The sequence below is a fragment of the Rhizobium sp. CF122 genome, assembly GCF_000282035.1.
GTDB lineage: Bacteria > Pseudomonadota > Alphaproteobacteria > Rhizobiales > Rhizobiaceae > Rhizobium.
The window spans coordinates 1-57,671 of the sequence record NZ_AKKA01000072.1 but is presented as its reverse complement, the minus strand read 5'-3'; the positions used below and the strand labels follow the sequence as shown (position 1 = coordinate 57,671).

Annotated in this window: 49 protein-coding genes and 4 pseudogenes (1 of these 53 running past the window's edge); 12 read left to right on the top strand and 41 right to left on the bottom strand. The window is 59.2% G+C overall.

What is annotated here, in order from left to right; all coding sequences use genetic code 11:
* From iolD to PMI09_RS15325, 10 genes are all read right to left on the bottom strand, one after another.
* Positions 1 to 7, bottom strand: partial view of a 3D-(3,5/4)-trihydroxycyclohexane-1,2-dione acylhydrolase (decyclizing) gene (gene iolD, locus PMI09_RS15370; RefSeq protein WP_007795738.1) — the 5' end (the start) only. It extends 1,832 nt beyond the left edge of the window; the window shows 7 of its 1,839 coding nt (coding positions 1-7); its start codon is at positions 5 to 7; its stop codon lies beyond the left edge, outside the window.
* A complete protein-coding gene (locus PMI09_RS15365; RefSeq protein ID WP_007795735.1) occupies positions 4 to 1,926 on the bottom strand; it encodes a bifunctional 5-dehydro-2-deoxygluconokinase/5-dehydro-2-deoxyphosphogluconate aldolase in 1,923 nt (640 codons plus the stop codon). Before PMI09_RS15365 ends, iolD begins: the two co-directional genes overlap by 4 nt.
* Positions 1,927 to 1,942: 16 nt before the next feature.
* Positions 1,943 to 2,872 carry a TIM barrel protein gene (locus tag PMI09_RS15360; RefSeq protein WP_007795731.1) on the bottom strand — a complete coding sequence of 310 codons (930 nt, stop codon included), beginning with the start codon at positions 2,870 to 2,872 and terminating at the stop codon, positions 1,943 to 1,945.
* Positions 2,872 to 3,165, bottom strand: a complete 294-nt coding sequence (locus tag PMI09_RS15355) for a putative quinol monooxygenase (protein WP_007795728.1) — start codon at positions 3,163 to 3,165, stop codon at positions 2,872 to 2,874. The genes PMI09_RS15360 and PMI09_RS15355 overlap by 1 nt, the downstream gene beginning before the upstream one ends.
* Positions 3,162 to 4,103, bottom strand: a complete 942-nt coding sequence (locus PMI09_RS15350; RefSeq protein WP_007795725.1) for a sugar phosphate isomerase/epimerase family protein — start codon at positions 4,101 to 4,103, stop codon at positions 3,162 to 3,164. Before PMI09_RS15350 ends, PMI09_RS15355 begins: the two co-directional genes overlap by 4 nt.
* 77 nt (positions 4,104 to 4,180) lie before the next feature.
* The gene (locus PMI09_RS15345; protein ID WP_007795722.1) at positions 4,181 to 5,353 is read right to left on the bottom strand and encodes a Gfo/Idh/MocA family protein; all 1,173 of its coding nucleotides are present in this window, start codon (positions 5,351 to 5,353) and stop codon (positions 4,181 to 4,183) included.
* A 173-nt stretch (positions 5,354 to 5,526) separates the two neighbouring features.
* A complete protein-coding gene (locus PMI09_RS15340) occupies positions 5,527 to 6,429 on the bottom strand; it encodes a sugar phosphate isomerase/epimerase family protein (RefSeq protein WP_007795720.1) in 903 nt (300 codons plus the stop codon).
* 20 nt (positions 6,430 to 6,449) lie between these two features.
* A complete protein-coding gene (locus tag PMI09_RS15335; RefSeq protein ID WP_007795717.1) occupies positions 6,450 to 7,271 on the bottom strand; it encodes an ATP-binding cassette domain-containing protein in 822 nt (273 codons plus the stop codon).
* Between the two features lie 8 nt (positions 7,272 to 7,279).
* Positions 7,280 to 8,284 (bottom strand): ABC transporter permease, encoded by a 1,005-nt coding sequence (locus PMI09_RS15330; RefSeq protein WP_007795714.1) that lies wholly within the window; start codon positions 8,282 to 8,284, stop codon positions 7,280 to 7,282.
* A gap of 113 nt (positions 8,285 to 8,397) precedes the next feature.
* Complete coding sequence (locus tag PMI09_RS15325; protein WP_443216185.1) at positions 8,398 to 9,363, bottom strand: substrate-binding domain-containing protein; 966 nt, start codon at positions 9,361 to 9,363, stop codon at positions 8,398 to 8,400.
* Positions 9,364 to 9,520: 157 nt separating this feature from the next.
* Here PMI09_RS15325 and PMI09_RS15320 point away from each other — a divergent pair, with 157 nt between their 5' ends.
* From PMI09_RS15320 to PMI09_RS15300, 6 genes and pseudogenes are all read left to right on the top strand, one after another.
* Positions 9,521 to 10,561, top strand: a complete 1,041-nt coding sequence (locus tag PMI09_RS15320) for a LacI family DNA-binding transcriptional regulator (RefSeq protein WP_007795709.1) — start codon at positions 9,521 to 9,523, stop codon at positions 10,559 to 10,561.
* 589 nt (positions 10,562 to 11,150) lie between these two features.
* Positions 11,151 to 12,617 (top strand): DUF1254 domain-containing protein, encoded by a 1,467-nt coding sequence (locus PMI09_RS15315; protein WP_007795707.1) that lies wholly within the window; start codon positions 11,151 to 11,153, stop codon positions 12,615 to 12,617.
* Between the two features lie 26 nt (positions 12,618 to 12,643).
* Positions 12,644 to 14,196, top strand: a pseudogene (locus PMI09_RS15310) (DUF1254 domain-containing protein).
* A 36-nt stretch (positions 14,197 to 14,232) separates the two neighbouring features.
* Positions 14,233 to 14,478, top strand: coding sequence for a DUF4158 domain-containing protein (locus PMI09_RS32815; protein WP_443216184.1), 246 nt, complete (start codon positions 14,233 to 14,235; stop codon positions 14,476 to 14,478).
* A gap of 259 nt (positions 14,479 to 14,737) precedes the next feature.
* Positions 14,738 to 15,100, top strand: coding sequence for a Tn3 family transposase (locus tag PMI09_RS15305; RefSeq protein WP_037083203.1), 363 nt, complete (start codon positions 14,738 to 14,740; stop codon positions 15,098 to 15,100).
* 215 nt (positions 15,101 to 15,315) lie between these two features.
* Entirely contained in the window at positions 15,316 to 17,451 is a 2,136-nt protein-coding gene (locus PMI09_RS15300) for a TonB-dependent receptor (protein WP_007795699.1), read from the top strand.
* 80 nt (positions 17,452 to 17,531) lie between these two features.
* Here the strand turns inward: PMI09_RS15300 and PMI09_RS31375 are convergent, their stop codons facing one another.
* The 9 genes and pseudogenes from PMI09_RS31375 to PMI09_RS30410 form a co-directional block, all read right to left on the bottom strand.
* Positions 17,532 to 17,678 carry a hypothetical protein gene (locus PMI09_RS31375; protein ID WP_157213378.1) on the bottom strand — a complete coding sequence of 49 codons (147 nt, stop codon included), beginning with the start codon at positions 17,676 to 17,678 and terminating at the stop codon, positions 17,532 to 17,534.
* Between the two features lie 255 nt (positions 17,679 to 17,933).
* Complete coding sequence (locus PMI09_RS15295) at positions 17,934 to 19,067, bottom strand: ABC transporter substrate-binding protein (protein ID WP_037083254.1); 1,134 nt, start codon at positions 19,065 to 19,067, stop codon at positions 17,934 to 17,936.
* A gap of 20 nt (positions 19,068 to 19,087) precedes the next feature.
* Positions 19,088 to 20,314: an MFS transporter gene (locus tag PMI09_RS15290; RefSeq protein WP_007795693.1), complete on the bottom strand. Its 1,227-nt coding sequence runs from the start codon at positions 20,312 to 20,314 to the stop codon at positions 19,088 to 19,090.
* Complete coding sequence (locus PMI09_RS15285) at positions 20,311 to 22,191, bottom strand: IucA/IucC family protein (RefSeq protein ID WP_007795691.1); 1,881 nt, start codon at positions 22,189 to 22,191, stop codon at positions 20,311 to 20,313. The genes PMI09_RS15290 and PMI09_RS15285 overlap by 4 nt, the downstream gene beginning before the upstream one ends.
* Positions 22,188 to 23,330 carry an NAD/NADP octopine/nopaline dehydrogenase family protein gene (locus tag PMI09_RS15280; protein WP_007795688.1) on the bottom strand — a complete coding sequence of 381 codons (1,143 nt, stop codon included), beginning with the start codon at positions 23,328 to 23,330 and terminating at the stop codon, positions 22,188 to 22,190. Before PMI09_RS15280 ends, PMI09_RS15285 begins: the two co-directional genes overlap by 4 nt.
* On the bottom strand, positions 23,327 to 24,337 hold the full coding sequence (locus tag PMI09_RS15275; protein WP_007795684.1) for a cysteine synthase family protein: 1,011 nt from the start codon (positions 24,335 to 24,337) through the stop codon (positions 23,327 to 23,329). Before PMI09_RS15275 ends, PMI09_RS15280 begins: the two co-directional genes overlap by 4 nt.
* 11 nt (positions 24,338 to 24,348) lie before the next feature.
* Positions 24,349 to 25,713 (bottom strand): Y4yA family PLP-dependent enzyme, encoded by a 1,365-nt coding sequence (locus tag PMI09_RS15270; RefSeq protein WP_007795681.1) that lies wholly within the window; start codon positions 25,711 to 25,713, stop codon positions 24,349 to 24,351.
* Positions 25,710 to 26,138 carry a ParB N-terminal domain-containing protein gene (locus PMI09_RS15265; RefSeq protein WP_007795678.1) on the bottom strand — a complete coding sequence of 143 codons (429 nt, stop codon included), beginning with the start codon at positions 26,136 to 26,138 and terminating at the stop codon, positions 25,710 to 25,712. The genes PMI09_RS15270 and PMI09_RS15265 overlap by 4 nt, the downstream gene beginning before the upstream one ends.
* Before the next feature lie 201 nt (positions 26,139 to 26,339).
* Positions 26,340 to 26,555, bottom strand: a pseudogene (locus PMI09_RS30410) (IS5/IS1182 family transposase); the annotation flags it as partial.
* A 2-nt stretch (positions 26,556 to 26,557) separates the two neighbouring features.
* Here PMI09_RS30410 and PMI09_RS30405 point away from each other — a divergent pair.
* Positions 26,558 to 26,740, top strand: a pseudogene (locus PMI09_RS30405) (Tn3 family transposase); the annotation flags it as partial.
* Positions 26,741 to 26,783: 43 nt separating this feature from the next.
* Here the strand turns inward: PMI09_RS30405 and solA are convergent.
* The 6 genes from solA to PMI09_RS15235 all read right to left on the bottom strand — a co-directional run bounded on the left by solA (position 26,784) and on the right by PMI09_RS15235 (position 32,632).
* Positions 26,784 to 27,944 (bottom strand): N-methyl-L-tryptophan oxidase, encoded by a 1,161-nt coding sequence (solA, locus tag PMI09_RS15260; protein ID WP_007795674.1) that lies wholly within the window; start codon positions 27,942 to 27,944, stop codon positions 26,784 to 26,786.
* Between the two features lie 9 nt (positions 27,945 to 27,953).
* Entirely contained in the window at positions 27,954 to 29,447 is a 1,494-nt protein-coding gene (locus tag PMI09_RS15255; RefSeq protein WP_007795670.1) for an HAL/PAL/TAL family ammonia-lyase, read from the bottom strand.
* Positions 29,444 to 30,220: an ABC transporter ATP-binding protein gene (locus tag PMI09_RS15250; RefSeq protein ID WP_007795667.1), complete on the bottom strand. Its 777-nt coding sequence runs from the start codon at positions 30,218 to 30,220 to the stop codon at positions 29,444 to 29,446. The genes PMI09_RS15255 and PMI09_RS15250 overlap by 4 nt, the downstream gene beginning before the upstream one ends.
* A 29-nt stretch (positions 30,221 to 30,249) precedes the next feature.
* A complete protein-coding gene (locus PMI09_RS15245; protein ID WP_007795665.1) occupies positions 30,250 to 30,954 on the bottom strand; it encodes an ABC transporter permease in 705 nt (234 codons plus the stop codon).
* 9 nt (positions 30,955 to 30,963) lie between these two features.
* Positions 30,964 to 31,689, bottom strand: a complete 726-nt coding sequence (locus PMI09_RS15240) for an ABC transporter permease (RefSeq protein WP_007795662.1) — start codon at positions 31,687 to 31,689, stop codon at positions 30,964 to 30,966.
* Positions 31,690 to 31,789: 100 nt separating this feature from the next.
* On the bottom strand, positions 31,790 to 32,632 hold the full coding sequence (locus PMI09_RS15235; RefSeq protein WP_007795659.1) for a transporter substrate-binding domain-containing protein: 843 nt from the start codon (positions 32,630 to 32,632) through the stop codon (positions 31,790 to 31,792).
* Between the two features lie 191 nt (positions 32,633 to 32,823).
* Here PMI09_RS15235 and hutC point away from each other — a divergent pair, with 191 nt between their 5' ends.
* Positions 32,824 to 33,570 carry a histidine utilization repressor gene (gene hutC, locus PMI09_RS15230; protein ID WP_007795655.1) on the top strand — a complete coding sequence of 249 codons (747 nt, stop codon included), beginning with the start codon at positions 32,824 to 32,826 and terminating at the stop codon, positions 33,568 to 33,570.
* 41 nt (positions 33,571 to 33,611) lie between these two features.
* Here the strand turns inward: hutC and PMI09_RS15225 are convergent, their stop codons facing one another.
* The 5 genes from PMI09_RS15225 to PMI09_RS15205 form a co-directional block, all read right to left on the bottom strand.
* Positions 33,612 to 34,424 (bottom strand): phosphate/phosphite/phosphonate ABC transporter substrate-binding protein, encoded by an 813-nt coding sequence (locus PMI09_RS15225; protein ID WP_007795653.1) that lies wholly within the window; start codon positions 34,422 to 34,424, stop codon positions 33,612 to 33,614.
* 67 nt (positions 34,425 to 34,491) lie between these two features.
* Entirely contained in the window at positions 34,492 to 35,343 is an 852-nt protein-coding gene (gene nadC / locus PMI09_RS15220; RefSeq protein WP_007795647.1) for a carboxylating nicotinate-nucleotide diphosphorylase, read from the bottom strand.
* Between the two features lies 1 nt (position 35,344).
* Positions 35,345 to 36,883 carry an L-aspartate oxidase gene (locus tag PMI09_RS15215; protein WP_007795645.1) on the bottom strand — a complete coding sequence of 513 codons (1,539 nt, stop codon included), beginning with the start codon at positions 36,881 to 36,883 and terminating at the stop codon, positions 35,345 to 35,347.
* Entirely contained in the window at positions 36,880 to 37,851 is a 972-nt protein-coding gene (nadA, locus tag PMI09_RS15210; RefSeq protein WP_007795644.1) for a quinolinate synthase NadA, read from the bottom strand. The genes PMI09_RS15215 and nadA overlap by 4 nt, the downstream gene beginning before the upstream one ends.
* Before the next feature lie 607 nt (positions 37,852 to 38,458).
* The gene (locus PMI09_RS15205) at positions 38,459 to 40,138 is read right to left on the bottom strand and encodes a glycoside hydrolase family 3 protein (RefSeq protein ID WP_081499077.1); all 1,680 of its coding nucleotides are present in this window, start codon (positions 40,136 to 40,138) and stop codon (positions 38,459 to 38,461) included.
* Between the two features lie 561 nt (positions 40,139 to 40,699).
* Here PMI09_RS15205 and PMI09_RS15200 point away from each other — a divergent pair.
* The gene (locus PMI09_RS15200; protein ID WP_037083201.1) at positions 40,700 to 41,056 is read left to right on the top strand and encodes a hypothetical protein; all 357 of its coding nucleotides are present in this window, start codon (positions 40,700 to 40,702) and stop codon (positions 41,054 to 41,056) included.
* A gap of 158 nt (positions 41,057 to 41,214) precedes the next feature.
* On the opposite strand, the gene PMI09_RS15195 is transcribed toward PMI09_RS15200, so the two are convergent.
* The 4 genes from PMI09_RS15195 to PMI09_RS15180 form a co-directional block, all read right to left on the bottom strand.
* A complete protein-coding gene (locus tag PMI09_RS15195; RefSeq protein WP_007795635.1) occupies positions 41,215 to 42,090 on the bottom strand; it encodes an NUDIX hydrolase in 876 nt (291 codons plus the stop codon).
* 107 nt (positions 42,091 to 42,197) lie between these two features.
* Positions 42,198 to 43,310: an ABC transporter permease gene (locus PMI09_RS15190; RefSeq protein WP_007795632.1), complete on the bottom strand. Its 1,113-nt coding sequence runs from the start codon at positions 43,308 to 43,310 to the stop codon at positions 42,198 to 42,200.
* 2 nt (positions 43,311 to 43,312) lie between these two features.
* Complete coding sequence (rbbA, locus tag PMI09_RS15185) at positions 43,313 to 46,084, bottom strand: ribosome-associated ATPase/putative transporter RbbA (RefSeq protein ID WP_007795629.1); 2,772 nt, start codon at positions 46,082 to 46,084, stop codon at positions 43,313 to 43,315.
* A complete protein-coding gene (locus tag PMI09_RS15180) occupies positions 46,081 to 47,148 on the bottom strand; it encodes an HlyD family secretion protein (RefSeq protein WP_007795626.1) in 1,068 nt (355 codons plus the stop codon). The genes rbbA and PMI09_RS15180 overlap by 4 nt, the downstream gene beginning before the upstream one ends.
* Before the next feature lie 239 nt (positions 47,149 to 47,387).
* On the opposite strand from PMI09_RS15180, the gene PMI09_RS15175 reads away from it, so the two are divergent.
* Positions 47,388 to 47,780 (top strand): helix-turn-helix domain-containing protein, encoded by a 393-nt coding sequence (locus PMI09_RS15175; RefSeq protein ID WP_007795623.1) that lies wholly within the window; start codon positions 47,388 to 47,390, stop codon positions 47,778 to 47,780.
* Between the two features lie 30 nt (positions 47,781 to 47,810).
* Here the strand turns inward: PMI09_RS15175 and PMI09_RS15170 are convergent, their stop codons facing one another.
* The 6 genes from PMI09_RS15170 to PMI09_RS15150 form a co-directional block, all read right to left on the bottom strand.
* Positions 47,811 to 48,080, bottom strand: a complete 270-nt coding sequence (locus PMI09_RS15170) for a hypothetical protein (protein WP_007795619.1) — start codon at positions 48,078 to 48,080, stop codon at positions 47,811 to 47,813.
* A 71-nt stretch (positions 48,081 to 48,151) separates the two neighbouring features.
* The gene (locus PMI09_RS15165; protein WP_007795616.1) at positions 48,152 to 48,898 is read right to left on the bottom strand and encodes a TfuA-like protein; all 747 of its coding nucleotides are present in this window, start codon (positions 48,896 to 48,898) and stop codon (positions 48,152 to 48,154) included.
* The gene (locus tag PMI09_RS15160) at positions 48,895 to 50,154 is read right to left on the bottom strand and encodes a YcaO-like family protein (RefSeq protein ID WP_007795613.1); all 1,260 of its coding nucleotides are present in this window, start codon (positions 50,152 to 50,154) and stop codon (positions 48,895 to 48,897) included. Before PMI09_RS15160 ends, PMI09_RS15165 begins: the two co-directional genes overlap by 4 nt.
* 11 nt (positions 50,155 to 50,165) lie before the next feature.
* Positions 50,166 to 50,297: a hypothetical protein gene (locus PMI09_RS32540; RefSeq protein WP_007795609.1), complete on the bottom strand. Its 132-nt coding sequence runs from the start codon at positions 50,295 to 50,297 to the stop codon at positions 50,166 to 50,168.
* A gap of 125 nt (positions 50,298 to 50,422) precedes the next feature.
* Positions 50,423 to 52,369: a BTAD domain-containing putative transcriptional regulator gene (locus PMI09_RS15155; protein ID WP_037083244.1), complete on the bottom strand. Its 1,947-nt coding sequence runs from the start codon at positions 52,367 to 52,369 to the stop codon at positions 50,423 to 50,425.
* A gap of 240 nt (positions 52,370 to 52,609) precedes the next feature.
* On the bottom strand, positions 52,610 to 53,650 hold the full coding sequence (locus PMI09_RS15150) for a glutamine synthetase beta-grasp domain-containing protein (protein ID WP_007795602.1): 1,041 nt from the start codon (positions 53,648 to 53,650) through the stop codon (positions 52,610 to 52,612).
* A gap of 486 nt (positions 53,651 to 54,136) precedes the next feature.
* Here PMI09_RS15150 and PMI09_RS15145 point away from each other — a divergent pair, with 486 nt between their 5' ends.
* Positions 54,137 to 54,340: a DUF2735 domain-containing protein gene (locus tag PMI09_RS15145; RefSeq protein ID WP_007795598.1), complete on the top strand. Its 204-nt coding sequence runs from the start codon at positions 54,137 to 54,139 to the stop codon at positions 54,338 to 54,340.
* Between the two features lie 238 nt (positions 54,341 to 54,578).
* Here PMI09_RS15145 and PMI09_RS31750 read toward each other — a convergent pair.
* Positions 54,579 to 54,773: pseudogene (locus tag PMI09_RS31750) on the bottom strand (IS630 family transposase); the annotation flags it as partial.
* Positions 54,774 to 55,090: 317 nt separating this feature from the next.
* Between PMI09_RS31750 and PMI09_RS15140 the strand changes: the two are divergent.
* The coding region (locus PMI09_RS15140) for a peroxidase family protein (RefSeq protein ID WP_007795595.1) at positions 55,091 to 57,671 on the top strand (2,581 nt) is incomplete at its 3' end.

Sequence of the window (57,671 nt, the reverse complement as noted above, 5' to 3'; positions counted from 1 at the left end):
TGGTCATGCTGCTTTCTCCCGCGCGGCTGCCCGCGCCTTGTCCCAGATCGACGCCAGGCGCCCATAGCGCTTCGCCATCTCGTCGATAGCGGCCGCGTCTTCGATTTCGTCTTTCATCCAGGCGCGCGCGACATCGCCGAAGATGGTTCTTCCGACAGCGAACCCGCGGACGAGGTCGAAACTCGCCGCAACATCAAAGCTGGCTGCAAGTTCCGCCTCAGGAGCATCAAGACCAAGCACGACAATTCCGCGGGTGTATCGATCGTTCGTTTCAATGGCGGCTATCGTGTTTGACCATGCCGTGGATGTTGTCATCGGCTCCAGCTTCCACCAGTCGGGGAAGACGCCGATGTCATAGAACTGCTGGATAAGGATGGCGGTAGTCTCTTCGTTAACCGGGCCGACCTTTGACGGAATGATTTCCAGCAGAAACTCCAGATTGTTGCGCCGCGACGCCTCGAACAACCGTTTGACGGTTGCCTCATGCTCGGCGCGCATCTGGGCATCGTCATCTGGGTGGCAGAAGCACAGCACCTTCACGACATTGCCACGTGCCCACTCGCTTAATCCCCCGTAGTCGCTCCCGAGTTCTGGTTCCAAAGTCAGCGGTCGTGACCCTGGCCATTCGCAAGGCCGTCCTATCCAAAGGCCACTTCCCGAGGCCGCGTGCAGGGCCTTCTTGCCGATACGGTTGTCGCAAAGAATGCCATAGCCGGGCCGGCCGGCCTGAACTTGGACTGCCGCCTTAAGGCAGAGTTCTTTAAACGCCCCGCCTCTTTCCAATGTATAGCCTGGCATCTGCTCGAGTTGGATCCGATGGTCGAAGGCGAAGATCCGATAGTCCTGCCAGTCTTCGCCGTGATTGCGATGACGGTTGGTCGCCCAATGGATTTGCTCGACGGCTGTATCATTGCGGAGGTCCGGCCGTTTGACGCCTCGTTCCAGGAAAAATTCCAGCTCCGCCAATGACGGATAAGCCGGCGTGCAGCCGTGGCGGGAGACAGCAAAGGCGCCGCAAGCATTGGCGTATTTGAGAGAGGTCGACCAGTTCTCGCCATCAAGCCATCCCTTCAGCAGACCGGAGAAAAACCCATCGCCCGCGCCGAGCACATTGAAAACGTCGATCGGGAAACCTTCACCCGAGATGCCATCGTCAAGATTGTCCGGGATGTCGCCCTCAAACGCGACTGCCCCCTTGGCGCCGCGCTTCAAGACGAGGGTGGCAGACGACACGGCCCGGACCGCTCTCAAGGCCGCGACAGTGTCGGTCGTCCCGCCGGCGATATGGAATTCATCCTCGGTACCGACGATCAGATCGAAGTAATGCAACGTCGAACGTAGTTTCTCGGTAACCTCCCGGCTGGCGACAAAACGGCTTTCACCGTCACCATGACCGGCGACGCCCCAGAGATTCGGCCGGTAGTCGATATCGAGCGCGGTCTTGGCACCGCTATCCCGCGCAAAACTGAGGGCCTTCAGGACAGCAGCCTCGGTGCGAGGATTCGACAGATGCGTGCCTGTTACGACGACGGCGCGGGCCGAGGCGATGTAATCCGGCTGGATGTCGGCCTCGCAAAGCGCCATGTCGGCGCAGTTTTCGCGGTAGAAGATCAGAGGGAATGTATCCTCGTCGCGAATGCCGAGCAAAACGAGAGCGGTCAGACGCTCCGGATCGGTGACCACGCCACCAACGTCCACCCCTTCGCGCAGCAATTGTTCCCGGATGAAGCGGCCCATATGCTCGTCGCCGACACGCGTGATCAATCCGGATTTCAGTCCAAGCCTCGCTGCCCCGCAGGCGATGTTCGTGGGCGAACCGCCGATGTACTTGTTAAACGAGCCCATATCTTCCAGTCGGCCACCCACCTGTAGACCGTAGAGATCGACTGATGATCGGCCGATGGTGATGACGTCGAGTGGTTTCATTTCTGATCTCCCCTCCTCAGAATCCGGCGCGCGCCAGGAAGGCCCGGCTGGCTGCCAGATCATCGAGAATGCTGCCTGTGTTGCGCGGATCCCGCTCTTGTTCGATGGTGATGTAGCCGCCGTAGCCGAGTTCGCTCAGAAGCGAGCGGACGGACTGATAGTCGATCGACCCGCGACCGATCGGGCACATGACGCCCTTGGCGCAGGCATCGAAAAAGCGGATGCGCTCTTCCATGACCTCAGCATAGACCGTGGCGTCGATATCTTTGAAATGGATATAGTCGACGCGGTCCCAGTATTGCCGAAGCGTGGCAACAGGATCCATGCCGGAATAGGCCATGTGGCCCGTATCTAGGCACAGCCCTGCGAGATCGCCCGGGATGTCGTCGACGACACGCTTTAGCTCGTCGGCAAACTCGATATATCCGCCCGCATGAGGATGGATGGTTGCGCGCACGCCATATTTGTCGCGCGCGAGCGCCGCGATGGCGCGGATATTGTCGATCATGCCTTGCCACGCGCCTTCATCGAGACGGGGTGCACGATCAGAATGGCCGGCTGCATAGTCGCGCTCGTCGTGGCCCCAATCCATCACCGTAAGGTAAGGCGCGGTATAGCGCTGGCCGAGATGCGTTTCAGGCTGAGGCAACTGGGTGATCAGCGCGCAGATTTCGTCGGTCTGACGCAGAAGATTGTCGCGGTTCGATGGGGAAACGAGGTTGTCGAAGATCGTACCGGCGACGATCTTAAGACCGCGTTGGTCGAGCGCTTTGGAAACCTGCCCGAGATCCAGCGGCAGATAACCAAAGGGTCCGAGTTCCAATCCGCCGAAACCCGCCGCCTGCGCCTCGTCGAGCACCCTTTCCCACCCAGGGAGATGCGGATTGTTTATGTCGTCGACACCCCAGCAGCAGGGCGCAGTTGTTATGGTGATAGGATTGCGCATCAGGTGTTTGCCGTGATTGTCTCGAAGCTAAAGGACCGGTGGAGCGGTTCGTAAAACTCGAGAAAGCGTTGCGTGTGGTCTCGTAGAAGATGTGCCGCATAGGCCTGCTCATCTGTCCACGACTCGATAAAGACCAGCCGGTTCGGATCGTCGGTGCAGATAAAGCAGTCAAACGAAAGACAGCCGTTGTCGGCCCTCGCCGCTAACTGCACCTCCGGGGTGCGGGCGAGGATTTCGTCCCGCGTCCCCGCAACAAGCTCAATCGTAACGATGAACTTGTACGGCTTAGTCATCGGCTGATCGTCGCCTGCAGGGCGTCGATAGACGACTGGATGCCGGCGTCCGTCGACATGGTGAAGTCTTCCATTTCGAGGCTGACCCATCCGTTGTAACCAACCATGCGGACGACGGAGAAGAACTCCTTCCACCATTGCAGATCATGTCCGGCGCCAACGGCGACATAGTTCCAGGTGCGGTTGGCGACATCGGTCACGTCCTTGAGTTCGAGGAGGCCGTTGACGTCTGCAAGCCCGCGCTCGATGCGCGTGTCCTTGCCGTGGCAATGGTGGATCGCGCTTCCCAGCGCGCGTGCGGATGCGATCGGATCGGCACCCTTCCAGAAGAGATGGCTGGGGTCGAGGTTCATGCCAACGGTCGGGCCGACCTCGTTGCGCAGACGGAACAGCGTTTCGGGGTTCCAGACGAGCATTGCCGAGAAGTTTTCCAGCGCATATTTCTCGACGCCCACTTCCTTGGCGAGCTTGACCAGATCGTGCCACAGCGGAAAGGCACGGTCTTCCCACTGGTAGCGGTCGCGTTCCGGCATTTCGTCGGGCCAACTCTTGGTATAGACGAGCCAATTGGGAACACTGTCACCTGGAGCAGCTTCCGGAAGGCCGGACATGGTGACGATGGTCTTCACGCCGATTTCACCGGCGAGCCGGATCGTCTGTTCCATCTCCTTGCGATGACGCTTGCCCATTGCGCCCGGATCGAGTGGGTTTGCGGAGCAGTTTAGCGCGGCGATCTCCAGTCCGCGCGCCTCGATCTCCTTGAGCTTCGTCCTCAGAAGACCCTTGTCTTCAAGCAGCTCGTCGGCGCGAAAGTGCGGAGCGCTGGACCAGCCGCCGCCAGTCATCTCGATACCTTCAACGCCGAGCTTCACGCACTTGTCGAGCATCTCCGTGAAGGAGAGATTTCCCATTACGTCGGTGCAAATGGAGAGTTTCATCAGATTGTCTTTCCAGTGTTGGAGAAAAATGGGGCGCGCGCTTGGGAGGTGTGGAGGAACGCGCCCCGAAGGCGGGCCTACTTGAAGTCGATCCAGGCAGCGCCCGCATCGGCGGATCGGACGCAGTTCTCCAGCCAACGCACGCCTTCGGTGCCGGCCTTGATACCCGGATAGTGATGGGTCTTCAGGAAAGCGTCATCGCTTCGGCTCTTGGCGTCGATGGCCTGAGCGATCCAGAGATAGATGTTCGACCAGCTGTCGCCGAGGCCCTCAGTGTGCAGGGCGCCCATCCGGTCGACGGCAAGGCTTTCTTCCTCCAGATACGGCATACCGTGGTGCAGGATGCGGTTCGGCTCCCCTTGAACGTCGAAGAACAACTGATCCGGATGACTGTCCGACCATTCGACAGATGCCTTGGAACCAACGAACCGGTAGCGTTGCGAGCCCATGTTGCCGGCATTGACGGAGGACACCCAGAGACGGCCGCGGGCGCCGTTGTCGTAATGCATCAGCACAGTCGCATGATCTTCCAGCGGTGCGCGGCTTGGAATGAAGGCCTTGCGGTCGCAAAGAAGCTTTTCGATCTTGAGATGCGGCAGCACGATTTCCGAGAGATAGTAGAGATGCGTTCCGATGTCGCCGAGAACGAAGGTCGGACCGGCCGTCTTGGGATTGGTGCGCCACTTCACGGCTTCCGGTGCACCGACGTCGTCACCGGCGTTGAAGCCGTGGGTATATTGAAGGTCAACGATGCGGATGTCGCCGAGCATGCCCTTGGCAACCATTGCCGCCATCTGATGCACGAGCGGATGGCCAGTGAAACCGTAGGTGACGCCGACGATGAGACCTTTCTCGTCTGCCAGCTTCTCGATTTCCTCGCATTCGGCGACTGTGAAGAACAGCGGCTTTTCGCAAATGACGTGGATGCCAGCTTCGAGGCACGCCTTGGTGATTTCGTAGTGGGTGAAGTTTGGCGTCGCGATCGAGACGACCTCGACGCCATCTTCGCGCGCCGTCTCTTTGGCGATCAGTTCATTGTAGTCAGCGTAGCAGCGCTCCGCGTCGACGCCGAGGTTGACGCCAAAATCCCGGCCCCGAGCAGCATCAAGGTCAAATGCGCCGGCCACCAGTCGATAGGTGCCGTCACGCAATGCACCGGTGCGGTGTTTGTAACCCACCTGCCCGGTGCGGCCGCCGCCGACCATACCCCAACGCAACGGCCGTTCTGTTTTCTGTTCACCATTGATCATTTCATATCTCCTCCGGCCCTGTGCCGGTTTCCGTAGACACAGCTTCGCTCGTCCGGCGGTTGGGATCGGGCGCCGCTGCAAGATTCTCGTCAGATTGTCCACGCTTTCACGCGTTGCTGCTTGGCTGGGGCCCCGCTATCGAAGGAACGAGGGGGCTGACTTTTTAGCTCGGGCTACGCCTTCTGATATTTCTCAACGTAGCTCTGCATCTCTTTGCACATGAAGCGTCCGGACTGATCCGCCTTGTCTTCCCAGGCAAACACACAGGAGGTCATGATACCGTCGAAGCCGATCTCGGCGAGCGTACCGAAGAAGTCGTCCCACGGCACCTCGCCCTGGCCGATGTTCAGGTGCTGGTGGACGCGTGCCTGGGTGCCGGGTGGATTGAGGATGTAGCGAAGACCTGAGCTTGCCTTGTGATTGAAGGTGTCGCCCACATGAACATGGGCGAGCACATCCTTCGCCTCGCGCAACATCGCCTTGGTATCGTCGCCGAAGTAGAAGGTGTGCGGCGCGCAATAGAGGAACTTGACGTTCTTCGAATTGACCGTTCGGATGATGTCGAGGGCCGGCTGCAAGGTTTCGCACCAGTCTTCCGGATGCGGCTCGACGTGCAAGTTGATGTTCTCGCGTTCAAAGATCGGCACCAGCTCTTCCATGGAGCGCCACCAGGCGTCTTCGCAGGCTTCGATCATCGAACCGGTATGGCAGCAGTAGCAGGACCCCTTGTCGGGATGCGGGCCGCGGCCGAATTCGGAATTCATGGTATCGACTTCCATTTCGACCGCGATCTCGATGGCGCGCTTCCAGTGTTTGACGGCGGCCTGCCGTTCACTCTCATCGTTGGAAGCCCAGCGATACATCGGCAGCAACGAGGCAATCTTCACGTTCTCAGCGGCGAGCGCCTTTTTGAAGGACTTGATCCGCTCTGGAAACACGCGAGGTGCCTTGAACCACTCGAGGAAATCAGTGCGTGGCGATAGCTCAATCCACTCGTAACCAAGCTCGCGAACTTTCGCCGGCAAGGCCTCCAGCGACAGATGTCGATGCATGAAAGGGTCAAGTGCAATTTTCATGGGTCTTTCTCCCTATTCGTTCAGTTGGCCGTCACCGGTGGGGGATGACCCTCATGTGCGGCCATGTAGCTTTCGACTTCAGCGCCCAGGTTCGCGAGCGCCTCGCCGCCTGCCATGAGGTCGGTGATTTCCTCGCGGGTCTTTTCTCCCTTTCGGAAGTTGGCCGCGACCGCTCCACGGATGAGCACAGCAAAGTGGTCACCGACGGCCATCGCGTGTGTCACCTGGTGCGTGATGAAGACGACCGCGATGCCACGCTTTTTTGCTTCAAGGACGATGCGCAGGACGTGGGACGCCTGCTTGACGCCGAGCGCCGCAGTCGGTTCATCCAGGATCAACACCCGCGCGCCGAAGTGGACAGCGCGGGCAATTGCCAGAGACTGCCGTTCGCCACCGGACAACCCGCCAATAAGCCGGTCTCCGTCATCGATGCGAGTAATTCCGAATTGCTGGATGGCCTTAACGGCGATCTCGTTGGCCCGCTTGCGGTCATAGATCTTGAAAGGCCAAAATCCCTTTGTCGGTTCCGCGCCGACGAAGAAGGAACGACCGATGCTCATCAGAGGAAACGTCCCTCCGAATTGATGAACGGTGGAAATTCCAGCCTTTTGCGCCTCTCGTGGTCCCGGGAAGCTCACCGGCTGGCCATCCATCAATAGCTCGCCGCTGCTCGGTTGATAGACGCCGGCAAGTGTCTTGATCAGGGTCGATTTACCGGCGCCGTTGTCACCCAGCAGGCACAGTACTTCGCCTGCGTGAACCTTCAGGGAGATGTCATGGAGAACGTCAATCGGCCCAAAAGACTTGTTGACGTTCCGGAGTTCAAGAATTGGAGTGTTCATGACCTGCCTCATTTCTTCTTCGGCGAATAGGTAAGTGCCATGATGCGGAAGGTGTTGTTCATCAACACGGCCAGGAGCAGCATGACGCCGATGATCAGGCTCGACCAATTCCGGTCGAAAGTCGTGAAGTAGATGCCCTGGTTGACGATCGCGAAGGTCACCGTGCCGAGGAAAATCCCGACGATCGAACCGAAGCCGCCGGTCAGCAAAACCCCGCCGACCACCACCGCAATGATCGAGTTGAAGATAAAGGTCATGCCTGCAGAAACCTGCGCAACATTGAACAAAATGGCCTGGCACATGCCGACAAACGCTGCGCTCACCGAAGAAAGCACGAAAAGCATGACAGTGAGTTTGTCTGTCGGAATACCCGCATTCCGTGCGCTGGCACCGTCGCCCCCTAGGGCAAAGATCCAGTTTCCGAAAGGCGAGAAGTGAACGTAGAAAATGTAAGCTGCCGTCAGCGCCAACCACCAGAAAATCGTCACTTGAAAGCTGCCGCCTACGAAAGATCCGAAGAGAGACTTGGCTATCACGCCGGAAGCAGCCGGGCTGAGCGCGACGCTGGTCGTTCCCGTCAGCAACACCGAGCATCCGAGGATAAGACCCTGCACGGCAAACAGAGTGCCAAGGGTTACGATGAGCGATGGTACAGCAGTGCGGATGACGAGAAAGCCGTTGATCAGCCCGATCACCAAACCGAGACCCAATGCGCCCAAAATGCCCAACCAGATCGGCATGCCGTAGTGACCGGAGATGATCGCCACCGTTAAAGCGCCCGCAGGGATCATGGCTCCGATGGAGATGTCGAGCTCACCAGAAATCATGAGCAACCCGACAGGGATCGCGACGATCCCCAGGTTGGCGGCGACGTTCAGCCAGCTTGCCGCGCCGGCTGGCTTCAAGAATTCGACACTTCCGAACACGACGAAGAAGACAAGCACGAAGGCGAGGCCGAGAAAGGCGCCGGATTCGGGGCGTCGAATAAGATCACCCAAGGACAGGTTTTTCACGTAATTCACTCCCAGTATTGGCCGCATTCTGAAACAGCTGACAGAGATCAGCGAATGCACCCGCCGATCCGCCGAGCATATGTCGGGGATCGACGTGAGACATTGCTTTGCGGTCAGCGTGCGCCCTTCGAGACGCCCGCCAGGGTTGCGTCGATATTGGACTTATCAACGATGCTCGGACCGGTCAGCAGCGGTGACGTCGGAAGATTCGTTCCGAAATCAATTGCCGAAGCCAAGAGAGTTACAGCCAGCAGCGACTGCAGATAGGGCTGCTGGTCGATCGCGAAACCTTGCGTTCCGCCCTTGATGCGATCAAGGCCTGACTGGTTGAGGTCAAATGTTCCAAGAAGAGCGGCTTCGGTCTTACCAGCTTGCTGAATACCGATGGCAGCCGAGTCCGCGTCACCAGCCGAGATCGTAATGACGCCATCGATCTTGGCGTCTTGAAGCAGCGTCGCCTTGATCGCTTCAGCGACGGCGGTTGCGTCACCGAAACTGGTTGCGGGCAGTGGAAGCTGCTTCCCGGCACCTCCGCTCTTGGCGATGCCCTCGATGACACCCTTGCAGCGCGCCTCCAGATTGGCAGCTCCCGGTACCGTGTTCACACAGATGACATTCTTCTTGCCATTCTTGAAGAAATATTCGCCACCTGCGACGCCTGCGAGATATTCATCCGATCCGACATAGTTGATGGCGCCGAGTTCCTTGGCTTTGTCAATCCCACCCGCGTTCATCAGGATGACTTTGATACCGGCCGCGACCGCTTCCTTGATCGCAGGGTCTTCGCCTTCAGGAACCCAGTTCGGGATGACCAGGCCATCGACCTTTTGGCTCATTGCCGTCTGAATGAGCTGGACGACGTCCGGAGCGAAGTTGTCATAGGTCTGAAGGCGCAGGTAGTTGACCTTGCCTCCGTTTGCCTCGACGACTGGCCGGGCATCATCAATCCCCTTCTTAATCAGATTCCAGAACGCATCATCGTTCTTGCCGCCAACGACGGCAATATTGGCGGCCATCGCCGAAGACACAGTGAACGCAACGACAGTGGTCGCAAGCATCGCTGCGCAGAGACGCTTCATTCCCTTCATAACTTCTCCTCCCGTTTCCATCGTCCCCAAGGACTGGATGCGTGTTGATATGTAGCGCGCGAAATGCCAGAATGAAATTGGTTTGGCGTGCGGGAGCATATTATGTGCCAAAACATTTCATTCATGGATGGCACATCGGAGGACGTTGATGAATAGACCCACCATATCCGACCTGGCGAACACCGCCGGGGTCAGCCTGTCCACGGTCAACAGGCTTCTGCACGGAACTGGGACTGTGCGGGCTGATACGGTCGACCGGATCCTTCGGGCCGCAGACAAGATTGGATTTTATGGCTTAGGCGCATTGCGCCAGCGCAAACACGACAATCTGCCTCACCGCCGTTTCAGTTTTCTTATGCAGCAATCGCATAGGCCGCTTTACCAGTTGTGGGCAGAGGGGCTGAGGGCGGCAGCCCATAGGAGGACTGACGCCGCCATCGAACCAGAGGTCGTATTTGAAGACGATTTATCTCCTGAAGCGGTCTCTGCAAACCTGCTGCAGATCGGTCAGACTGCAGATGCCGTGGCAGTGATCACAGCAGATCACCCCCTCGTAAGCCAGGCAATTGACGAGTTACGTGGCAAGGGTGTTCCCGTGGTTGCCTATGTTACCGATTTGTCGGCCGCGAGCCGTGCCGGCTTTGTCGGTACCGACAATTGGAAAAGAGGAAGAACAGCTGCCTGGTTTATCAGCCAGACGGCTAATGAACCTGGAAAGGTATTCCCTCTGGTCGGTAGCAACCGCTATCAGTGCCAGGACATCGCTGATGCCAGTTTTCGGTCCTACATGCGAGAGAACGCGCCAGCCTTTCAGATTAGCGACACGCTTCTTACACACGAAGTCCCTGAAAACGCGTATGAGATCGTACGGAGTTTGATTGCGCAGGAACCTGAGACCAAGGGCATTTTCGTCAATGGCGGCGGCATATCAGGCGTGCTGCGAGCCATGCGTGAGCTCCCGCCAGAACGGCAAGGCAAGATTCGAATTGTCTGCAGCGACGTCGGACCTGAAACCCGCAAAGGGCTAAGCGAAGGCCTGATCACAGCGTCGTTGTGCCATCCTCTCGACAAAATGCCGGGGGAGCTTATCGACGTCATGCTCAGACTGATCGAGCGCCGGGATACGTCCTCCATCGAACAGCGCATCGTGCCGTTCGATATTCTTACGCCGGAGAGCATATGGACGTAGTCAACGAATGCCGTTCTCAAGCGCGAACAGCTCGTACCGGCACGACGTTAAACTCAAATCTTGCTAGTGATCGGCAGTCGCGCCCTGTTATGAACGGCCTCATACAGGGGTCGTGTGCGGAAGGAGGCGAAATACTACCTTAAGCGATCGGGCGGTTTACCCTAGCGACCTGACAACTTTCACACGATAGGGATTTCTGGCGGGTTTCGCCACACAACAGCCATCGGACAGTCTCCCTGTAGACGGCAAAGTGCAACCCTTCTCGCCCCTTCGTTTGGGCAACTTCTACGGCAAGCCTTGACCCAACTGAGATGTTGCCGGCATCGCACGTCGACGTCCTAAGATGACGCGCAAAACGGTCATCGGCGTCGGTCAGATTTTCTGCCGCCCACCCGGCCGGGCTCAACCCTTCCTCGCAACGACATTTACTGCGCTGGAACTGGCTAACGCTAACGTCCAGGCGTGGCTGGCGTCTGGGTCAATTCCTCGATTCGCTTGACATCCCCAAAGGGCAATATCGCCAGGGGTCAGTTGGGACTACCATCACGGGCTAGGAGAGACCATCACGAGCCCGCCGGGAGAGACCATCATGAGCCGCATGAAATCATCCGTCGTTGCTACCGCGCTCGCATTGAGCTTTGCGATGGCGCCAAACTTGGCCCACGCGCAGCAGGTCCAGATCCCCACAACCGCCGCTCAAGTTCCCGGCCCGCCCAGCGGCACGGCCATGACAACGGCCTACGTGCAATCGGTCGGGCGCATGGCCTACTTGTGGGGCTGGCCACTGGTCAATTCGGTCAACCGCTCCATCGCCTTTTCCAAGGCTCCCCAACCAGGCTTGATCGGCGGAGTGGTTCCAATCGCATTCAACGGGAACGCAATGCTGACCGGGTATATCAGCCCGGACCAGACGATCATCGCCTGCCCGAACCAGGATGTCGCGTATGGTGCCGGCTGGATGACACTGGACAAAGAGCCCATCGTCTTCCAGGTCCCGGATTTTGGCGATCGTTTCTGGGTCTATGCGCACTATGACGCGCGCACCGACGAGTTTTCCGAGATCGGCAGGCAATACGGCACCAAGCCCGGCTTCTACCTGATGGTCGGCCCAGACTGGAAGGGCGAAACGCCAGCCGGCATCACGGCGGTGGTGCGCTCCTCCACGTCGCTTGCCTTTGTCATTCCGCGCATCTTCATCGATGACAGCGCCGAGGATCAAAAAGCCGTCCAGCCGTTGCTCAGCCAGGTCGTCTACTACCCGTTGTCGGAGTTCGACGGGAAGATGAAGATCAGGGACTGGAGCAAGCTTCCGCATTTCCCGGCACCGAAATCCACCGGCAAGGGTGAGACCAAGTGGGTAAACCCGGAAACCTTCTTCGACGAGTTGCCTGAGGTGATGAAACAAGTGCCGCCGATGCCGGGCGAGGAAGCCCTCTACAATTGGATCGGTAGCGTGCTGGAGGCGGCCGCCAAGGACCCGCAAATCAAGCAGACGCTCAAAGACACCGCCGTTGCGGCTGCAAGCGAGATGATCGACCCATTCCTTCTGTGGCGCAACAACGGCCGTCCCGCTGGCAATGGCTGGAATTCGCCGGTGAACGGTGCTGAGTGGGGGACCGACTACGTCAATCGCACGGGCACCTCCAAGTCGAACATGTACGACAACCGGCCTGAGGAAACCAAGTACATCTACACGGACAACGACAACCAGGGTGCACAACTCAACGGACAGAACAATTACACGATCACATTTGCCAAGGGTCAGACGCCACCGGTCAAGGGGTTCTGGTCGTTGACCTTGTATAACGATGTCCACTTCTTCAACCCAAATCCACTGAGGCGCTATTCGCTGGGCACGAAGAACAAGACCATCAAATACAACGCGGACGGCTCGCTGACGCTTTACGCCAGCGCCAAGTCGCCGGGCGCGGACAAGGAAAGCAACTGGCTGCCCGCGCCCGAAGGTACGTTCTCGCTCTACATCCGCGCCTATTGGCCCGACAAGCCTATCCTCGACGGCACTTGGACGCCGCCGACCATCGCGATGGTGCAGTGAATAAGCCGATCAAGCGCAGAAGGAACATGAACATGACAACCACTCGCACCCTCAGCCTTATCGCCGCCGCGCTGGTTGGCGGTTTGGCAACGAACGGCCTTGCACCGCAGGCTTTCGCTCAGGAGACCTCCTTCGATAAGTTGGCCAACCTCCCGTTCGCGGAAGGCCGGCCTACAAAAGAGACAGCGCAGACCTTGCGCGACGAACTGCTCTTCCAACGGGCGACGCAGACCTATCTCTGGGCGCTGCCGTTGATCAACACCCTCGGGATGCAGGTCGGGTCGGAAAAGCACTTCGGCGCCGGCTACAACGTCCTGCCGATCTGGAAGAAGAGACTCGACGCCAAGACGCTGGTGACGACTCCCAACTCCGACCTCCTCTACGCGATGAGCTACGTTGACTTGGGCAAAGATGGGCCGGTGGTGATGGATGCCCCACCCATGCTGCAAGGCATCCTGTTAGATTATTGGCAGCGCCCCATCCCGGTCGATGGTGGCAAGTTCTTTGGTGACGTCGGGCTGTTCGGGCCGGATGCCGGTAAGGGCGGCAAGTTCTTGATCCTCCCACCCGGTTACAAAGGCGAGGTGCCGCAAGGCTACTTCGTTTACCGTTCCGGGACCAACAACGTCTTCATCTTCCTGCGCGGGTTCTACGAAGACCCGAAGAATCTGACGCCGGCCGCCGGGCACCTTGAAAAGACGAGAATCTATCCACTGAACGGCGAAAGCGGCGCCAAGGCGATGAAGTTCCCCGACGCCTCTGACATCCCGGCCAACATGCTGCCGATGAGCGATGGCAGCGTCTTTGAGCAACTCAAGCGGCTCGTGGACACGGAGGGCGACAATCTCGCCGGTCCGGATTGGCTCGGCATGCTGGCGGCGATCGGCATCGTCAAGGGTCAGCCGTTCACACCGGATGCGCACATCCGCGAGATCCTCGATCGGGCCGCAAAGACCGGTTACAAGATGAGTCGCGTCATCGGCTTCGACGAAAAGGTCAGTGGCAACTCCTATCTCATGTATTCGGACCGCCGCTGGGTAAATCCATTCCCAGACGGGACGCCCGCCAATCCAACAGGAACTTTGAACCTGGCCTGGGAAAATGTCGCTGGAACATATCCATATCTGGACCTCGATGCCCGGATCTGGATGTTCACCAACTATTACTCGATCAGCCCCGGGATGGTGTCCAAAAGTCCGGGCGCAGCCGCCATGTATGTGATCGCTTTCACCGACAGCGAGGGCACGCCCCTGGTGGGCGGCAGCAGCTATCGCCTGAATCTGCCGGCCAACATCCCGGCCCGCCTGTTCTGGTCGGTGACGCTCTATGAGGCGGAGAACGCTTCCGGTCTCGCCAATGGCCAGCCGTTCCCTTCGCTTGGTTCAAAGGACAAGCCGGCGCAGAACGCCGACGGCAGCACGGATATCTTCCTCGGACCCAGGCACCCGAAGGCAAACAAGGCAACTGGCGCGCCACCGTGCCGGGCAGAGGATACTTCGCCATCCTCCGGCTCTACGGCCCGACCGAACCCGCCCTCGACAAGAGCTGGGTCCCAGGTGACATCGAGAAGGTGGAGTGACCCGGCTGCGCTCAGCGGCTTAAGGCCCGGAAAGGGATCCGAGATGCGACCTTCGCCGCATCGTCGGCAAGGCCCGGATATGGCGCTGCCTGCTCGTTCCGATCGGCGAGACGGAGGGCAAAAACCACCCGCTGCAGCCCTTGGAAACCGACCGCCGGCGCCGATGATCTCGTTGACTATGCCTCCCGTGAAGAGACGCGGCACGAGCATCTTGCCTGGTTGCGGGCACTCCATGGGTTCCGCACCTTCTCCAGACGCGGAGTACGCGAACTGAGGGGTTAGCTGTTCCGGGAAGCCGAACTGGCGGTGTCGAACGAGGATGTCGCCCGTCGCTTCGTGACCGAGTGCCGACGCACCCGCACCGTTCTTCCCGCGACATCCACGATCGAGCGGCTTTGCGCCACGGCTCTGGTCGATGCCGAGCGGCAAATCGAGACGCGGATTGCCGGTCGGTTGTCTATGCCGATCCGGGAACAGTTACTGGCATTGCTCGAGGAGACGGCTGACAATCGGGTGACCCGCTTCGTCTCGCTGCGTCAGTTTGAGCCTGGCTCGAACTCTTCGTCCGCATCATGCGCTGAAGCGAGCCATCAGCTTCCATCGCCGGGGCGAAACCCGCGACCATTCCGCCGAAGGGCAGCACTATCGGATCGCCGGCATGAACCTGCTCGCCGCGATCATCATCTTCTGGAACACCATGAAGCTTGGCGAAGTCGTCGCGAACCAGGAACGCGAGGGAAGGCTGCTGTCGCCCGATCTGCTGACCCATGGGCCTGTATGGGGTCGTTTGCGGGAGGGGCGGAATCCTACGCTAAGGCTTTGGCCAACGATGACCCTGCCATCTTGCCCGCTATTCGATCACCACCGTGGCACGGAGTTCACTGACTGGCAGGGTGCGTTCTAAAGAACTCTTCCAGCAACTTGAGCGTTTTGCCAGATCTCCCTTCCCTGGCTTTTTTCCTGTGGCGTGCCATCCCAAAGCGGACTTAGCCACGGCGCGCGATTTAGCTGCGCATATTCTTGACTATAATCATCAAGTTAATTAGGTGCTTTCGGGACGGCCGGCGCGGGTTGCAAAAACCCGCGGTGCGCGCAAGCGATCAATAGGGGTTATTTATAATGAAATTTCGATTGGGCGTGGCAGCCGCTCTGGCTCTTGCTGGGAACGGGACCGTACGCGCGCAAAGCGTTACTGAACTAAAACCGATCACTATCAAGGGGGACGCGACCTCGACGATTGGAGCGCTTCCGGAAGAGTATCCCGGCGGGCAGGTTGCGAAAGGTGCCCGTATCGGCGCATTGGGCGATCGAGACTTCATGGATATTCCTTTCAGCGTAACAGCATTTACGTCGCAGAAAATAGAGGATCAGGGAGCACAAACCGTAGGCGAGGTCGTTGAGAGCGATCCCTCAGTCCGGAATACGCACTCGTCCGGTGGGATCTTGGATTCCTTCTACATCAGGGGATTCCCGATCGCCGAAGGCAATTTCGGTGAAATCGCCTTTGACGGAATGTACGGGATCGCGCCGACATATCGCGTCTTCACCGAATATGCTGAACGGATCGAAGTGCTCAAGGGGCCGACGGCTTTCCTCTATGGTATCTCTCCCAACAGTGGAGTTGGCGGCACCATCAATATCGTTCCCAAACGCGCTCTAGACACTGATCTGACCCGGCTGACGACGTTCTACGCTTCCGACATGCAGGGAGGTGCGCACCTCGACGTGTCTCGCCGATTCGGCGACGAGCGACAATTCGGCATCCGGTTCAACGGCAGCCTTCACGGTGGCGACACACCGATCGACGACCAGACGCGCGATTTCTTTGTCGGCTCGCTGGCACTTGATTATCAGGGCGAGAATCTCCGAGCGACACTGGACGTCTTGGGGCAACGTGAGACCTTTGACGCGCCGCAGCGCCCCTTCCTTCAGACGACTGGTCTCGTCGTACCGGATGCGCCGGACGGGTCCCTGAACGTGCAAGAGCCATGGGAATGGTCGAAAGTTACGGATCGTTCGGTCCTGGGCCGTGTCGAATACGATCTCACAGACGATGTGACCTGGTTTGGTGCCCTGGGCGGCGGCAACTCGCATGTTCATCGCCTGTTCGGCCTCCCGACGATCCTCAACTCCGCCGGCGACGTCAGCATTACGCCGCAGAACGCGATTTTCGACGTCGACAGGCTCACAGCGGAGACAGGCGTCAGAGCCAAGTTCGACACTGATCCTATCTCTCATACAGTGACCTTGCAGGCGAGCTACCTGAAGCAAGACCTTGACCGAGCGATCATCTCCGGACGGGCGCAGCTCAGCAACATCTATGACCCTGTTTCTCGTCCCCGGCAGTTCGTTGCCGATCCCAGATCAATACCGAAGGTTTCAGAGAGCATTCTGTCAGGTGTGGCTCTGTCCGATACATTGTCCATGCTGGATGATCGCCTGCAGTTCACAGTTGGAGGGCGTTTCCAGCAGATCGACTCGAAGAACTTCAACGCCACCGGAATGGTTACGACCTCATCCGACGAGAACGCTGTTACGCCTCTGGTGGGAGTCGTCGTCCGGCCGTGGGATGCGGTTTCCTTCTACGCGAACTATGCCGAGGGTCTCAGCATCGGGGAGTCGGCCCCCACAACTGCGATCAATGCTGGAGAAACGCTGGCGCCCTACAAGGCCACCCAATATGAAATCGGAACGAAGATTGATCTGGGACAGATCGCGATGACAGTCAGCGCCTTCCAGATCGAGAAGCCATTCGGGCAGCTGGAATCGACCGGTGGCGGCTTGCTGTTTACAGCCGGCGGCGAGCAGCGCAATCGCGGCCTCGAGTTCAACGTCTTTGGCGAAGTGACCGACGATGTGAGGCTGCTTGGCGGACTGACGCTTATCGACGGCGAGCTCACGAAGACCTCATCTGCGGCAACCCGCGGAAACAGGCCGGTCGGCGTTCCGACGGTCCAGGCCAATATTGGTGCGGAATGGGACACCCCGTTCCTGGAGGGCCTGACCCTGACCGGCAACGTGATCCATACAAGCGAGCAGTATATCAACACGACTAACTCGCTGAAAATCCCGTCGTGGACCCGCGTAGATCTCGGTGCTCGCTACAAGACGGAAATTGAGAACAGGCCAGTCACGTTGCGGGCGTCGGTCGAGAATGTCTTCAACAAGAATTATTGGTCCGGCGTCGCCAGCTTCAGCACGATCGCCCAAGGCGCCCCGCTGACGGTCAAACTCTCCATGGCCACCGACTTCTAACCAGAGAGCCTTTACGAAACCCAAGGCCGGATTCAATCGCATCGTCGACGATCAAACGAAGCCGGCCTTGGGAGCACGTTTCAGACGACTTTACACCGGAATGCCACGCCGAGTTTATCCGGGGTGAGCACATCGCCGACCCGGCCCGAATGCACGAAGGGTGCCGTCAGCGAGGTGGCGATCTTGTCGGCGAATTTCAGCGCCAGATTGAGGTCGTGCATGTCCAACGACCATCGCCGTCAGGATAGACGGATCCGAATGGACCAGACGATGATACGCATCTGCGCTTGCCCATCCCAGGCGCAAGCGCAGTGGGCAAGACATCATCCATCCGGCCCGTAGCAGGTGGAACCGGTTGCCACGTCCAGCAGGCAAGCGAGAATAAGCGAAACGAGCAGAACGCCCAAGACCAGATAGTTCCTGAAACTCACCGCCTGATCGCAACCGACCGAATCTCCCCATCCATTTTGTCCGTGTCTGCGTTATCGGAGTGCAGGGTCGAGACTAACGGCGTAACCCGGCTTGTAACCGATCGGCAGAAAGCGCCGATGATATTCGGCGAATGTCTGATCGGGATCGAGATCCGCAAAGATGTCCGGGTGGAGCCATTTCGCAATCCATTGAACCGCAATGAACTCATATGGGCTATTGTAGAACTGGTGCCATATGCCGTGGAAATTGCGCTTCTCCTGCGCAGTCGTTCCGATATAGGCATCGCGTGTGGTGTACCATTCCAGCTTCTTGCGGGCAGCGTTCAGGTCGGCGCCCGGGCCGACGGGAATCCATCGTCCGCCGGGCACGTAAGCCTGCCAATCGGCGCTCGTGACGATGACATGGTCCGGATTGGAAACAACCACCTGTTCCGGATTGAGCTGGCCGAAGGTCGATGGAAGGATGCCACTGCCGATATTGTATCCGCCCGCCAACTCCACATACTTTCCGAAATTCTCGGCGCCAAACGTGAGGCAGCAATCCTCCGAATATCCGCCAATGCGTTCGATGAATACGCTGGGCCGCGTCGGCTTGGCTTTGGCGAGAACATTTTCCACGCGATCCATCGCTTCCTTGCGGAATGAGATGACCTCTTCCGCCCGCTCGTGCCGTCCCATGATCTTGCCGAGCAGTCTGATCGTCGGGTCGGTGTTCTTCAGCGGATAATGCCGAAAGTCGATATAGAGCACCGGAATATCGAGCATCGCGAGCTTCTCGATGTACTGAGCATCCTCAGTGGCCTGCTTGGCTTCGAGGTTGAGGAGAACGACATCGGGCTTTTTAACAATGGCGGATTCGATGTCGATCAGGCTGCCTTCATGTCCCTTAAAGGTCGGTAGTTTGGCGAGCTCGGGAAACTTCTCGAGATATTGCTTATAAGTTGCGGGGTCGGCCTCGATCAGGTCGTTGCGCCAGGCGACGATACGCTCCAGCGGATTTTCTCGGTCCAGTGAGGCGACCAGATAGAGCTGGCGGCCCTCTCCCAGAAGCATACTGCGGACAGGCACATTCACCTTCACCTCTCGTCCGGCAATGTCCGTAACCGTGATCGATGTTTGCTGAACAGGTTTATCTCCGGCGCGGGTTGCCACCGGAATGTACAAAGCCAGAAGTAGCAGGGACATGAAACCAAAGCGTCGTCGATTCACAATGCGTCTCCAATCGGTATATGCGACCGCACGGACAACCACAGCCCGAGCGCAGCGACAAGGGACGCTGCATAAAGCAGCGAGACAAGGGGATAAATGGTCTGGAGGCCGAACAGTTGGGTCATGCCGGCACCGATGGAGATGCCCACGATGGACGCGATCTGCTGACATGACTGTGAGAGCCCCAGCACTGAGCCTTGGCGATTGCTCACGGTTGCGGAAGACACGAGTGACACGAGGATCGGTGTCGTTCCCCCCAACAATCCGCCCCAGAGGAAATAGAGAGCGGCAAAAAACGTGAGGGATCGCGTCATCCCTGCGACGAGGGCGAGAACGGCGCCGCCTCCGGCAATGATGATGATCCAGCCCAGAATGAACGTGGCAGAACGGTCATTGAAAAAGCGAGCCCAGGCAGGTGCCGCTACGATGAAGCCAAACGCTAACAGGCCATAGCTGAAGCCCGTCATCCAATGTGGCGCGTGAAAAACGTCCTGCATATAAAGCGCGAACGGCACTTGCAAAACCATTCGGCTGGCGAGCATCATTCCCATCAAGATCAGGAGACCCCAAACCGGCGCCTCTTGCGGGGTGGAGTGAACTGGTACCTGGCTCGATTTGGCCGAAGCGCCTTCTCCTCCTGAAGGTTGCGGCAATACGATCCAGGCGACACACGTGCAGGCGGCGCAGATGAGGCCGGCTGCAAGGTTGATCGCCATGAACGACGACGCGTCGAGGATGAGCCCCCCCAGGAAGGCACCACCGAGAGAGCCAACATTGGTTGCCACCTGAAGCCAGGTGAGCAGCACCCCACGATGGCGGCCGCCGGTGATCTGGATACCATAGGCTTGAGCAGGCGCGATGTACCCAGCGCAAGCCCCTTGCAGAAATCGAAGGAACAGGATCGACCAGACATCCTGGGCGAAGGCAACGAGAAGCTGCGTGACGGCAAGCCCCGTAAGCGCCCGTACCATCATCAGACGGTTGCCGAAGCGGTCTCCCACTCTCCCCCAAAGCGTGCTGGTCAGTGAGACGCCGAGCATCGGGCAGACATAGACCCCAATACCCGCCAGCGCGAATACACCGGTGGAGGACGATAGTTCCTCGATACGCAACGGCCAGAAAGGGCCGCTCATCTCCATGGCTCCCATGGAGATGAATTGCAGGGCGAAAAGAATGCCAAAAACCGGCCCGAAGCTTTTTATGATGGTAATTGTGCCGGTCATGGAGTTTCGGCCAATGGATTCGGCAATTCATGTTCCACGCGGTAGTCGCGATATCGCTCTAGATGCATACGGAGGACGGAACGCGTCGGCCAGGGCAGCTTTAGAAACGCGTTACGTTCTTCCAGCCAGAATTCGTCCGACAACATCCTTGGACGCAGGCGGTCGAAGGTCTCTTCGATACCTTGACGGAGGATGGACCAGGCCTCGGTCAGCCCGTATTGCTCGTTGAGGCAAAGCGCAACCTCATGGAGATGGCACACTAAGCAGGCATCAATCACAAATGACCGCACCAGCCGGATGTCATCGTTGAACGTGGTAGGCAGGATGCCGGCGCGGGTGAAGGGCTTCAATCTGTACCCGCGGGCCTCGAATAAGGGCGCAAAGCTTCGGCCATCGCCGAAGTCCCGGATCACCAACCTCTTGGGACGCCCGGAGGGGTCAAACAGGATCGTGCTGTTTTGTTGGTGCGCCTCGAATGCAATTCCGTAGAGAAGATACATAGCCATGGTCGGCTGCAAAACGACATCAACATAGGATCGGAAAAACTCAGCCGCCGCCGATTTGTCGCCTCCGTTTGGGCCAATCAGTTCGCAGATTAGCGGACGGCCGTTGACGGGGCTCGCAGCCAGCAGCGCAGCAACCGTAACAGGCATCCACCCGTCGTTGCGGGCGAGTGCGCCGATCTCCCGATAAACGACCGACAGGAAACGGCCCGGATGTTCGTCGCCGGTGTCGGGGTCGTGCAGAATCGCACCCAGTTCCTCGCGGAAGAACTCCAGTTTGCCGCGAATGTCGTCGTCCGCGGCAAGAATATCCGAGATCAGTGTGCTTAGGCGTGGCCCCATATGAATGGATTTCGCCTGCAGCGTCCGCTGCTCACTCGTCATCCAGATCGCAACTGGAAGCTTGATGAACGGCTGTGGTTCATCGCGATCAGGCAACATGGTCCGGAACGACATGGACGGGATCGTTACGATGTCCGGCCCCTCTACGACAAGGACACCGGATGCGATCTCATTGGCAAACTCGCGGCGGACGAAGTGCTCCAAGTGCCATGAGTGGATCGGCAGTGGCAACCAATCTTGCGGAACCCGCCCCTCCTCAGCCAAGGCTTCGGTCCAGGCATACCAGAGTTCCGGGTAGCTCGTGGAGAACCAGCCATTGTAGCTGTCGACATGGGGCATCGTCTCGGCATAGGCCCAGTCCTTGCGCAATGCAGCGATCCGAAGATTGACTCGAGCACCGCACTCTGGCGACAACGCCTTGACTTCGGCTGCGGACAGACCCGGCTTGGCCTTCCAGGTCGGATAGAAAGGATGCCCCTCAAGCGAACCCCACTGGTCCAGTACCATGGCAGCCTGATGGCTGGGCAGTGTTGCATTGAGATAGGAAATAAAGCCGCTCTTTCCAGCAGTCTCAATATCCTGCTTGAGGGAAGCGGTCCAGTCTCTCCGATGGCAACGGACCAGAGCATCGTTCTCCATGCTGCTTTCGATGTCAGACAGCAAACGCGCGACGCCATCCGGTGCCGGTTCGACTGACCACTCAGTACTGATTTCGGCAATCAGGTCAGCAGGGTCGTCCAAGCGGCGGCGCTGCCCCTTCTCGTCCAGAACCTCGATGTCCCCATGATTCAGCATCGTATTTGCAGGTAATCGGCGCAGGTTGGTGAAATGAAGAATTTTCCGGGAAGACCACAGAGGAAGCCATGCTTGACTATGTTCAACAGGCCACAGCAAGGCGTCGGGGTTGAGAATTCGCTCCGCGAAAAGGCACCGTACGAGCCGGGTGAGCGCATTCCGCTTCGCCGGCTCCAAGGCCTGCGATTCCGGCGTTCTTGTCGGCTTTTCCGATGACGAGAGAATGTTTTTGTTCATGCGATTGCCTCCGCCCATTTCGCGGGAACATAGTTCAGAGGTGGCTGGGATAGATTGCCGTGATAGGCTCTTGCCCAATGATAGGTGGTTTCAATGGCAGGAACCGCGACGTCCAGCCGCTTGGCGATTTCCAATAGAAGCGCCTGACCGAAGGCGATATCCTCATGGAACGCCCGGCTATCGCGGTCGATCACAAGGCCAGGTCCTGGAGAATTCGGAACAAGCGGCGCCTGAATGCCGGCATAGGCCTTGTTGGTTCTCAGCAGCGAATACATGGTGCTGTCATCACCGATCTGGTCGCCATAAGCTTCAATAAGCTCCTGCCGGAGGGGCTTGACGCTAGCGAGGTCGATATTTAGGCGCCTTTCGGCGGCACGCTTGATGGCCTGGTTTTCAGCGTCGCACGCTTCCAGCATTTCCGCGCCGACCTGCGGGCAATCGCTCCACCAGTAAATCGGCTCATCGAAAGGCCGATGCTGCCACGGAGCTCCCGGTCCAAGCAGACCGTAGAGCACAGCCGGATGCATCAGGGCATTCCCGGGTGTCAGCGTGATTTCGAGGTAGTCTTCAAGCATGGTCACCGGCGCTTCATATAGCCGGCCTACCATGTCGAGAAGTCCGGCTCTTGCCTTCGCCGTCTCGCGGCGATGAAGAGCGATGTAAAGCTCCGCCTTGGCGCCACCCATTCGCACCTCGCTGCCGGGAGCGAGATTGTAGGCAGTGTGCGGAACATCCTTCATTCCCCAGATCACGACATTGTCGTGCCCGCTGAAGGCGCTTTCCGCGAGCCAGTCGAAGCCGCAAAAGCCGGGTATCGCACCGACATAGACCGGCTTGTGTCTCGGCAGATGAGAGGCAATCTGTTGCAGCAATACCGGACGGGCTTGCGCAGGCTGCGTCACGACCACCAGGTCCGTATCCGCAAGCACTATCCGGGGATTTGTTCCGACAAGATCGATTTTTCCCTTAAGAACCTTATCGTCGGAGATATGCGCCTGCCAGACCTGTTCCCCTTCCCTCCACCGTCTCGTGAGATCTGCAGACGATGTCAGAACGGACACCTCTATGCCGTCCTGTTGCTTGAACAGGACGGCATTCAGATGGCCGGTGCGTCCGGCCCCACAAATTGTCACTTTCATGCCGCGCGGACCCGTCCGAGCAGCCACGTGTCCAATTGGTCCGCAATGGACGGATCGAGGAGCCCACGCTTTGCCATCCACTCGTCGTCAAAGACGGAGCCGAGATACTTTTCGCCGCCGTCGGCCACGGTTGTGACAACCGTACCGCCAAGCTTGCCGGTGGCGATGAACTCCAGTGCCTTGAAAATCGCTCCGCCCGTCGAGCCGCCGACGAGAAGAGCCTTGCGCCGAGCAATATAGCGCGCGGTTTCGAACGCCTGGACGTCGGTCACCTGTACGCCCTCGTCGATGCAACCGTAGTCCAGCACCTTACCGACCTCGTCGCCCGCCGGCGTGCCCGTTCCGGACTGGAAATAGGGATGTCCTGGCTGCCCGAAGACGATAGAGCCGGCCGGCTCTACAGCGATGGTGCGGACCGTGGGAATCTTTTGTTTCAGACGCTGAGAGATGCCGGTCATCGAGCCACCGGTCCCGACGCATCCCACAAAGGCGTCAATACCGTTCGGAAGTTGCGCCATCAGTTCATCGACGTAATCCGCGTAGCCCTCGGGATTGGCTGGATTGTCGGACTGGTTCATGAACATGGCGCCCGGCAACTGCGCTCCCAGCTGTGCGGCTAGCCTCTGCCTTGCAACGACGGCGACTTCGTCTTCCTTGAAATCACCCTCGACATAACGGATTTCGGCGCCGAGCGCCCGCATCATGCGGATTTTGTCGGGCGCAGCATGATGATCCACGACCGCAATGAAGTTGAGCCCGAACTCCACGGCCGCCAACGCCAGTCCGATCCCGGTGTTTCCAGAGGAAGATTCGACAATAGTGCCGCCTGCCCCGAGACGGCCATCCTTCAGCGCGGCCACGACCATGCTGCGAGCCATTCGATCCTTCATCGAGCCGCCCGGATTGTTCTTCTCTATCTTCAACACCAAAACGGAACTCCGGCTTGGAACCTCGATCGACATAACCGGGGTGCGACCAATCAACTGCGTCACATTCGTCGGAAGCATGCTTTCCTCTCCTAGTTGTCAGGATTGACGGATAGTTCTCCGGTTGGGCTTTCCGTAACGCACAACCGTTTGGGCATGGGATGCCGGTGAAACTCGTTCTCCAGAAGGTCCATCTGGTAACCGGCCGTATTGGCCCAGACCAGAAGATCGCCGGCTTGAGGTGCTGTGGAGAAATTCAGCCAGCGATTGCTCAGCACATCCTCGTCCAGGCAGCTGTGCCCGGCGATGTAAGCGCGCACCGATTTCGGCGGTTCCACCCGTTCGGCTATCGGCACCAGCATGGGATCGACGAGGAACTCGGACGCAAACCAAGTTTCGCAAGCGCTGAAGCTGCTTCCCTCAACGAATATCACGCTGTGACCGCGGCCCATATCCTTGACTCTGGTGATGCGGAAGACGGACAGGGCAGCCTGGTCAGCCAGGGATCGACCCGGCTCCATAGCGAGCGTCAGCTTTTGCTCTCGCAAGTAATCAGCGATGCTCTGGCTTGTGTTGGCCTGCGCGGAAAGAAAATCTCGAAGCCACTGGCCGGCCGATATCACACCCCCGTAAGGATAAAACGAATCCGGCACTTTTCCCGTGCGATAGTCCTCCGCCTTCTGATCGTCCAGATGCGCTGCCCAGGCCACTTCCGAGACATACTGGACCGGCAGCCCACCGCCGATATCGATCATCCGCGGTGACAGGCCGAAAGCCCGCGCCTCACCGATCAAGCCGAAAGTTTCTCGTATTGCCGCTGCCCTGTCTTCCCATCGATATCCGCCAAGATGGAAATGGAAGCCGTCCAGACGCAGATGTGTATCGCCTGCAATCCGGCGAAGGCATGATCTGATTGCCTCCTCTGGCATTCCAAAACGACTTCTTTCATGCCCTTCTGGACGCACTCGCAAAAGGACAGATTGTTCGTTCGCATCCGAGGGAATTAGCTTGAGGAGATCGTCCAACTCTTCCGGGCTGTCGACAGAGATAAATGCACCCAAGCGAACAAGTTCTTCATGGAACTCTCTGCTTTTCGCCGGCCCGGTTGCCACAATGTCTCGGCCGCCAGCACCGACGCGTACTGCATCGCGCAGTTCATAGACGCTCGACACATCTACGCCGGCGCCACTTCGGAGTGCTGCTGCCATCAAAGCGGAGGATTTATTGACCTTTGCACCAAAAAAAATTGTGTGATCGATTTGGTGTTTTTCGAGAATGTCCTTCAAGGTTCGAACATTCCTCATCAGTTCTGACGGCCAGATCAGATGGAGGGGCGAGCCATATTGCTCGACCCAAGCAGTCATCTTGCTTGTGTTCCCCGCGAGAAAAGTTGCAATCGGTGACGAAAGGACCGGGAACAGCTCGCTGTCGATTTTGGTTGCCGGCTGGAGCGTCATCCGGCCCTCCGATCGGAAATCTCTACGGGCTGCCGCACCGTCCGATGGCGCAGTTCGTCGAGCGATACGTCACATTCGGGAAAGTCTCCTGAGTAGGTATGGCGGGTGGTCTTGACCGGGAACTTCCTGCCACTCTTCGCCATCTCGAAAATGAGGTCTGGTGTGATTGTCTCGTCGGCGCGCCAAGCCTCCACGCGGACATCGCGATAATCGAGCAACATGCTGGGAATCGCCTCAAGACCCAGACGTAGGGCCACAGCAAGCCGGTGATGGCCGTCCATCACAAAAAGCGCGCTCTTCTCCACCAGAATGGGAACCGTCCAGCGTCCGGCAGTTAGAATCTGACCCAGCACGACATCAATGCGATTTGGATCGGTCTCTTCGGTGGGAGTTAGATCGCGAGGCGAGAGAAAACGATACGTCATGGTTCTCCAGCTTACCGTTCTTGCGTTCATTGAATCTAAAACTTGATTCTTTTAATCAACTATATTGCTCGTGTAACGCGATTATGACGGAGGTGTCAACCGCAGGGTTCATTCGAGGATTCATTGGTTACGAATTTGATCGAGCGGGGCGTTGGTGCACCGAGCCGAAGTTCGACACAGTTCGATCTTTGATGCCGCCTGTTATGTCTGTTTGTCATGGTGGCGGATTGGCTCCAGGCGTCCGTATGCCAGCATGCGGTTGAGAGCGGCGCACCCGATGGCGACCTCTGTCTGTTGAGCCGGAAAGGATCGGGCCCGCAGGCGTCGTCCGATCGAAGCCTTGTATCGCCCGATGGCGGTTTCGATCAGCGCACGCTTACCGTAGCCGGTGGCCGCCTGCCGTTTCAGCCGACCGTCAGCTGGACCTGCTGACGGCAATCATCATCTACTGGAACACTGTCCATCTTCGCCATGCTGTCACCGAACGGCGGAATGAAGGTCTTGATGTGCCGCCAGAGCTTCCGGCTCACATCTCGCGCTTGGGCCGGGCGCACATCCTCCGGACCGGCGAATATCTATGGCCCACAGGGGCAATCGCTTAGGGCGTCGTTCCGCCCTCACCGGAATCGACCCCTTATAGCGAGATCAGACGGGTTTTCGAGCCGCGACGAAGCGGTTCATGGCATCGAAAGAGAAGGCCGCAATCGGCAGGCTGGTCCCACCCTCCAGTGCCAGATCGGCGAGAATTTCGCCAACGACGCTAGTGAACTTGAAGCCATGCCCGGAACAGGGTGAGGCGATGACCACATTCGGATTGCCAGGCACGAGGTCAAGCAGGAAATCCTCGCTCGGCAGCATCGTATAGCGGCATGTCACCGCGTTGACGCGTAGCCCGGCGGCGGCAGGCACGCGCTTGGCGATAAAGCCATCGAGCAGTGCCGTGTCCGCATCATTGACCGGCGGATTGGGCTGGTTCGGGTCGATCGGCTCACGAAAATGCGCGTGCCTGCCGACCTTCACGCCATCGACGCCGATTGCCGGGAAGCCAAAATACGAACCCTCCATCCCCTCGTCCCTCAGGAAACAGGGCATGCGCTGCGGTTGGGTCGCGAACCCGTCGCGCGGCTGATACCAGGCAACGACCTGGCGGATCGGGACAGCATGCTCTCTCAGTTGCGGAACGAGCTCGCCAATCCAGGAGCCGGTGGCGACCACGACTTTCCTGGCGCGATACTGGCCGACAGCAGAACGGATCGTCACACCACCATCCCCCGGCTCGATAGCGGTGGCCCGCTCGCCAAAGTGAAGGACCGCACCGTCCTCGGCCGCCAGTTTGAGATAACCCATCACGGCAGCCTCGGGTCTGAGATAGCCGCCCTGGGGATCAAGGACGGCGATTTCCTCATCGTCCAGCTGAAAGGCAGGAAACCGACGCGCCATATCCGCCTTGTCGAGAACCTCGTGCGGTAACCCATGCATCCTGCAGGACGCGCGCGTTCCCGCAACGATCTTGCTATCCGCAGTGCCAATTTGAAGGACGCCCGTGATCGTCAATATGTCTGCGCGAAGCTTGGCCTCTAAAGCGCGCCAGTTTCGATAGGCACGCTGCAGCAGCGGTACATAGGAAGGATCCTCGAAATAGCCGAGCCGAATGAGGCGGCTATCTCCATGTGAGGAACTGAGCGCATGGGCCGGAAAATAGGCATCGATCCCGATCGTCCTGGCGCCCCGCGCTGCAAGCAAGGAAAGGGCCGCACTCCCCATGGCGCCAAGCCCGATCACGGCGACGTCAAATTCAGCTGTCATGGCTCATACTCACATCAGTTCGGGCGGCACTTCGTGACGGATAAGGGTCCGAAGCGCCTCTATGTCGCCGGCAAGAGGACGTTCGTCGCCATAGTGCGCAACGACATGGCGTACCGCACTATGGATTGCGTCCGTCCCTTTGGCGCGCGCAGCCGTTGGCGCGAGGAAGTCGTGTGCCTGGGCGGCGGCCATCAACTCGATCGCGAGAATATATTCTGCGTTGTCCGTCACCGCGAGAAGCTTGTTCGCCGCAGCCGTCGGGTGCGCAAGAAAGTCCTCCTGCAGGCCGGAGGTCAGGCCACCATCGGTGGAGGCCGGTGCAGCCAGCCTGCGGTTCTCGTTGCTCAGCGCCGCCGCAGTGTATTGCGCGATCATGAAGCCGGAGTTGCTGCCGGCATCGCTCGCCAAAAATGGCGGCAGACCGCTGACCAGTGGATTGACGAGCCGGTCCATACGGCGCTCGCTCATGGCCGATATCTGCGCAAGCGCGATCGCCAGGCTGTCGGCGGCTTGTGAAAGCGCAGGCGCGACAGCGTGCGCCTCTGAGGAGACAACCGGATTTTCGGGCGTGCCTGAAACCGCCGGGTTGTCGGTCACCGAGGCAAGCTCGCGATCGACAACGTCGGACGCATTATCAAAGACGTCGCGTGCAGCGCCGTGCGCATGCGGGACCGAGCGCAGGCTCAGTGCATCCTGTGTCCGCTTTCCGAGCGCTGCTACGATCAGGTCGCTACCATCCAAAAGTCGTCGCAGCGAAGCGCCGACTTTCGCGATTCCGCGCGATGGGCGCAGCGCCAAGACGGCTTCGTCAAAAGCCGCCATCTGGCACCCTGCCGCCTCCAGCGTCAGGGCCGCGACCGCATCGGCCCAGTCGAGTAGATGGCCGGCGCGTGCCAGGGCGACACTGGCTAGACCTGTTGCACAGGCTGTACCATTGACAAGGCTCAATCCTTCCTTCGCACCGAGCACGAGCGGCTGAAGGCCGATCGCATTCAGGGCCTCGCGACCATTCATCCGCCTGCCCGCGACCGATGCACGTCCCTCGCCGATCAGGACGAGTGCCGTGTGGGCATTGTGTGTCAGGTAACCGGCCGAGCCCTTTGATGGGATATCCGGCACGCAGTCCCGTTCCAGAAATGCCGCCAGATGACGGATGATATCCGCACGCACACCGGAATGCCCGTGCGAAAAATTGGCGATTTGCGCAGCGATGATCGCTCGAACCTCGCGCGGCGCCAACAGCTCGCCGACCCCGCAGGCATGGCTCAGGATAATGTTGCGCGACAGCCGGCTCTGGGAGGCGCGATCGACCACCGTATCGGAGAGAGCGCCGACGCCTGTATTGATGCCGTAGGCGCGCACGCCGGTTTCGACGATCCGTTCGACGATGCGGCTGGCATTGTCCACGCGCGCCCAGGCAGCAGGCGAAAGCGCAAGCGTCTCGCCTGCTGCGACGCGTGCCACGTCGCGCCAGCCGATCCGCGTGTCGATAGTGACGGTCATTGTCCGCTTCCGAAATGGCCGATGAACTGGCGAAAGGCGGGCGAAGCGCCGCCACCGAACATCTCGTCCGGCGCACCGCTGCTTTCGACCAGGCCTTCCTTCATGAAGACAACCCGGTTGGAGACGTTGCGGGCAAAGCTCATCTCGTGGGTGACCACCAACATGGTCATCCCCTCCTCGGCAAGCGCGCGCATGACACGCAACACCTCGCCGACGAGTTCGGGATCGAGGGCGGAGGTCGGCTCATCAAAAAGCATGACCTTCGGCTTCATCGCAAGCGCGCGGGCAATGGCGGCACGCTGCTGCTGGCCGCCGGAGAGATGCGCTGGATAGGCATGTCGCTTGTCGGCTATGCCGACCTTTTCCAAGAGCACCTCTGCTTCGGCGATGCATTCGGCGCGCGGACGCTTAAGGACATGAACCGGCCCCTCGATCACATTCTGCAGGATCGTCATGTGCGACCAGAGATTGAAGGACTGGAAAACCATGCCGAGTTCCGAGCGGATGTGGTCGACCTGTTTCTGGCTTGCGGGGCGGCTCGCGCCGCCCTTGTGGATCATGCGGATCTGCTCGCCATCCACCCAGATCTCGCCGTCGGTTGCTATCTCCAGCAGGTTGATGCAACGCAGGAAGGTCGATTTTCCGGAGCCGGAGGCCCCGAGCAGGGAGATGACGTCGCCATCCTGAGCATCGAGCGAGATGCCACGCAGGACCTCATGCGTGCCGAAGCTCTTGCGGATGTTGCGGACGGAAAGTCGGGTAACGCCTGGCATTGAAAGCTCCAATCGTGTCCGTTCCGCTCTTAGGCTTTCAACGCCGGCGGGATCGCACGGCGGTGTCGCGAGAGCGAATACTCGAGCAGGGACATCGCCTGCAGAATGATGAAGTTGAGAACGAGGTAGATGATGGCCGCACAGAGGAATACTTCCATCGTCCGGTAGGTCTGCGAGATCAGGCGCTGCGCCACGCCGGTCACTTCCCATACCGTGACCAGGCTTGCGAGCGCGGTCGATTTCATCATCAGGACGATCTCGGTGGAATAGGCCGGCAGCGCGTGACGGAAGGCGATCGGCGCTAGAATGCGGCGCACGAGCAGCGCGCCGGACATGCCGATCGAGCGAGCGGCCTCGATCTCACGTGGCGAGACGGCGCGAATGCCACCGCGGAAAATTTCAGCGGAGTAGCCTGCGGTGCAAAGCGCCAGAGAAAGCACTGCGCAAACGAACGGTTCGCGCAAGAACGGCCAGAGGAAGGAATAGCGGATGAAACCGAACTGGCCAAGGCCGTAGAAGACGAGGAACATCTGGATCAGCAGCGGCGAGCCGCGAAAGACGAAGATGTATCCCTTGGCAATCGCCGACAGCACCGGATTGCCGCCGACGCGCATCCAGACGATCAGGAGCGCTAGAAGGCCACCAAAGAAAACCGATAGGGAAAACAGAGCCAAGGTCATCGGGACGGCCTTGAGCAGGGTAGTCATCGTTTGAGCGAGAAAAGCGAAATCCATCGTGCTACCTCACGCCTTTCCCATGGCCGCCGTCGGCATGCTGCGATTGGCGCGTCGCTCGGCGCCATTGAAGACCCGGTCAGACAGGCTCGTCAGGATCAGATAGAGGATCCCGCCGACGATGAAGAACAGGAAATATTGTCGCGTGGAACCGGCAGCGACCTGACTGGTGCGCATCAGTTCCGCCAAGCCAGTCACTGAGATCAATGCCGAATCCTTCAGGCTGAGCTGCCAGACGTTGCCGAGACCAGGGATCGCCAAACGCAGCACCTGTGGGATGATGATCCGGCGAAACCGCACGCCACGATGCATGCCAATGGCAGATGCCGCCTCCAACTCGCCCTTGGAAATGGCAAGGTAGGCTCCGCGGAAAACTTCCGCCTGATAGGCACCGGAGATGATGCCCACAGCTAACGCACCCGCGAGGAAGGAGGGCAGCCCGAGGAAGCCCTCGTAGCCCATCGCCTTGCCGATCGAGGTGACCGCGGAGGAACCTCCAAAATAGATGAGATAGATGATGAGCAGTTCCGGCACGCCGCGAAAGACGGTCGTGTAGACGTTACCGAGCGCGACGAGCGACGCCTTGCCGGATAGCTTGGCCGCAGAGATTGTCGCACCAAGCACGGCTCCGATCGCAAGCGCGCTTGCAGTCACGGCGAGTGTAATCAACGTGGCGAGCAGAAGCAGCGCGCCCCATCCGGTCGAACCGAATCCAATCAGTTCCAGTGTTGCCATATCACGTTCCCCGCGCCCGCCGCTGTCTCGGCGGTGTCAGAATAGCATGCGGCCCCCGGCATTGAAGCCGGAGACCGGGACGTCCGGCCTCCGCCGGAAATCAGTTCTGCGGGCTGACGTCGACCTTGAACCACTTCATCGACAGGTTCTTCACGGTGCCGTCGGCGAGCGCCGACTTGATCGCTTCGTTGAACTTGTCGCGAAGGTCGGTATCTGCCTGACGGATACCGAGGCCTTCACCTTCGCCCCAGATCGAGCCAACGATTTCAGGGCCGGTAAAGGCCAGCGTATCGTTTGCGGACTGGAAAGCATTGGCGAAGTAGACGGCATCGTCGAAGCCGAGATCGATACGGCCGTTCTGCAGATCGAGATCGCGGTCGGCACCGGTCTTGTATTCGCGGATTTCTGCGATGTCGCCGAAATTGTCGTAAACGAACTTTGCATAGACGGTGGCGGCCTGAATGCCGATCGTCTTGCCCTTGAAGGCTTCCTTCAGCGCATCCACTTCCTTAACGCCGGTCTGGCCGGGCGTCATCTTGATCGTTGCTCCGGTGCCGGCTGCGTTGGCAAGCGGGCTATCCTTGGCCGTTGCAAAGGCTGCCGGCGTCGCAGCGTAGGGGATCGTGAAACCAATGACCTTCTTGCGGTCCTCGGTGATCGACAGTGCATCCATGATGACGTCGAACTTGCCGGCATTGAGCGCAGGAATCATGCCGTCCCAGTCGGAAGCGACGAGCTTGCATTCGATCTTGGCGCGTTCGCACAGAACTTTGGCAAGCTCTGGTTCGAAGCCGCCGAGCGTGCCGTCGGCATTGGTCATGTTCCAAGGCGCATAGGCGCCCTCAAGTGTAATGGTGGCAGTCTTCCAGTCCTTGGCGGCGACAGGAGCGGCGAAGGCCGAAAGCGCAAAGGCGCTGGAAAGAAGAAGCGCGCTGAATTTCATTGGTTCTATCTCCTCTGAAGTGACGATTGACCCTTGCGGTCCGACACCGGTCTTCGCCGGCTTGCCCGATGCCGACCTTTGCTGGTCGAGCTTTCGAGAGGTTGTATAGGGTACCATATGAGATATTTTGTGTTATGCAAGAGGAAAGTCGATTTATCGAGCGGATTCCGCCGTTGCAAAAGGAATAGGCAATGAAGCGTCCAAGCGAGATGAAGAGGGATAACGATACCGCACCGCTCTACGCCGGTGTCAAGCAGATGATACTCGACCGCATCCACAGCGGCGAGTGGCCTCCGAAGCATCGCGTGCCTTCCGAAAACGAACTGGTCACGGAGCTCGGCGTAAGCAAGATGACCGCCAACCGGGCGCTGCGTGAACTCGCAAGCGAGGGCGAGCTGGTTCGTATTCAGGGCGTTGGCTCCTTTGTCGCGGAGCGCAAGGGCTACTCGGCCTTGTTCGAGGTGCGCAACATCGCCGAAGAGATTGCTGAGCGCGGCCACGTGCATGAGGCCGCGGTGGTGATTTTAGCCCAGGAAGCAGCCTCTCCAGAGACGGCGGACGCGCTGGAGCTCGAAATCGGCGCGCCCGTCTTTCACTCCTTGATCGTGCACAGCGAAAACGGCGTGCCGGTGCAGATCGAAGACCGTTTCGTCAATCCGGCAGCGGCCCCTGACTACCTGGCGCAGGATTTTGCCTCGCTGACACCCAACGCCTATCTGACGGCGGCCGCCCCGCTCAGCGGATCCGAACACATTGTCGAGGCAGCGATGCCGCAGTCCTGGGAGTGCAAGCTCTTGACCATCCTCAAGAACGAACCATGCCTGGCGATCCGCCGCCGGACCTGGTCAGGGCGCCACGTCGTCTCTACGGCCCGCCTCATCTATCCCGGCAACCGCTACCGGCTGGAGGCCCGCACCGGAAAGGTGTTTGAGGAATAGCCTCAGTTGTATATGGAACATGTGTGCGTTTCCGCACTTGCCTAGCCAATCCGCGGATAGCCAAGTGCGACGGCCTTGCGTTCCAAATCCACAAGAGGCTGATAGTCTGCTTCGGAAAGGGTGACAAAATCCGAAAGCGAAAGCGTTTCGCGAACGCGCGCCAAGGAGGGCTCGGTGATCGCCGATTGAAGCGCATCGCGCAGTTGCTCGACCTCGCGATCCGAGGCGCCGCTGGAGGTAATGAAGGGCAGTCCAGGACCGCTGGCCGTCTCGGCAAGGATGCGCAGACTGGCAAGCCTCTCCGGCGCAAAGCGCCCTATGTTGCCGTAGGTCACACAATCGATTGCGGCAACGTCGGCCCTGCCGGCCGCGACTGCAGCGATGCTCGCCCCATGGCCGCCGGTCTCGATCACCTCGGAAAAGAAGTGTCCACCTTCAGCGAGTGGGGCTATCTCGGCACGGAAGAGATTGCTGCCCGAGTTGCTCTCATGGTTGTTGACTGCGGCACGCAAACCGCGGAGCTCGACAAGCGATCGAGCTGCCGCGTTCTTATGAACGACAATGAAACTGCGCATTAAGGCGCCGTCGCAGCCGGCCAGATCGTAGATTGGCGTTGCGACCAGACGAACGGAGCTGCGCAGTCGCTTCGCATAGGGATAACCGCAGGTCTGCGCGAGGATGAGATCTGGATAGAGCCAGGCTTCGTCGTAGGACAACGAACGATCGAGTTCCGTTGGCACGTCCGACAACCCATCCTCTTCTCGAAGGTAGCCGCTGATGTAGCGCCAGAGCGCAGCAGTCGCCTCCATCAACGGCGGTGGATCGACATACATCGACAGGCTGGCGAGGCGCATTTTCCAAGTCTCTTCGTTGACGCGCCGCGAACATAGTCACGCGCCGACGAATTGCCAATGATATCAGTCAGCGTAGCACATCGAGCCCGATATCCAGCGTTGGGGCGCTGTGCGTACACCAGCCAACCGACACGAGATCAACACCGGAGGCGGCGATTGCAGCGACTGTTGCGGGCGTTACCCGACCCGAGGCCTCGGTGATTGCACGGCCGCTGACGATTGCGACCGCTTCGCGCAGTTGCGTCGGCGTCATATTATCGAGCAGGACTGCATCGACGCCCTGTTCCATAGCCTCCCGCAGCTGCAAGAGCGTGTCCACCTCGACCTCGATCTTGACCATGTGCCCGACGCCAGCGCGGGCGCGGGCGATCGCCGCGGCAACGCCGCCAGCAATCGCCACGTGATTGTCCTTGATCAGGACGGCATCATGAAGTGCAAACCGATGGTTCATGCCGCCACCTGCGCGAACTGCATATTTTTCCAGAGCCCGCAGCCCGGGCGTCGTCTTGCGGGTGCAGGCAATCGATGCCTTCGTGCCGCTGACAGCTTCGACCAAGCTTGCCGTCACCGTCGCAATGCCAGACAGGCGTCCAAGAAAATTGAGCGCGGTGCGCTCCCCCGTCAGCAAGCCGCGCGAAGGCCCGGTGATCGTGGCAATGGTGTCGCCGGGTTCGACGCGCGACCCGTCCTCCATGTGGCGGGTCATCGTGATTGCGGCCTCGACGAGCTGGAAGGCGAGCTCGGCGGCGTCGAGACCGGCAATGACACCAGGCTGCCGCGCGACCATGACCAAAGACGAGCGATGATCCGCCGGGATGACGGCGGCCGAAGTGATGTCGCCGGCTAGGCCTAGATCTTCGACGAGGGCCGCGCGCACCAGCGGTTCGATGACAAGGCGCGGCAAAGGGGCAAGAGACATGTCAGGCACTCCGGGCAAAAGAATGGGTGTCGGCACGCGCGACGTCGAGCACATCGGCGAGCGTCATGAAACGGCGTTCGGCAAGCGGCAGCTTCAGTGGAAAATCGGTGCGCGCGTGTGCGCCGCGGCTCTCCTTGCGCAGCATTGCAAAGACAGCAATCGTCAACGCAACAATCGCCGGATCGGCGGCAGGGCCGTCGGCTTCGGCGAGCGGCAACAGGGCCGCGATTGCTCCCTGGAGAGCCCCGGCGTTACGCAGCACGCCGAGGTGGCGCGACACGATCGCGCGCACGCACGAGGCATCTGGCGCTGACACAGGCGGCACTCCCGGCGCCGCCCAAACCCGACCCGTCGACGTCCCGCCAAGATCACGGGCAGCCCGCATGCCTAGCGCGGCCGCCTCAAGCAACGAGTTGCTGGCCAGACGATTGGCGCCATGCAGCCCGGTCGAGGCCGCCTCGCCGACCACCCACAGGCCTGGAACCGAGCTGCGTCCCGTCAAATCGGTCGCAACTCCGCCCATGTGGTAGTGAACTGCAGGGCGCACCGGTATGAGATCGATTGCCGGATCGATGCCGGCCTCGCGGCATAGCGCCTGGATTGTCGGAAATCGGAGTGCAAAGCGATCGCCGAGCGCGCAACGGGCATCCAAGAAGACATGCCGCCCCAGTGAAATTTCTGCGCTGATGGCGCGCGCAACAACGTCGCGCGGCGCCAGTTCTCCTCCATCGATGCCCGACATAAAGCGTTCGCCACGGTCGTTGACGAGGACGGCGCCCTCGCCGCGCACCGCCTCGCTGACGAGCGCCAGCGGCCGGCGCGCAGAATCAAGACCCGTCGGGTGAAATTGCACGAATTCCATGTCGGCAAGGCGCGCCCCTGCCCTGGCCGCCAGCGCAAGTCCCTGGCCGAAATTGCACATGGGATTGGTCGTCGCGTCATAGAGCCCGCCGATGCCACCCGTCGCCAGCACCACCCTGTTGGTCATGATGGCGGCAATCTGCGCACGTCTGGAAACAATCAGACCGTTGACCGAGCCGTCATGGACCATAAGCGAGCGCAACTCGGTTGCTTGAAGTACCGTGATCGAAGGCGTGTTGGCGACCGCTCGTACGAAAGCGGCAACAATCGCAGCACCAGACCCGTCGCCTGACGCATGCACGATGCGTCGACGCGAATGCGCGGCCTCCAGACCAAGTACCAGCCTCCCCAGGCCGTCCCTGTCGAAAGAGACGCCGGCACGCTCCAGGGCTGCAATGGCGGCTGGGCCCTCAGCGATAATCTCGGATGCAGCATGCGGATCACACAGCCCGTCGCCGGCAGCAAGCGTATCGGAAAGGTGTAACTCAGCGCTGTCATCCTCACCAAGACTGGCCGCGATTCCGCCTTGCGCCCAGGCGCTTGATGTCTGCGTCCCAATGGCACCGCGGGTGATGAGAACGACGGGCTGCGGCGCGAGCGTCAATGCCGTCATCAGGCCGGCGAGCCCGCTTCCAACGACGACAACCTGTCCGCTCAACGCGTCGAGAAGCTCGGTCATATCGCAAGCATCCGCTCGACGGCGCGCCGGGCGGCGACGGCTATGTCAGGGTCGACCGTGACCTCGTGGCGATTTTCCTCCAGTGCGGTACGGATGTTGGCGAGCGTGATCCGCTTCATGTGCGGACAAAGATTGCAGGGGCGGATGAACTCGACATCGGGATGATGCACCGCGACGTTGTCGCTCATCGAGCACTCGGTCAAGAGAACGACGCGGGCCGGACGCTGCTGCCCGACGAAATCGGACATCACTGCGGTCGATCCGGCGAAGTCCGCCTCGGCGACGACATCTGGCGGACATTCGGGATGCGCCAACACGGTTACACCAGGATAATTCTCGCGCAACTGCCTGACGTCATCGGCCGTAAACAGTTCGTGGACTTCACAATGTCCATGCCAAGCAAGTACCTCGACCATTGTTTCGCGTGCAACGTTGCGGGCGAGATACTCGTCCGGGATCATTAGCACCCGCGGTACACCGAGAGACTCGACGACCTGCTTGGCGTTCCCGGATGTGCAGCAGATATCGGACGCTGCCTTCACGGCCGCGGAGGTATTCACATAGGTGATAATAGGCACTCCGGGGTGCGCTTCGCGCAGAAGCGCCACGTCCTGCGGCGTGATCGAATCCGCTAGCGAGCAGCCCGCCCCCATATCCGGGATGAGCACTGTCTTGTTAGGATTGAGGAGCTTGGCCGTTTCGGCCATGAAATGCACCCCGGCAAGCACGATGACGTCAGCCTCGACGTCGATCGCCTTGCGCGCCAGCGCCAAGCTGTCGCCGACGATATCGGCGACGCCGTGGAAAATCTCCGGCGTCTGGTAATTGTGTGCGAGAATGACGGCGTTGCGCTGCCGCTTCAGCTTAAGGATCGCCTCGACGTCATCTTCGAACGACATCCACTCCGCCTTGGGAATGACGCGGCGAACGCGCTCATAAAGGGAGGACGCGGAAACGCGGTGGTTCATGGCCGACTCCTGCTTATGCTCTATCTGAGTATATTATGCGGCCATGGATATCCTCATACTGAGCATATGTCAATTGCGGGAGAGCGGCAGTTTTGATCCCGCAAGGGCGCGTTCTTCCAGGAAGACGTGGCTGAGATTGCTCCTGATTAGTGGCAGTCCGGACGTAATCCGCGGCACGCTGGCCGTGGTGCGACAGGTTCAGGAACGACCAAGAAGGACGTCTTCAAGATTCGATGTCTTTTGGATTGGCGACCAAATATCTCGCGCTTTGGCCGAAACAAAAGGCGGAAGATGGTGAGCGCTATGAAGACGAACGACACAAACTCGACGCGCAAGCAAAGGCGGCCAAAGGACGTGACGCCGATGGCCAAGAAGCCTGAAGCGCCGACAAGAAGTCGCTGGCACCGCCGACAGTGCAGCCGCCTGGAGCGAAGAAGGAACGCGAGCGTCCGATTGTTAATCCGATTTCGGGCGTCGCACAGTTGACAAGCCGGTTCCGAAGCTTTGCGACACCGTGCGAGCCTTGTGTCGCTGGCAGGTCTAAATTCGCTTCACCGTGCAAGAGAGCCCATGTTGCCCGACCGTGAGCGTGACCGGGCCTTACGCTTCAATAGCGCGCATCCTCAAGGCCGCAAAATGGATCGACCGGGTTTGTGCCAAGGAAAGGCTTGCGCCCAAGCATGCACTCCACAACGGCCTCCTGCACGGTATCCATCGTCGAGTACGCGTTTATATAGGCTGGTATGCGCGGCGCATCGTAGAGATGATATGGATGACCGAAGGAGATCATCACGGAGGGAATATTCGTCCAGGGTCGATACATGGCCTTGAACAGGCCCCCGCCGCCCATCCGATGCCAGTCGACGAATATCCGGCCCCGTACGAGCAGCGACTCGTCGCCCAGGGCGTAAATCACCAGATCGAAGTCGTCAGGGCTTGGCACGATGTCCGGCCGGTCTATCGTGACTTCAAATCCCTCTTTGGCCAAGAGCTCCGGCAGCAGGAATTTCAGTGGCTGCTGCATGAGCGGATGGATGATGCCTCCATCGACCAACAGGACGCGTTTTGTCTTCGCAGGATCAAGCGGAAAGATGCTGTGGACATCTTTCACAAGCGTGGGTGAGCGAGCGATGTACTCCTTGGAAGCAGCAACGCTGTCGGGATGCGCAAGCAGGTTGCGCGTTTCCGCAGCGTCGGGCAGGACATCCGACGGCTGAAAGAGTTTGAGGTGCGCTTTGAGAGCCAGCACGCGAAGAACCGCTTCCTCGAGTCGCTCAGGCGTTATTCGCCCATCTTCGACAGCGGACTTGACCGCTGCCATATCCTCCTCCGGTGCGTCGCTGAAGAGGATCATGTCGCAGCCATTGGCGATAATGTCAGGCATGGTCTTCGTGTGGTGACCCCAGGCCGACAAGCCACCCATCGGCGTAGCGTCAGAGACAATGATGCCATTGAAGCCGAGCTGATCACGGAGAAGATCGATGTTCAGTAACCGGGAAACAGAGGCCGGCCGGAAAGCTTCAAGCCCAGCATCGGGAATCTTAGACCGGACATAGGCCGGTAAGGAAATATGCGCACTCATCACGGCCAGCACGCCCTCGCCGATCAGCCTTCTATAAAGTCGTCCGAAAGTTTCTTCCCACTGTTCCATCGAGAGTGGATTGACGGTCGTAACGAGGTGCTGATCGCGGTCGTCGTATCCCTCGCCCGGCCAGTGCTTCGCGGTGGCGGCAATTCCATTCTGCTGGAGGCCGCGAACATGGGCGACGGCGTGGCGCTCAATTCTGTCGACATCCGAACCGTAGGAGCGCGTGCCGACGATCGGTGATCGGAAGGCAGCATTGATGTCCATGACCGGAGTAAAGGACCACCGTACCCCCATTGCTCTACCCTCGCGGGCCAAGATTTCGGAACTTTTCTCGGTCGCCTCGACATCGTCGACGGCGGCGAGACCAAGTTGCCCTAGCACCGGTGTGCCGAAAGCGAAGGAATGGCGGCTTCCTTCCAGATCTGCGCTGATGACCGGTGGCACTTTGCTTCTGGCGACGAGGTCTGAGATGACACGCCGCTCGAAGTCGAGGTCCGGCGTGAAAAATCGGGTCACCCCACCCGGCCTCAATGCACCAATGCGCGCGAACTCCTCTTCATCCGTCCCAATCATGATCAAGGTGAAGAGCTGGCCGACTTTGTCGTCGAGATCGAGCGACGCATAAACGTCGCGGACCCAGGCGATCGCGGCGTCATCAAGGTTGAACGGCGGTTTGCGAAGTTCATCGTATATCGTCACAAGTCCCTCCGTGATCAACGCTTTGTGGCGGTAGTTGCGTATGCACGCCATGATGGGGAAGCTCTAAGGCGAGCGACTATCCACTCTCTTAGAGCAGAAGGCAATAAGGTCACAAAGGGCTAAAGCGCGCTCGCCTGTTCTCACCGGAGGGTATGGGTAACTCCTCCGACGGTTCCCATCATTCAGCTCGGGAGTTCGCATTGGCAGGATGAGGAAAACCGCCAGAATTTTATGTCAAGACTGGGGAGCTTTCCAACCTCTAACTCATTATAAAGTCAACGTAAATCAGGACAAGACAACAAGGATGCCCAACGGCCTTTCGAGCCGCGTTGGGCCTCGCGCGATAACCACATGCTTGACGAATTCCAGCCGAAATCATCCGTGCAAGCGACCGCGCATAGCTAGACATAGGTCGAGTGGAGCCTCGCCTGTCGTCTGGTACCAAAGCATCTCGCAGCTACGTACACTTCCATGGTCTTCGCCCAGTGGAGTATCGAAAAAGATTGATCCTCGCCTTAGGCGAAGCGAATGCCTGACCCCCCCCCCCGAAAGGTTAAGAACATGAATCGCATTCTCAGCCTCGCTGCAGTCGCAGTCATCTCTTCGATTACCTTCGCGAATGTTACACTTGCCGACAGTCTCGACATGAATACGGCGCACGCGCTCGAAACGACCCTTCGTTCCTACAACGCCACTTTCGACGTCCGCCAGGTCAATAACTGGGACCTTTCTCCGGAGCACCTCACTCGGGGCGGTACCGCGTCAGACCGCTCGATCGGTGCCATCGAAGGGATCCGGTCAGCGATTGAGCAGAACAAACCACTTGCCGGAAAGCTTCAACAGGCCGGCGTAAAGGTATCCAACATCGTCGATGTCGAGCAAGCTGCCGACGGTAGCATCACGTTCTATTCCCGCTGAAACAAACTCGACGTTGGTGGTCCGCTCTAGAGGGGACCACCAACCGATGCCGGTCTCTCGGCCGATAGCTTTTGTGCGTCCAGTTCCCGGATGTTATTCAGAGCTGAGGAGCATGAAATGACGCAAAAGGGTAAAATCTCGGTCGTCACCGGGGCCGTTTAGATTTGTGACTCGTATTCGCGGCTTTCACAGCGGTAGCGAAACAGCTTTGCGGGGCGACCACCCGTTTCGCTCGTCGTATCGCCAGTTTCCTCGACCAGTTCCTGCTGCTCGATCAACCGTCGGAAATTCTGCTTGTGGAGCGTTAGCCCAGCCAGAGCTTCAACGCTGCGCTGCAGTTGCAGCAAGGTGAAGCTCTCCGGCATCAACTCGAAGACAACGGGCCGGTATTTGATCTTTGCCCGCAATCGCGCAATGCCGGTTGCAAGAATGCGCCGATGGTCGGCAAACATCGGCCGACCCGGATTTACGTCCGACAGGCAGCCAGCCTCCTTCACAAGACCCGCCTCGTAGAGGATCTCATAGCGCTGCAGCACCAGGTCTTCGTTCCACGCGACCTCGCCCAATCCAAAAGCGCCATTCGTCCGACGCATCCGCTCCTCCTGACGGATGGGGTCGCGCTTTGCCCACGCAACGAGATGCGCGACGATATCGTCAAGGACCGCAGGGCGTCCGGCGCGCCAGTCCTCCCAGGGAAAATAGCTGTACCAGCCATGCCAGGCGGGCCCACCAGCGCCTGTTGCGGCCTGCTCCCGGACCAGACCGAGATAGCTGATCGAGATCGTCCTGCCGCCGAGGATCTCATTGTTTCGGTCGCGATCAGCGAAGGTATAGAGCTGCTCCAGATAGCCGACCGGATGGCCTGTCTGCTCCTGAACCCATTCACGCAAACCACTCTGCAGGGTACGATGCCCCATTTCGAACGGGCCAGAAGGTAGAGCCTCTCCGGACCGGATCGTCATCACACGCGGCTCGCCGCCTGTCACCGCAACGAGCACGGCTATCAATTCGGCATGTGCAAACCCGATCGTCAAGAAAAGTACGCCTCCTGTTGTCAGACCAGCAATCTCTGGCACAACGAACAAACTTGAGGAAGCATATCCGGGCGTGAATATACTTGAATCTGCCGGTCGATCGCCGCTTAGCGCAGGAACTGCCTGAAGCGGCGCAGCGCGAGATAGAAAAAGATGGCGCCAATCGCCACGAGTGCGGCAAGCTGCGGCCACACCACGGCAAGGCCGGCCCCGCGAAATAGAACGGCCTGCGATAAGATCACGAAGTGCGTATTTGGTGCTGCGAGCATGATGTTCTGGATAATCTCAGGCATGCTTTCGCGCGGGGTCGTACCGCCGGAGAGCAACTGAAGGGGGATCAGCACCAACATCAGGAGCAAGCCGAACTGCGGCATCGAGCCTGCGACGGTCGCAAGGAAAATGCCCAGGCAGGTGGTGGCGAATACGACAAGTGCAGTACCAATCACAAAGAGTGCAAAGGAGCCTTCAATTGGCACCTTGAGCAGCCCCTGGACGATAAAGATCAGGGAGAATGTGGAGGCGGCAACGACAATCAGACCCATCGACCATATCTTGCTCAGCATAATCTCCAGCGGCGTGATGGGCATGACGAGCAGATGCTCGATCGTGCCGTGTTCCCGCTCGCGGATCAGTGCCGCACCGGTCAGGATGATCGAAAGCATCGTAATTGAGGAAATGACATTATTGATCGAGCCGAACCAACTCTTATCCAACTCCGGATTGAACCGGGATCGCAGCGTCAGCGCGACGGATACCTGCTCGCCACCGCGATATCGATTGACGAACTCGTTAACCTCGCCCGAGACGATCGACTGAACATAGCCGCTGCCGGTGAACGCCTGTGATATACGCGTCGCATCGACATTCAGCTGGATGCTCGGCGATCGACCAGCAAGCACGTCCCTCTGGAAATTCGGCGGAATGACCAGTGCAAACGTGTCCAGCCCGGCATCCATGCGGCGATCGACCTCCTGGAGCGCAATGACGCGCGGAACAACGAAATAGGGTGGATAGAATGCCGTTATGATCCGCGCGGAGAGCGGCGACTGGTCCTCATCCACAATAGCGATCGCAGCCCGATTTAGCGTTTCGGGCAGAGAGTTCGACGCCGTGTATATCGACACCGTGAAGGAATAAATAATCAGAACGAGTAGCATCGGATCGCGTGCGACACCCCAGAGCTCCTTGATCCCCAGCCGATAGACACTGGCCACACGCATGGTCAGTTCGCCTGTTTCTTCAAAAGCGCTGCCCCTAAGCACGTCAGAATCGGGGCGGCAATCAGCAATGGTATGAAGGAATCGACCAAGTCGCTAAAGCCCAGAGCCTTGGAGAAGGTCCCGCGCGAGATCGTGACAAAGTGGGCGGCGGGATAAATCTTGCCGATGAAGGCGCCCGCCCCTTGTAGTGATGATACGGGGTCGATCATACCCGAATACTGAACTGCCGGTATGAGGGTTATCAGGGCGGTGCCGAAAATCGCGGCGATCTGACTGCTCATGAAGGCTGAGATAAGCAGCCCCATGCCTGTTGTTATCGTGACGTAGATCAGCGCTGCGAGGGTGAACGTCAGGAAGCTGCCGGTGAAAGGGACACGAAAGATAAATACCGCGAACGCGCTCAACATGAAAAAGTTGAGCATCGCGAGAGCGATATAGGGCAATTGCTTGCCAAACAGGAACTCGATGCGAGTAACCGGGGTCACGTAAAAATTGATGATGGAGCCGAGCTCCTTTTCGCGCACGACGCTGAGGCCGGCAAGCATTGCGGGGATCATCATCAGCAGGAGCGGAATGACACCGGGGACCATAGCAACAAGGCTTTGTACGTCCGGATTGTAGCGGTAGCGGATGTCCAGCTGGAAATTTGCGGTGGCAGCCGCGGCTCCGGCGCGCTCTTGCGCTTTGCGCGCGAGCCATTCTGCGTGCATTCCCTCCACGTAGCCCCGGACCGTTTCGGCTCGGCTCGGCATGGCGCCATCGATCCAGGCCCCTATCTCGACGCTTCGTCCACGCGAGACATCCCTGCCGAAACCGGGCGGGATTTCGATCGCAAGGCTGAGCTCCCCTGATCTCATTCGACGGTCCATATCCGCATAGTCGATGATTGGCGGCCTTTCATCGAAGTACCGGGAACCGGATATCTGCAGGACGTAGTCCTGGCTGATCGTTGTGTCATCACGGTCGAGTACAGCGAAGGAAAGGTTTTCGACATCCATGTTGATGCCATAGCCAATGACGAACATCAAAATGACACTGCCGACCACCGCCAGCGTCGCACGAATGGGATCGCGTCTGAGTTCAAGCGCTTCGCGGCGCGTGTAGGCAAACATCCTTCTAAAATCGAAAAGTCGCCCCAGCCCACCGGCCGCTGCTTGCCCCGCGGCATCGCCTGTCTGCACATTCGCAGACGCAAAGCTTGCCGGCGCTGCTTCCTTGTCCCCGGTTGCGTCTTCGAGATAGGCTATGAAAGCCTCCTCGAGACTGGTCGCGGAACGCGCTTTCACAATGGCCTCGGGTGTGTCGCTCACAAGCACCTTTCCGGCATCCATCAACGATATCCGATCACACAGGGCCGCCTCGTTCATGAAATGCGTCGAGACGAAGATCGTAACATTATCCTTTCGCGACAGATCCGACAGGATCTGCCAGAAATTGTCGCGGGCGACCGGGTCGACGCCGGACGTCGGCTCGTCAAGGATCAGAATATCTGGTGAATGGATCATCGCCACCGCAAGCGATAGACGCTGTCGTATGCCGAGCGGCAGGGCATCCGGCAAGACATCCATCACATCGGCCAGATCGAACCGCTGCATCGTCTCCTGTATGCGAGCAGGAATCAATTGCGGATCCATGCTGAACAGCCGCGCATGAAGGTCGAGGTTCTGGCGAACCGTCAGCTCCGTATAAAGGGAGAAGGCTTGCGACATATAGCCGACACGACGGCGGATCTCGATATCGTTTGAATCGACCTCGCGACCATAAAGATGCGCCGTTCCTTCGCTTGCCGGCAAAAGGCCCGTCAGCATTTTCATCGTTGTCGTCTTGCCGCAGCCATTCGAGCCAAGGAACCCGAATATCTCGCCCCGAGCGATGCGGAAGCTTACGTCATCGACGGCGGTAAAGTTGCCAAACCGCATGGTCAGATGGCTTGCCTCTATCGCGATCTCCTGCTCGGCGGCTGGCATTCTTGGCGGCATGTCGACACCGCTATGTCCGGCGCGCTTCTCCTCAGGAAGAAGTGCGATGAAGGCCGTATCGAGATCGGCCGTTCCGGTGGCCTTCATGAGCTCGACCGGCGTTCCGGTCGCCAGGACCCTGCCGCTATCCATCGCGACCAACCAGTCGAAACGCGCCGCTTCCTCCATGTAGGCGGTTGCGACGATAACGCTCATGCCCGGACGACTTTGCCGGATGCTATCGATCAACTCCCAGAACTGGCGGCGAGACAAGGGATCGACGCCGGTTGTCGGCTCGTCAAGGATGAGTAGATCGGGGTCATGGATCAGGGCGCAGCAAAGGCTGAGTTTTTGCTTCATACCGCCGGAGAGCTTGCCGGCCGGTCGATCGACAAAGGAGCTGAGCCCGGTTCCTTTCAGCAGCCCGGCAATGCGCGCCTCCCGCTCCTTCCTTGCCTGGCCAAAGAGCCTAGCGAAGAAGTCCACGTTCTCGAAAACCGAAAGCGTGGGATAAAGGTTCTTACCAAGCCCCTGTGGCATGTAGGCGATCTTCGGGGAGGTTATGCTGCGATGTGTCGCGTCGGCGATGTTGCCACCAAGCACGTCCACCCGCCCTTTTTGGATGACACGTGCGCCGGCAATGAGCGACAGAAGACTAGACTTGCCCACGCCATCCGGACCTATCAAGCCGATCATACGGTTCGCCGGCAGGTCGAGCGTTATGTTTACCAGCGCCTTTGTCTCGCCGTAGGCGAGGCTAACGCCCTCAAGGCGAGCGACCTGGCGATCTGGCTCGCCGGGTGGCCCGCCGTTCATTGCAGCACCGGCCCGGAAATATGGGTGGGCCACTCCGCTTTGGGGTCGAGCTGTACATAGGCCATGCCTGGGAGGCCCGTCTTGACGAACTGAACATATTTGCGCAGCAGCTCCGGCGGGATCCGGGCCTTGATCCTGAACATCAGCTTCGTTCGTTCTTCCTGCGTCTCGACGGTCTTTGGCGTGAACTGGGCGACGTCTGCGACGAACGTCACGTTGGCCGGTATGATGTATTTCGGTGCTGCATCGAGCACGAGCCGTACCTCTGCTCCCATCGGTACGCGTCCCGCCTGGTCGGTCGGCAAGAAAAACGTCATGTAGACATCACTCAAGTCGACGATATTGAGCACGCGTCCACCCGCGGCAAGGACCTCGCCCGGTTGCGCTACCTTATATTGCACGCGACCCTCACGCGGTGACTTCAGGACGCTGTCGGTGATGTCGGCGTCGATGCTCTCGATCTCTGCTCTTGCGGCATCGACCGCAGCTTCCGCATCCACCACCTGCGCCTTCGAAGAGGTAATGGCGGCTTCCGCGGCCGCGAGCTGCGCCTGCGCTGCCGCAACCGCGGCCTTTGCTCCTTGGGCAGCCGCGCGGTCGTCATCCAGAATCTGTTGCGAAATCGTGTTGCTTTTCCGCAATTGCTCCGACCGTGTAAGCTTCGTTTGCGCCGCGTCGGCTTCCGCCTCACGCTGGGCAACGACGGCAACGGCAGCGGCGTGCTCGGCTTCTCGTTGTTTGACAAGGCTGTTTGCGGTATCAACGCCGATAACGGCCCGGCGCAACTGCGCCTCGGCCTGACGGCGTCGCGCCTCGAGCTGCTCGGTGTCCATTCGGGCAAGCATCTGACCCGCCTCGACAAAATCGCCCTCATTGACGAGAATGTCCTGAATGCGGCCCGCAGTCTTTGTCGAGATATCAATCTCGGTCGCTTCGATGCGCCCATTGCCGCTGGCAATATTATCAGGGAGGCCGCCGTTCGAGAATCTCTGCCACGCGTAATAGCCACCGACCACTAAAACGGCGAACAACGCGATGAAAAGCCAGTTCCTCTTTGCCGGCATGCCGACCTCTCAGACTGAAGCGAATACCCGATCACGATCTATGGTTGATCACAACAATAACAGTAATTTGACGTTTCAATAATCACGAATCTGCCGGATGGCCGCATCTTCAATGCGTTGTGCCACGCGCAGGACGCCAAATAAAAACGAATCAACACAATTGATCCGATCAATTATCTCCGTTAGGTTGATCGCTAGCATAATAGTCGCGCAACAACCGGCGTTGGAAGGAGAGAACCATGAAAGATGGACCCCATGCAGTTGATGTTCACGTCGGGAAGACGATCCGCATAAAGCGTCTGATGCGTAAGGTATCGCAGACCGAGCTTGGCGATCGGGTCGGCGTCACGTTTCAACAGATTCAAAAATACGAAAAGGGATCCAACCGCGTTTCCGCGAGCATGCTGGTTGAGATTGCCGGCGCGCTCGATGTCGACGTCCGATCTTTCTTCGAGGACGTTAACCCCGGCACCGCCAACGACAACCCCACGCCCAGCGAGGAATTCGTCGTCTCCCGTGACGGCGTATTGCTTAACGCCGCGTTTCTGTCGATCAAGAACGAACAGGTTCGCAAGAAGATCGTAAAGCTCGTGCAGGCAATTGCCGGCATGGAATTGGACGATGCTCAATAGCTTTCTGGTCGGAGTTGGACAGTCCGAACGTTAGTGACAGTCGAGAAGCACGAGGTTCTCGCTGGCATCTTTCATTGCGACCTGCGTCTTCTTGCCGATCAGCTTTTCGAGATTGACGTCGAGCTCGCGTTCGGGGTCAATGCCGTCCCAATCGATCACGACCTGAAGAAGAGCCATGTTGGTCAAGTGCATCAAATTATGCAACTTGAGCTTCTGGGCTTCATCTTTCGCGGCCGAGAGTAACCGGAATATTCTGGCATACTCGCTACCCGTTCCCTCATCCCTCGTCAGAATGTTCATTGCCACCGCCTTCACCTTCTCTGCTGATGAGCCTTCGAGGCTTCAACGAGATCCATCATTCTGGTCAGGCGTTACTCGGGCGTTACAGGCGTGACGCCCCCCGTGATTTCCGCCCGCAAGTGCTCCCAGTGCGAGGTGGCGGCAAAACCCCAGTCACGCTCCTGAACGGCAAACTCCACGTCTTGCAGATACTGCAGGACGAGTTCGGCATCCTGACGCTTGCGCTCAATTTTGGCTGCTCGGATCATCCGCAGGATCGACTTGGCGCGGTCCCCACTGGCGAAAGTGCAGCCCCCGACGACCTTGGGATAGGTACGCTCCGAAAAATGAAGCGCGCGGCCGGCAAGCAACAGCATCTTGTGTTCGGCAAGCGATAGAGCGCCCTGCCGGTACAGCCCGTCGATCGTCGGCTGAAAATCGACCCACGGGATGGAGAGCGGCAGCCAGCCGAGTTCTTCGGGCGCGTGCACGAGCGCCACAGCCTCGTCGTCGATCAGGCGACCTTCCGCGTAATCCTCGTAGATCGAACCCAGACCGACCATGCCGAACGCTGCGCATTCGGCCGCGCGCAGCGCCCCCATGCTGGCGCCGCCCGCAACGACGACATTGTGCTGCAATGCGTAGAGGATCTCCTTGTGCCATACCGAAGGCACTTCCCCGAAGTAGCCATCGACAATCCCAATTGCCCGTGCGCCGTCCTGCACGGCCTGCAATATGTCACCACGCGCGGCCGGCCCGCGAAAGACGATCGAAGGGTTCTCGTCTCGAAGACTGCCAATATCGGCGCCAAAGCTCGGGCCTGCGAAGATAACCTTCATTGCATTGCTCCCTGCATAGCGTTGACGGCGCGCAACCCGAGTTGAATGAATTGGCCGCTGACATCCACCTCGAGGCCAGGAACGATCATGCGCACGACTGAAACCGGCAGGCGTGGGTGGGGAAGCGGCACGGCCACCACCTGATCGATACCTTTCGCCTTCAGGCGATCGAGAATGTGGCTGATATTTTCCTGGATGCTGCGCGGCGCCGTTTCGAAAGAAAATTTGGGAGCGACGGGCGCTTCGTCGCAGAGATTGATGAGTTCCTGCATCGGGCCGCCGTTGTCGAGCCTCTGGTAAAGACGCGGCGAAAAGTCGTCGCGGCTACCGGCAATCGCGGTCAAACGGCTCTGTGCCGCCTCTGTGATTGCGCGGAGCGCTGCGCGAATAGGATCGGGGTGGCAGCCGCATCCTCCGCAGACATGGGTCCAGCGCGTATCCACACGCTCACCAAGATTGCCGGGAATGATAACTGCCAGAAAACTGGGGACGCCAATGTCGGTCGTCATGTCGAGCAGCAGGAGACGCATTCCTGCGCGCCTGATGCGATCTACGACAATATCCAGGACAGGATCGCCGAAGGCCGCCGGATCGATCCGCGTGCCACACAGTTGCTCGTGCGGGCGCAACTGCGTCAGTGCCCAGGCGTCACGTTCAACCAGCTCGCAAAGCCCGTGAAGCACAGCTTCCGCCGGCCGATTTCCGGATGCGAGACCATCACTCGACTGCTCGAACCCGCAGGGACGGACGCCCCGATGATCGAGACCGACGAGCGGCCAGGGCACGAAGACAGGGCGGCCGGACATGATGTCCAGACCTTCGCTCCAGGCGATCGGCTGCGAACCGATCTCGGAGGGAACGCAGCGCGCGACCGAATCGAGGTCGATCATCGGCGCATGTTCGGCCTTCATTCCGTGCAGCGTCGCCATCACCAGGTCGCTCGGCTGCATCTCAGCAATGCGCGTCTCGACAGCTTCCATCGCAGCCGAAGTCATAGCGGCCTCTTCGTCGATGCCTTTTCCCTGAAAAACTGAAAGCGTGTAGCTGTTTGGCCGCGTCGCGAAAGCAACGGGGATCTCGACGAGGTCGAGCGCAGTGAGCAAACCCACCCGCGTAATGCCAAGTTCCTTGAAGTGCGGTTTGATGGCCGCGAATGTCTGCCCAGGCGTCAGTGAGCGGTCGTGATAGCTATTGATGCCGGCTGATGAAAGACTGAGATCTTGCACCAGGCGCTCGAGTGCGGTCTGAACAGACATTCGCATCGACCTCAACGGAACTTCAGCGCGTGAACAATGTTTGCCGTGGCGTTTGTGTCAAGCTGCACGGCTTCCTGTTTCAGGACGGCTTGAGCGGCGGCGGAAAGGCGTACTGCAACTGGCTTGATCTGGGTGGTCGTCATTGTGTCATCTCCTGCTAGAAGCAGCATCGTGCTGCGGACAGGAGGAGCATGCGCCGGCTGGCGTTATTTCGGCGTGACCAGGATTCGCGCCAGGACGGCGCCCAAAGCACAGTAAGTGTAACGCTTCAAGACAATCCGGCCATCCGAAGGCCGTCAATCAGCTGACGGGTGTCATCCGGATTGCGGTCCGGCACGAATTGCCAGACATCATCGGTGCGGAAATCGGGAAAATTCTCGAGGACGATAGAGGCATAGCGCGACGCGGTTCGCAGGTCACCGTTCTTGGCGTGGGATGCAGCCAGAAGGCGCGAGGTCGCAGGGCGATCCTTGACGCGATCCAAGACCTCGATCGCCTTTGCATAGTTTTCCTGCACGAAATGGATACCGCCGAGATTCCAGTAGTAATAGTCCGGTGGCAACGGATTGAGCTTGAGCGCTGCCAGGCTCAACTCCAGCGCCCGGTCACTTTGACCATCATGCAGCAGGGCATCCGCATGATCGGCGAGAATGTCGGCGTCATTCGGGTTCAGCATCTGCGCTTCGGCGAAAAATTCGAGACTATCGTCGAAGCGGCGGCGATAAAGAGCGACGAAGCCCAATTCGCGCATCGCCCTGCCACTATTCGGGTCGCTGTCACGAGCAAGCCAGGCGGAGCGGTCCGCCTCCTCCAGCAATTGCGTATCCTTCATCCCGCGCACAAGCCACTCCATACCGAGCACGCGGGCCATTCCCGCATGAGCCGATGAAAACCTGTCGTGGCGGGAGAGCGCTGATTTGAACCATTTGCGCGCCTGGCGCAGGTGCTGAAGATCGGTCTTCGAAACGAGCCGCTTTCCTTCAAGGTACAGGCGGTAGGCCGACGGATTGACGTCATGCGTCATATCCAGAAGCTCACGGCGTTCGATGGTGTCGGCGAGCGTCATCACAATACGTCGGGCAAGCTGAGCGAAGGATTGGTTGACCTTCTGCATGGCAAGCGGCAAGTCGATCGCCCAGAGCACTTCGGCCGTCGAATTCTTCGTCAGTCGGCACGTGGAATAGATGTCATCCTCGCGACCATGGATCGTAACATAGACGGTATAATCAAACCGCAGCTCGGGTGGCGTCGGCACAAAGGGATCGCCAGCGAGACTGCGATTGACGATTTCCAGGCTCGTGTGCGCAGCAATCACCTTGAAGCCGCGCTGCTGGCTTAGTCCGATCGTGACCTCTTCCAAAAGCGCGCGCCCCACACGCTGCAGCACCGGGTCAGACAAGATCGTATCCGGCGGCAGAATGAGGACCCGCGGCTGACCCACTGGGTCAGAAGGGACGTTGCCGGGTATTTCTTTCAAGGGGCCTGCAAGCGAGGCCGGCGTGATGATGCCGAGCTCCTGCGCCAGAGCCAGGGTCCGGCCATCCGGCTCCGCACCGTATTCAGCCTTCAGCTCATTGCGGCAGCGCAAATACACCTGACGTGCGGCTGCGAGATCACCGGCGTCCACGTGCCGTTGCATCAGCGCTCGGCAAGCGACTTCGTTCGCAGGGTCCGCCTCAAGCAGCGAGCCTGCAAGCATCAGGATGTCGTCGGACGTGCGTTTCTCTGGCGTTTCGAGAAGCGCAATTATATGAGCCTCGCGGCGTTGCTCAATGCGCTGACGCTCGACGACAATTCTCTCTTCGGCCTCGATCGTCGGCGCCTTGAACCCCTCGAGAAGATCACCGCGAAGCAGCTCCCACGCCGATCGCGGCAAGGGCGCCGCCGTATCGCTGAGGGCCAGTACGTCTGCGTCCCAATCATCACGGTTGAAGGAAACATGAGCATTCGTCGCCTTGAGCAAGCGCGGCAGGCTGTCGGGAATGCTGCGATCAATCCGCGCCAGAAGCTGGCGCAGGCTTCCGGCTCGCTGTTTGGATTGATCCGACTGCCACAGGATCGCCCGCAGGATTTCCCGCTCCATCGCGCATTGCGGTGCAGTTACCAGAAAAGCGAGCAACGCGTAAGCTTTCTCCGGCAAGACGATCTCGCTGCCCTGCGCGAAAAGCGCGGGCGTTCCAAGTAAACGGAGAAGACGGTTCTGCTTGCCTGTCACGAGCAACTCGCGATTGGAGAATCCGATGGCGAGTATAAGGACAAACAATGGCAACGCAAAAGGATTATGCTTGTCCGGTTGAATTTATCAACCGGTAGATGATTTTGGCACGCAACTTACTGGAAAAGTGCCGCGCCTGAAATGCTATTGCGCCATGATTTCGGTCCGCTGACGCCACCAACAAACAAATGGCGCCGACCCTTCGATCGACGCCATTTGCAGTGAATGCAACTCGCTAGCTTAGGCCGCGGCCGAAGCAAAACCAGCCGTCGGTACTTCCGAGATCGTCTTCAGAACCTGCGAAGCGATCTGGTAAGGGCAACCCTGAGAGTTCGGGCGACGATCTTCCAGGTAACCGCGATAATCATTTTTAACGAAGGAGTGCGGAACACGGATCGAGGCACCACGATCGGCAACACCGTAGGAGAACTTGTTCCACGGAGCCGTTTCATGCTTGCCGGTCAGGCGCTTGTCGTTGTCCGGGCCGTAAACGTTGATGTGGTCCATCAGGTTCTTGTCGAACTGCGCCATCAGGGCTTCGAAATAAGCCTTGCCGCCGACTTCGCGCATGAACTTGGTCGAGAAGTTGCAGTGCATGCCCGAGCCGTTCCAGTCGGTATCGCCGAGCGGCTTGCAGTGATACTCGATGTCGATGCCGTACTTTTCCGTGAGGCGCTGCAGCAGGTAGCGTGCCATCCAGATCTGGTCGGCGGCCTTCTTTGACCCCTTGCCGAAGATCTGGAACTCCCATTGACCCTTGGCCACTTCGGCGTTGATGCCCTCGTGGTTGATGCCAGCGGCGAGGCACAGGTCAAGGTGCTCTTCAACGATCTCGCGGGCGATCGAGCCGACGTTCGAGTAGCCGACGCCCGTGTAGTAGGGGCCCTGCGGAGCCGGGTAGCCGGTTTCCGGGAAACCCAGCGGACGGCCGTTCTCGTAGAAGAAGTATTCCTGCTCGAAACCGAACCAGGCGTCCTCGTCGTCGAGGATGGTGGCGCGGCTGTTGGACGGATGCGGGGTAACACCATCTGGCATCATGACTTCGCACATGACGAGAACGCCGTTCGTGCGGGCCGGGTCCGGATAAATCGCGACGGGCTTCAGCACACAGTCAGAGCTGCGGCCTTCTGCCTGCATCGTCGACGAACCATCGAAGCCCCAGAGCGGGAGCTGCTCGAGTGTCGGAAAAGCGTCGAATTCCTTGATCTGCGTCTTGCCGCGGAGATTTGGTACCGGGGTGTACCCATCGAGCCAGATGTACTCGAGCTTATACTTGGTCATTTGCGAGTCTCTCAAACATAAATCGTGAGCAAATCCTCAAGCGAACCGACCGTTGAAGCGATCAGGCCGCGAAGGGATGCCAAATTACATGCACGTGGCGTGCCAGTTTGTGTGCGATGATGCAGCTCGCCAATCGAGAGCGCCCGACAAGCCGACCGACCGAGTTTGCTCCACGGAGATGACTGAGCGTGGAACTGGCTGCGGACTCAAGCAGTTAGCTGCCGAAGGCAGTTGCGGAGCGTGAGTTCGGCCGACGCGACCGGAGAAGGCTGCAACATTTTTTTCGCAGTTCAACTCAAGCGATTATTTTTTGTGCATATGATTATATTTTATACTCACTGAGATTCCGATATAAATGCCAGCAGATTCGAATGCCCATAATCCCAACATCTGGTGCATATTTTTCAATCAGCTCGCGCAATTACTGTGCAGTTCTGTTATGGTCGTGTTATCGTCCTCGGGCGTCGATGAGCAAGGAGGCACTTTATGGCCATTGGTGTGCATCACGAGACGGCAACAATTTACGCGTTTCCAGCGAAGCGTTTTGCTGCGGCGGAGCGTCGCCCGGCAGTTGATATTGAACGGGATATGATCCCTTCGGTCTATGAAAGCTGCTGGTATCACGACGAGGCCATCAAAGAAACAGCAGAGCCAGCACAGCCAAAGTTCACGCCCCGCATCGTGGATTGACCTTTTCTTGATCGTGAACCTGCGCCGGACGGCATAGCACTGCGACGTGGTTTAGCCGGGGTCCCGCAAGTCGCCCGCTCCCAACGCGGCGCTCTAGTTGAGTCTTACAAGTACCTACCCGTGACGTCCAAGGGCGAAGCGTCGATTGCCCGCCGATGCTGCTCCTCGGCTTTGCCGGGCCTGCGCCGGTCGGAAATCACTGGACTCGACCTTGGTGCCATAGAACCCTTTCGCCTCCATGCGCGTCCAGTCTGGAGCCAGCACGTCGGCCTTGTTTTGCCGCAGTCAGTTGACCCTGCCCTACGCTTGCGATCCAGGCAATCGCCGTAAAAGTCCCGATCCCGAACCGCGACGCAACGGATCGCGCCGACATCCTGCCTGCCTGCGCCGCCAGAACACGACTGCGAAGGTCATCGCTCAATGCACGTGGCATCACTGCCGCCTGATTCGAGGGCGCAGGGAATGACGGCAAAGAGCGACTGTCATCCAAATGCCGATTCCGCGTTCAGGGGACTGTCCCAGGTGCCAAGCGACACTGGGACCTTGGTCTCGGCAATGGCGAGACCAAGGACCCTCGCATACAGATGCTCAAGCTTACATAATCCTTGCATAATCATCGACGATTGGTCGGTCGAGAGCCTAACAACTGTCGCGGCCATGGCTCCGGCGCCGTGTTCAGCCGGCAGCGCACTTCGTTTGGTGCGAGGGCGAAGCTTTGTCCAAGGCGAAGGCAATCATTGGGAGGGTGGCATGGTACAATTTATTCGCTCGGACCTGGATTTCATCCTGCAGCAAATTCTCCTCGCGGAGGCCCACGCGGCCGGATCTGATCCGAGAACCCTGGTCCCGAACTCGTTCGTCCCCTTCGGTTTGCGGACGGTTGATGGATCATTCAACAATCTTTTTGCGGATCAGAGCGAGTTCGGCGCGTCCGACAACATCTTCCCGCGCCTTACGGACCCGGTGTTCCGTGATGCCCAAGCTGGAACCTCATATGCGCAGACAAGTGGCACGGTCATCGACTCGCAGCCGCGAACGATCAGCAATTTGATCGTCGACCAGTCGTTGAACAATCCGGCGGCGATTGCGGCCGCCCTCCAGAATGCCGGATCTGTGGACATTGCCGGAGACAGCGCCTCCTTCCTCGCTGCCCTCCAGGCTTTGGAGACGGCCAAGGCCAATGCCGGCGGCAATACGTTGGACCCGGCTGTGATCGCCGCCCAGCAGGCGTTCGATCAAACGGTAACGGATCTTGGCCTGAATATCGCTACCAGCCCCGGGCTGGATGGCCAGTTTGGCACGGCCGACGACAAGCCTGTCTTCTTCATTCCCAATGCCACGCCGGATGAAGGCCTGTCTGCGCCATTCAATTCCTGGTTCACCTTTTTCGGCCAGTTCTTCGACCATGGTCTCGACCTCGTGACCAAGGGCGGGAATGATGTCGTGTTCATCCCGCTGCAGCCGGATGATCCGCTCTTTGTCGAGGGCAGCCCGACAAACTTCATGGTGCTGACGCGGGCGACCCAGTTTGCCGGGCCGGGCCCCAACGGCATTCTTAACGATGACCCGACGACGGCCGTTGACGAGTCCGCCGACAACACAACCCACGAGGCGATGAACACGACATCGCCGTTTGTCGACCAGAACCAGACCTATTCCTCGCATCCCTCGCATCAGGTTTTCCTGCGCGCCTATGAATTGGATGCCGATGGCAGGCCGGTGCCTACCGGCAAGCTGATCACCAATCGCGACCTCGGAGCCGACGGCATATATGGCACGGCCGATGACGAAGAAATCGGCGGCATGGCCACCTGGGCCGTCGTGAAGGCGCAGGCGCGCGACATCCTCGGCATCAACCTGACGGACGCCGACGCGCTTCGCGTGCCGCTGCTTGCCACGGATGCTTATGGCAACTTCATCGGGGGCCAGAACGGCTTTCCACAACTCGTCGTCGCGGCCGGGCCTCCCCCGGTTCTTGTCGAAGGCAATCCGGAATTACCGGTCAATGCGTCCCAGGCGATCAGCACCGGACACGGCTTCCTCGATGACATCGCGCATGCCGCCAACCCCTTCGGCGACCATGACGGCAATCCGGCAACACCACCTCAGGCATTGACCCCGGACGTCGACACTGTCGCAGGTGGCACAGCTCCGGAGCAGGGATTTTACGATAACGAGCTGCTCGACGCGCACTACATCGCCGGCGACGGCCGCGTGAACGAGAATATCGGCCTCACCGCCGTCCATTCGATCTTCCATGCCGAACACAACCGGCTGGCCGATCATACCAAGGAAGTCCTTGTCAGCGATGCCCAGGCGCTGCTTGCCGGTGGCGCGACGCAGGCTGAGGCGGTTGCCTTCCTCAATCAATGGCTGGTGGTCGACGTGCTGACGGTCCCGGCGCTGACGGACATCGCCACGCTCCAGTGGGATGGCGAACGCCTGTTCCAGGTGGCGAAATTCGGCACCGAAATGCAGTACCAGCACCTGGTGTTCGAGGAGTTCGCGCGCAAGGTCCAGCCGCAGGTCGATGCGTTTCTTGCGCCTGAAGGTTTCGACACCACGATCGATCCCGCAATCGTTGCCGAGTTTGCACATACGGTCTACCGCTTCGGGCACTCGATGCTGACCGAGACAATCGACCGCCTCGATCCCAATTTCGTATCAAACGAAGTTGGCCTGATCGCGGCCTTCCTCAACCCGCTCGCCTTTGCCGCAAGCGGTCCAACGCCGGAAGAGGCGACCGGCGCCATCGTGCGCGGCGTAACGCGCCAGGCCGGCAACGAGATCGACGAGTTCGTCACGGAAGCGCTGCGCAACAACCTTCTTGGCCTGCCGCTTGATCTGCCGACCATCAACCTTGCGCGTGGTCGTGATACCGGCGTGCCATCGTTGAATGCCGCGCGTCGTGAATTTTACGAAATGACTTCCGACAGTCAACTCAAGCCTTATACGAGCTGGGTCGACTTGGTGCAGAACCTGAAGCATCCCGAGTCGGTTATCAATTTCATCGCCGCCTACGGCACGCACGCCGCCCTGACGGCGGCCGACGTCGACACGCTTGCGGAAAAACGCGCCATTGCCTCAGCTCTGGTTCTGGGCGGAAGCGCGGTGATCAACGCGGGAGGCGCAGGCGGCGTAGAGAGGACGTTCACCGCGGACGAGGCCGACCGGCTTGCCTTCCTCAACAGCACCGGCATCTACGCCAACTCCCCGACCGGGGTGACGACCACCGGTGTCGATGCAATCGACCTGTGGGTTGGCGGCCTCGCCGAAAAGCAGATGCCGTTCGGTGGCCTGCTGGGCTCGACCTTCAACTTCGTCTTCGAGA

Bases quoted from the DNA above. Each gene is read 5' to 3' on its own strand.
- PMI09_RS15290 (WP_007795693.1), bottom strand. From the start codon at position 20,314: ATGACCGGCACAATTACCATCATAAAAAGCTTCGGGCCGGTTTTTGGC.
- PMI09_RS15190 (WP_007795632.1), bottom strand. From the start codon at position 43,310: ATGCGTGTGGCCAGTGTCTATCGGCTGGGGATCAAGGAGCTCTGGGGT.
- PMI09_RS15360 (WP_007795731.1), bottom strand. From the start codon at position 2,872: ATGCGCAATCCTATCACCATAACAACTGCGCCCTGCTGCTGGGGTGTC.
- PMI09_RS15225 (WP_007795653.1), bottom strand. From the start codon at position 34,424: ATGCGCCTCGCCAGCCTGTCGATGTATGTCGATCCACCGCCGTTGATG.
- PMI09_RS15315 (WP_007795707.1), top strand. From the start codon at position 11,151: ATGAGCCGCATGAAATCATCCGTCGTTGCTACCGCGCTCGCATTGAGC.
- PMI09_RS15180 (WP_007795626.1), bottom strand. From the start codon at position 47,148: ATGCCGGCAAAGAGGAACTGGCTTTTCATCGCGTTGTTCGCCGTTTTA.
- PMI09_RS15200 (WP_037083201.1), top strand. From the start codon at position 40,700: ATGAATCGCATTCTCAGCCTCGCTGCAGTCGCAGTCATCTCTTCGATT.
- PMI09_RS15345 (WP_007795722.1), bottom strand. From the start codon at position 5,353: ATGATCAATGGTGAACAGAAAACAGAACGGCCGTTGCGTTGGGGTATG.
- PMI09_RS15285 (WP_007795691.1), bottom strand. From the start codon at position 22,191: ATGAACAAAAACATTCTCTCGTCATCGGAAAAGCCGACAAGAACGCCG.
- PMI09_RS15325 (WP_443216185.1), bottom strand. From the start codon at position 9,363: ATGAAGCGTCTCTGCGCAGCGATGCTTGCGACCACTGTCGTTGCGTTC.
- PMI09_RS15160 (WP_007795613.1), bottom strand. From the start codon at position 50,154: ATGTCTGTTCAGACCGCACTCGAGCGCCTGGTGCAAGATCTCAGTCTT.
- PMI09_RS15280 (WP_007795688.1), bottom strand. From the start codon at position 23,330: ATGAAAGTGACAATTTGTGGGGCCGGACGCACCGGCCATCTGAATGCC.
- PMI09_RS15170 (WP_007795619.1), bottom strand. From the start codon at position 48,080: ATGAACATTCTGACGAGGGATGAGGGAACGGGTAGCGAGTATGCCAGA.
- PMI09_RS15175 (WP_007795623.1), top strand. From the start codon at position 47,388: ATGAAAGATGGACCCCATGCAGTTGATGTTCACGTCGGGAAGACGATC.
- PMI09_RS15270 (WP_007795681.1), bottom strand. From the start codon at position 25,713: ATGACGCTCCAGCCGGCAACCAAAATCGACAGCGAGCTGTTCCCGGTC.
- solA (WP_007795674.1), bottom strand. From the start codon at position 27,944: ATGACAGCTGAATTTGACGTCGCCGTGATCGGGCTTGGCGCCATGGGG.
- PMI09_RS15145 (WP_007795598.1), top strand. From the start codon at position 54,137: ATGGCCATTGGTGTGCATCACGAGACGGCAACAATTTACGCGTTTCCA.
- PMI09_RS15350 (WP_007795725.1), bottom strand. From the start codon at position 4,103: ATGAAACTCTCCATTTGCACCGACGTAATGGGAAATCTCTCCTTCACG.
- nadC (WP_007795647.1), bottom strand. From the start codon at position 35,343: ATGTCTCTTGCCCCTTTGCCGCGCCTTGTCATCGAACCGCTGGTGCGC.
- PMI09_RS15250 (WP_007795667.1), bottom strand. From the start codon at position 30,220: ATGCCAGGCGTTACCCGACTTTCCGTCCGCAACATCCGCAAGAGCTTC.
- PMI09_RS15240 (WP_007795662.1), bottom strand. From the start codon at position 31,689: ATGGCAACACTGGAACTGATTGGATTCGGTTCGACCGGATGGGGCGCG.
- nadA (WP_007795644.1), bottom strand. From the start codon at position 37,851: ATGAACCACCGCGTTTCCGCGTCCTCCCTTTATGAGCGCGTTCGCCGC.
- PMI09_RS15165 (WP_007795616.1), bottom strand. From the start codon at position 48,898: ATGAAGGTTATCTTCGCAGGCCCGAGCTTTGGCGCCGATATTGGCAGT.
- PMI09_RS15340 (WP_007795720.1), bottom strand. From the start codon at position 6,429: ATGAAAATTGCACTTGACCCTTTCATGCATCGACATCTGTCGCTGGAG.
- PMI09_RS15275 (WP_007795684.1), bottom strand. From the start codon at position 24,337: ATGCTTCCGACGAATGTGACGCAGTTGATTGGTCGCACCCCGGTTATG.
- PMI09_RS15245 (WP_007795665.1), bottom strand. From the start codon at position 30,954: ATGGATTTCGCTTTTCTCGCTCAAACGATGACTACCCTGCTCAAGGCC.
- PMI09_RS32540 (WP_007795609.1), bottom strand. From the start codon at position 50,297: ATGACGACCACCCAGATCAAGCCAGTTGCAGTACGCCTTTCCGCCGCC.
- PMI09_RS15265 (WP_007795678.1), bottom strand. From the start codon at position 26,138: ATGACGTATCGTTTTCTCTCGCCTCGCGATCTAACTCCCACCGAAGAG.
- PMI09_RS15365 (WP_007795735.1), bottom strand. From the start codon at position 1,926: ATGAAACCACTCGACGTCATCACCATCGGCCGATCATCAGTCGATCTC.
- rbbA (WP_007795629.1), bottom strand. From the start codon at position 46,084: ATGAACGGCGGGCCACCCGGCGAGCCAGATCGCCAGGTCGCTCGCCTT.
- PMI09_RS15150 (WP_007795602.1), bottom strand. From the start codon at position 53,650: ATGACCAAGTATAAGCTCGAGTACATCTGGCTCGATGGGTACACCCCG.
- PMI09_RS15255 (WP_007795670.1), bottom strand. From the start codon at position 29,447: ATGACCGTCACTATCGACACGCGGATCGGCTGGCGCGACGTGGCACGC.
- PMI09_RS15235 (WP_007795659.1), bottom strand. From the start codon at position 32,632: ATGAAATTCAGCGCGCTTCTTCTTTCCAGCGCCTTTGCGCTTTCGGCC.
- hutC (WP_007795655.1), top strand. From the start codon at position 32,824: ATGAAGCGTCCAAGCGAGATGAAGAGGGATAACGATACCGCACCGCTC.
- PMI09_RS15335 (WP_007795717.1), bottom strand. From the start codon at position 7,271: ATGAACACTCCAATTCTTGAACTCCGGAACGTCAACAAGTCTTTTGGG.
- PMI09_RS15215 (WP_007795645.1), bottom strand. From the start codon at position 36,883: ATGACCGAGCTTCTCGACGCGTTGAGCGGACAGGTTGTCGTCGTTGGA.
- PMI09_RS15355 (WP_007795728.1), bottom strand. From the start codon at position 3,165: ATGACTAAGCCGTACAAGTTCATCGTTACGATTGAGCTTGTTGCGGGG.
- PMI09_RS15295 (WP_037083254.1), bottom strand. From the start codon at position 19,067: ATGTCCCTGCTACTTCTGGCTTTGTACATTCCGGTGGCAACCCGCGCC.
- PMI09_RS15300 (WP_007795699.1), top strand. From the start codon at position 15,316: ATGAAATTTCGATTGGGCGTGGCAGCCGCTCTGGCTCTTGCTGGGAAC.
- PMI09_RS15320 (WP_007795709.1), top strand. From the start codon at position 9,521: ATGAATAGACCCACCATATCCGACCTGGCGAACACCGCCGGGGTCAGC.